A 54241-nucleotide genomic window follows, 5' to 3' on the forward strand; every position below is an offset into this window, starting at 1 on the left:
GATGCTCGCTTTCAGGCCGATCTTGAAGGTGCGGCCGTATTGTTCATGTTGCGCGTTGCGGGACTTGTCGCCCATGTACACGTAGTATTTTTCGTTGTTCAGGTTGCTGGCGTCGAAGGTGAGCTGCCAGCGCTTGTCGAGCTTGTACGACATCGAGAAGTCCAGCTGCTTCTGGGTGTCGACGTAGCGGTCCTGGCTCGCGTCGAGCACGTCCTCGCCCAGTTCGAGCAGGTAGGGCGACTTGTAGTTCATCGCCAGGCGCGCGCTGAATGGGCCGGATTCATAGCCCACCATCAGGTTGCCGATGCGGTTCGACTGGCCCGGCATGCGGATCTCGCGCGTGCCGACGCCGCCGTCGCCATCGGCGCTGTCGATGCCGGCGCGCGAGTGGGTGATGGCGCCGTTGATGCCGATCAAGAGGCCGTTGAACGGCGCCGGCAGCATGCGCAGCGGCTGCTGCCAGGCCAGTTCGATGCCGCGCACCCGTGCTTTTTCGCCGTTGGCGTACGAGATCGCGCTGGAGAAGTCGGCCCATTCTCCGCGGCCGGCCAGGTCGGTGGCATAGGTGAAGTCCTTGATGTCCTTGGTGAAGACATAGGCCGACACCACGCCGTCGCCGCCGATGGTGCGCTCGATGCCGAGGTCCAGGTTGTGCGAGCGCAGCGGATTCAGGTCCGGGTTGCCGATGGTGGCTTCGTCGTCGCCATCCAGGCTGACGCCCGGCGCCAGCTGGGCGAAGTTGGCGCGGACCACCGAGTTGCTCCATGCCGCGCGCAGGCTGGTGTGCTGGTCGAGGTCGTAGCGCAGGTGCATGCCCGGCAGCCAGTTGGTGTAGGAGCGCGCCGCGCCGCGCGGCGTGATCTCTTCTTCGTCCGTCACTTGCGAGCCGTCGGCCTTGAAGCGGGTGCGCTCGGCGCGCACGCCCGCCAGCAGCGACCAGGCGCCGCTGCGCAGGCTGGCCTGCACGTAGGCGGCGTCGATGTCTTCCTGCAGCTTGAAGTCGTCCAGCGCCGAGTCGACGATCGCGCGCGCGCCCTCGCGGTTCAGGCCGGCCAGGCGGGCGCGTACCAGGTTCGGGTCGAGCGTGTAGCCAAGGTTGCCGAACGGGTAGTCGATGCGTGTGCCATTGACGAAGGCGCTCATCGAGGTCGGGCCGTCGCCCCAGTAATCGCCGTCTTCCGGGTCGTCGCTGCCGAATTCCCAGGCGTCGGTGTCGGTGCGCTTGTCGCGGCGGGTGGCCTTGGCGCCGAACTTGAGCGCGCCGCTCCAGTCGCCGGCGTCGAATTCGCGCTGCAGGTCGAGGCGCAGCTGGTGGCTGGTGTCCCTGGCGTAGGCGCGCTCGATCGCGAACGAATCGAGCTCGTAGTTGGCGGCATCAAGCACGCCGGCCGGGGCGATCAGGTGCGGGGCGCGGGTGTTGGTAAAGCCGACACCCTCGAAGCTCTCGACGTTGGTGAAGCGCGCGTCGCTGATCGCGTTCGGCGTCTCGTCGGTGGCGCGGCTGGTGGCGGCTTCGAGGTGCATCTTCCAGGCGTCGCCGAAGCGGCGGTCCATGGAGCCGGTGAGCGAGCGGATCTCTTGCGTGTACTTGCGCTGGCGCAGGCGGCGCTCGACGGTCGCCGGGGCGAGCTCGCCTTCGACCACACTTTCGTCGTCGTTCTCGAAGTCGCCCACGGTCATGCGGTCGCGCGACTCTTCGTCCGAGAAGCGGCTGAGGAAGCCGCGCAGGGCGTAGCTGGTGCTGGCGTCCGGGCGGTAGTCGAGGTTGACGGCGCCGGCGCGGCGCTCGCGCGTGGGCAGGTAGTCGCGCATCTCGAAGCTTTCCAGGCGGTTGCCGTCCCAGGCGCCGCCCGTTTCCACGTTGTCCGAGCCGAACTTGCGCTTCTCGCCCGACAGGCCGGCGGCGATGCCCAGCTTGCCGTCCATGAAGCGCTGGGCCCACAGCAGGTTGGCGCCGGGGCTGTTCTGGTCGGTGTTGGTGTCGTGGCTGGCGGCCACGCCGACGCTGAGCAGCTTGCCCGGCAGGTCGAACGCCGACAGGGTCTTGACCTCGACCGTGCCGCCCAGCGAGTTGGCGTCCTGGTCGGGCGTGGCCGACTTGGTCACTTCGAGCGAGCGCACCAGGCCGGCCGGCAGCACGTCCAGCGCCACCGCGCGGCGCGTCGCTTCCGGCGAGGGCACCAGGGCGCCGTTGATGGTCACGCTGTTGTAGTCGGCGTCCAGGCCGCGCACCACCACGTAGCGGCCTTCGCCCTGGTCGCGCTGGACCGACAGGCCCGGCACGCGCGCCAGCGCCTCGGCGGCGTTCTTGTCCGGCAGGTGGCCGATGTCGTCGCTGCTGACGACGCTGACGATGTTGTCGGCCTGTTCCTGGGCGGCGATGGCGCGCGCCAGGCTGGCGCGCTGGCCGGTGACGACCACGCTGGATTCGACGGCCGGGGCCGGAGCCGGCGCGGCGTGGACGCCGGCGGCGGCCAGCAGGCTGGCGGTGACGGCGGGGAGGGCGAGATGGCGCATGGGGGCAAGAAGATAGTTGGAGTGGGGCGGATTCTGGTGTCTCAATGTGACGATCTGGTGACGCCGGTCCGCAAGAGCGCCTGCGTAGACCGAAGATGAGCTGAATTGACCCGCCACCCATGGCGCACGCCGCAGGGCGGCCGCGGGTGAATGCGATGGGACGCCATGCGACGTGAGCCGTTCGGACCCCGTGCCGGGATGCCACAGCTTTGCCATCCTGTCATCCTGCGGTCATGTGGCTGCGCTATGTTCCGGCGATCCACTTCGAACGCTGACCCCATGTCCAACGTGATCCGCCATGCCCTGCTGATCGGCGCGCTGCTCGGCGCCTTTGCCTTCCTGTTCGTCGGCGCCGGAGTGGTCATCCCGATGGCCGAATGGGATTGGGTCGACATCGCCAGCGAGGGCGGCACCTCGCTGCTGGCGGCGCTGTGGTGCCTGATCGTGCTGTCCAGCCGACCGGACGGGCTGGTCACGCGGCTGCTGTCCAGCGGCCTGGCCTGCATCATGCTCGGCTCCTGGGCCGACTGCCTGGACGAGGTGGTCGACGTCGACAAGGCGGCGCTGTGGGACAACGCGCTGGAGTCGCTGCTGCCGCTCGGGATGCTGGTCCTCACCGTGGGCATGGCTTACTGGAGGCTCGAGCAGGCCACGCTGTCCGACCACATGCGCAAGCGCGAGCGGCTGTTTCGCAACCACCGCCCGTTCGACCGCATCACCCAGCTGGCCGACGCCGCCTACCTGCGCGAGCAGCTGCGCCTGGAGAGTCGGCGCAACGATGGCCAGGGCTGCGCGCTGGTGCTGTTCGACATCGACGAATTCCACCGCATCAACCGCGAACACGGCCAGGCGGAGGGCGACCGCGTGCTGCAGGCGGTGGCGCACATGCTGCTCCTGAACCTGCGCAACGAAGACCTGCTGTGCCGCTATGCGGGCGACCGCTTCGCGGTGCTGATGCCCGGATTGCACGAAGGCGAGGCGAGCGACGCCGCCCAGCACCTGTGCCGCATGGTGTCCTCGATGCGCCACCATGCGCCCAAGGGCCGGGTGCGGATCTCGCTGCGCCACGGTTGCGCGCCCGCCCAGGGGGCGCCGGATGCGCTGCTGTCCGACTTGTGCCGCCAGATGGACGCCGTGTGATCGCCTGGCAGCCGGCCGGAGAACCGTCGATCCCGGCGCGGCAGCAGCCCGCGCTGGCGCTGGAATACGGCCGCTCGCGCGATGCGAGCGACGCCGACCTGCTGCGCGATACGGGTTTGCTGGCAGGCTTGCATCCCGACCGCCTGGTGGCGCCGGCGCAATACCTGCAGCAACTGGCGAACACCCTGCATGCGCTGGACAGCCCCGACACCAGCTTCATGCTGGGCCAGCTGCTGCTGCCCGGTCATGACGGCGCCGCCAGCCACGCGCTGGTGCAGGCGCCGGACCTGCGCACGCTGCTGCAGACCCTGTGCCGTTTCCACGCGCGCCTGACGCCGCTGTTGCGGCCGCGCTTCGTGACCTGGGGCGAGGTCGCGCTGCTGTACTGGGTCGACGCCTATGGCGCGCCCGGCATCCGGCCGGCCCTGGTCGAGATGCACATGACGGCGGTGGTCGCCCTGTGCCGCTGGCTGGGCGGCGAGCGCCTGCCGTGGCGCTTCTGCTTCAACCGCGGCGCCCCGCGCCACGTCGAACAGCACCACGTCCACCTGGGCGCCGAGCTGCGCTTCGGCTGCCAGCTCGACGCCATGCTGCTGCCGGCGGCCTGGCTCGACCGGCCCTGGCCGCGCGCCAGCGAGATGGCGGCGCGCCTGGCGCAGCGGGCCGCCGAGCAGGAAGAGGCGCGCGCACCCGGCATCCTGGCCGCGTTGTACGACTATCTGCTGGCCAACGTGCGCACGGCGCCGACGCTGGAGCGCACCGCCGCCGACTTCGGCGTCAGCCCGGCGACCTTCAAGCGCCAGCTGCTGCGCCACCATACCCATTTCCAGGGTGAGCTCGACCAGGTGCGCACCCATGTGGCGCTGTGGCTGTTCCAGGTCGAGCGGGCCGACAACGAGCAGGTCGCGCGCTACCTGGGCTTTCATGACGCCGCCAATTTCCGGCGCTCGTTCAAGCGCTGGACCGGCCTCACGCCGGGTCCGATCCGGGCCGCGCTGGACGGAGAGCTGGGCTGGTTCATGGGCGCGCTGGAGCCGGGAATGTAGGACGCGAGAGAATCCGCGCATATTCCATTCTCCGAGAAGTGGTATCTTTCACGGTCAAGGCCGTTTTCGAAGAAAAGGAATGAGCGCCAGCCTGGTCCTGCATATCGTCTGTCCAACCCAGAAGCGCGGCTTTGCCGCGTGCATGTCCTTTTGCTTCGTCTGCCTGCTGGTCTATGGCCTGGCCAGCGGCGCGCAGCGCGACCTGTCGCCCGGCGTCGCCATCTTCACCGCCTGCGCGCTGGCCATCGTGAGCGTGGCCGCCTGGGCGCTGTATCGCAACTTCGTGTTCCGGGATGAGCTGTACATCGCCCCTGCGGGCGAGCTGCCGCCGATCGAGCTGGCCTTCCGGCCCGACGAGATCCGCGCGCTGCGGCTGCTGCCGGCGCCGGAGGCCTGGACGCCGGAAGCCAAGTGGGATGCCCTCGGCTTCGGCCATGGCCGGATCGAGATCGAGACCGCTACCCGCCGCTACCATTTCGGGGCGGGGCTGGACCAGCGACAAGCCGAGGCGGCGCTGGAACAGATCCAGGATTTCTGCCTGGCGCAGCGCGGCCTGCCGGTGGCGGCGTGAATGATATTGAATGAGGAATGCTATGTCAGAGCTTGAAAGGAAGTGGTGGTTTTTCCTACCCGTGGTGATCCTCACGGCGATCTCGACGATCGGGTTGCTGCACGCGGCCGGAATCCAGTACCAGCCGGTCCAGTTCAGCGCCGCGCAGTGGGCTGTCTGGTTCCTGTGTTTCGTGGGTTTGCAGCGCTGCTTTTCCTTCCTGGGCTGGCTGACGGTCCTGGCGGTCTCGCCCAGGACGATCACCGCGGAGCGCGCATGAAATCCGCCACCAGCCTCGTTGCCACGCTGTTGCTGTTCCTGGCCGCCGGCATCGCCCCGGCCCAAACGACCGAAGAACACATCAATCTCGACACGCCGACCGGCCGCATCGCCGGCACCCTGCAATTGCCGGCCGCCCTCGAGGGCAAGCCGCGGGTCGCCTTGATCATCGCCGGCTCCGGCCCGACCGACCGCGACGGCAACAACCCCCTGATCCCGGGCCGCAACGACAGCCTCAGGATGCTGGCCGTGGCGCTGGCCGAGGAGGGCATCGCCTCGCTGCGCTACGACAAGCGCGGCGTGGCCGCCAGCCTGGCGGCCGGACCGCCTGAATCCGAGCTGCGCTTCGAGACCGGCGTCGACGATGCCGCGGCCTGGCTCGGCAAGCTGAAGGCCGATGCGCGCTTCGGCCCGGTGGCCGTGATCGGTCACAGCGAGGGATCCCTGATCGGCATGCTGGCGGCGCAGCAGGCCGGCGCCGCGGCCTTCGTCTCGATCGCCGGCGCCGCCGACGGCGCCCCGGCCATCCTGCGCAAGCAGCTTGCCGGCAAGCTGCCGCCCGAGCTCGACAAGGAAAACGAGCGCATCCTGGCGGCGCTCGAGAACGGCGCGACGGTCGACCAGGTGCCGCCCGCGCTGATGGCTGCTTACCGGCCGAGTATCCAGCCCTACGTGATCTCGTGGTTCAAGTACGTGCCGTCGCAGCGCATCGCCGCCCTGACCATGCCGGTGCTGATCGTCCAGGGCAATACCGACATCCAGGTGGAGGTGGCCCAGGCCTACGGGCTGCATCGCGCCAAGCCCGATGCGACCCTGGCCATCATTCCCGGCATGAACCATATCTTCAAGCACGTGCGGGCCGACCCGGCGCTGCAGGCCGCGGCCTACAGCGACCCGTCGCTGCCAGTCTCGCCATTGCTGGTGAAGGCGGTCAGCGACTTCCTGAAAAAGACCAACTGAGGGCTGGCTTCAGGCGGCGCGCAGGGTATGCGCCGCCGCCACCATATTGCGCAGCGCCGGCAGCACTTCTTCCCAGTTGCGGGTCTTGAGGCCGCAGTCCGGATTGATCCACAGGCGGTTGGGGGGGATACGGGTCGCGGCCTTGCGCATCAGGTCCACGATGTGATCCTGGCTCGGGATGTTCGGCGAATGGATGTCGTACACGCCCGGCCCGATCTCGTTCGGATACTGGAAATCGTCGAACGCGTCCAGCAGCTCCATATCCGAGCGCGAGGTCTCGATCGTGATCACGTCGGCATCCATGGCGGCGATCGCGGCGATGATGTCGTTGAACTCCGAATAGCACATATGGGTGTGGATCTGGGTCTCGTCCGCCACGCCGTTGGCCGTGATGCGGAACGACTCGACCGCCCAGTCCAGGTAGTCCTTCCATTCCCCGCGCCGCAGCGGCAAGCCTTCGCGCAGGGCCGCCTCGTCGATCTGGATCACGCGCACGCCGGCGCGCTCCAGGTCCAGCACTTCCTCGCGGATGGCCAGCGCCAGCTGGCGGCAGCTCACGGACCTCGGCTGGTCGTCGCGCACGAACGACCAGTTCAGGATCGTCACCGGGCCGGTCAGCATGCCCTTCATCGGTTTGTCGGTCAGCGACTGTGCGTAAGTCGTCCACTTGACCGTCATCGCCTGTGGGCGGCGCACGTCGCCGAACAGGATCGGCGGCTTCACGCAGCGCGAACCATAGGATTGCACCCAGCCGTTCTGACTGAAGGCATAGCCGTCGAGCTGCTCGCCGAAGTATTCGACCATGTCGTTGCGTTCGGCCTCGCCGTGCACGAACACGTCCAGCCCCAGCGCTTCCTGCTCGCGCACGCAGCGCGCGATCTCGCCGCGCATCGCTTCCTCGTAGGCGGCCGCATCCAGTTCGCCTTTTTTATGGGCATTGCGCGCCTGGCGGATCGCCGCCGTCTGCGGGAAGGAGCCGATGGTGGTGGTCGGATAGCTCGGCAGCTGGAGCAGGGCGGCCTGTTTCCGGCTGCGTTCGGCGTGTCCGCTGGCGCGCTGGCCCAGCTGCGGAGTGATTGCGGCCAGTGCCTGCGCTACTTGAGGATTCGACACGCGCTTCGAGGCGCGGCGGCGGTCGATCGCGGCGGCATTCTCGACCAGTTCGAGCTGCACCTGCGAGCGGCCATGGTCGAGCGCATGGGCCAGGATGCGCAATTCTTCCAGCTTCTGCACGGCGAACGCCAGCCACGAGCGGATTTCGGGATCGAGCGCGGTCTCGTTCTGCAGGTCGACCGGCACGTGCAGCAGCGAGCACGATGGCGCGATCCACAGGCGCTGGCCCAGCCGGCGCTGCACCGGCTCGAGCCATTCCAATGTGGCGTGCAGGTCGGTCTTCCAGATATTGCGGCCGTCGATCACGCCCAGCGACAGCACCTTGTCCTGGCCCAGCGCCGCGATGACCGGCGCGATCTCGGCGCGGGCGTTGATCGCATCCAGGTGCAGGCCGTCCACCGGCAGTGCGCAGGCCAGCGCCAGGTTGTCTTCCAGGCGGCCGAAATAGGTCGCCAGCAGCAGCCTGGCGCCGCTGTGCTGGAGCAGGTCGTAGGCGCTCGCATAGGCGGCCTGCCAGCGCGCATCGAGCTCGGTGACCAGCGCCGGCTCGTCGACCTGCACCCATTCGATGCCTTGCGTGACGAACCAGGCCAGCAGCTCGGCATACACCGGCAGGAGCTTGGGCAGCAGGTCGAGCCGGTCGCTGCCGTCCTTGGCCTTGCCCAGCCACAGATAGGTGAGGGGGCCGATGATCACCGGCTTGGCCTTCACGCCCAGCGTGCGCGCCTGGGCCAGTTGTTCTTCGAGGCGCGCGGTGTCGAGCCTGAAACCGGTGTCGGCGCTGAATTCGGGGACGATGTAGTGGTAGTTGGTGTCGAACCACTTGGTCATTTCGCCGGCATGGACGCCGCCGCAGGCATGGTCGTGATCGCCCTGGCTGCGGCCGCGCGCTACCCGGAAATAAGAATGAATCGACGCGTCGAGCGCATCGCCATGGTGCGCATGCGCGCGCGCCGGCACGTTGCCGAGGGTGAAGCTCATGTCCAGCACCTGGTCGTACAGCGAAAAGTCGCCGACCGGGGCGAAGTCGAGCCTGGCCTGCTGCTGCCAGTGGCGCTGGCGCAGCGCTGCCGCCTGCGCGCCGAGTTCCTGGGCCGAGGCTTCGCCCTTCCAGAACCGTTCGAGGGCGAATTTCAGTTCGCGGCGCGCGCCGATGCGCGGGAAGCCGAGGGTGTGGGTAGTCGTCATGATGAAGTCAGCCTGATAAGAATGGATGAGTTCATGATAGGCCGCTTGATCCATGAATAAAATTGGTATGATTTCATCCATCCATTAATTTTACTCATGTGACATGATCGAACGCATCCACCTGTCCCTGATCCGCGAGGTCGACCGGCGCGGCTCGCTGACCGCTGCCGCCGACGTGCTGTGCCTGACGCAATCGGCCTTGAGCCACACGGTGAAGAAGCTCGAGCAGCAGCTCGGCACGCCGGTCTGGACGCGCGAGGGGCGGGCGCTGCGCCTGACCCAGGCCGGGCGCTATCTGTTGGCGCTGGCCGAACGGGTGCTGCCCCAGCTCGAGCATGCCGAGCGCCTGATGCATGAATACGCGCGCGGCGAACGCGGCACCCTGCGCATCGGGATGGAGTGCCATCCCTGCTACCAGTGGCTGTTGAAAGTGGTGGATCCTTACCTCGCCGCATGGCCCGAGGTCGACGTCGACGTCAAGCAGCGCTTCCAGTTCGGCGGCCTCAAGGCCCTGCACGGCTACGAGATCGACCTGCTGGTCACGCCCGACCCGCTGTTCAAGCCGGGGCTGCGCTTCGTGCCGGTGTTCGACTACGAGCAGGTGCTGGTGGTAGGCAGCGGCCATCCGCTGGCCGGGCGTTCCCACGCCGAGCCGGCCGACCTCTCCGACGACGTGTTGATCACCTATCCGGTCGACGTCGAGCGGCTCGACATCTACAACCAGTTCTTCCTGCCGGCCGGCTGCGCGCCGCGCCAGCGCAAGACCATCGAGACCACCGACATCATGCTGCAGATGGTGGCGAGCGGCCGCGGCGTGGCGGCGCTGCCGCGCTGGCTGGTGGACGAGTATGCGGGAAGGATGGCGGTAGCGCCGGTGCGGCTGGGGCACGAAGGGGTGTTCAAGCAGATCTTCTTGGGCACGCGCGAAGTGGATGCCGGCACCGCCTACCTGGAAGCGTTCGTGGAGATCGCGCGTCAAGCGTGAGTGCCCGCAGGCACGTTTTGCACCGTCATGGGGCAGGCCCGTCGCGGTGATGCCACATTCACCACGGTTTACCGGCCCGCTCGCCCAGGCGAGCTGAGCGGAGTGGCAAATCGGTTGACCCGCCGTCACATTCAGCGTATATTCGCGAGTTCTCGTTTTTATTCTGCACATCGTATACGCATTCGCAGCCGCTCCTTTTGTCGAGTGGCTTTCGTCGCCTCCGCTGTCAGTTCTTACGGGACTAGGTTTTAGTCCCCGGGCCAGCCTGTTTGCCGTCCCGGGTCGTCAACGTAGCAGCAATTTAGTTGGATTAGGAACGATGCCAACCATCAATCAATTGATTCGCAAGCCGCGTGAAGCCGCGGTTGTGAAGAGCAAGTCGCCGGCACTCGAAAACTGCCCGCAAAAACGTGGCGTGTGCACCCGTGTGTACACCACCACCCCGAAGAAGCCAAACTCGGCGCTGCGTAAAGTCGCCAAAGTGCGTCTGACCAACGGTTTCGAAGTCATTTCGTACATCGGCGGTGAAGGCCACAACCTGCAAGAACACAGTGTCGTGCTGCTGCGCGGCGGTCGTGTGAAAGACTTGCCAGGTGTGCGTTACCACATGGTTCGCGGTGCACTGGATACCCAGGGCGTCAAAGACCGTAAGCAAGCGCGCTCGAAGTACGGCGCCAAGCGTGCCAAGGCTGCGAAGAAGTAATCTTCGAGGTGCGTGTCATCGACACGTCACATTAATTAGATAAGTTGAGCCGGCCGCAAGGCCGAGTAAGTGAAGGGTCATGAGGGCCTTTCGCGAGTGTGGAATCCGCACTCAACTGAAGACAGGAAGGAATTGAAATGCCACGTCGTCGTGAAGTACCCAAGCGCGAGATCCTGCCGGATCCAAAATTCGGCAACACCGATGTCGCCAAATTCGTCAACGTTCTGATGCTGTCCGGCAAGAAGTCGGTTGCAGAAAACATCATCTACGGTGCATTCGAACACATTCAATCCAAGTCGGGCAAAGACCCGCTGGAAGTGTTCACGACCGCGATCAACAACGCTAAACCGCTGGTGGAAGTCAAGTCCCGCCGTGTCGGTGGCGCCAACTACCAGGTGCCAGTGGAAGTTCGTCCGGTTCGTCGTATGGCGCTGTCCATGCGTTGGTTGCGCGAAGCCGCAAACAAGCGCAGCGAAAAATCCATGCCGCAACGTCTGGGTGGTGAACTGATGGAAGCGGCTGAAGGCCGCGGCGGCGCAATGAAGCGTCGTGACGAAGTCCACCGCATGGCAGAAGCGAACAAGGCGTTCTCGCACTTCCGCTTCTAAAAAAATGGGCAGACCGCAGGGGGAATTTTCTCCTGAATATGCCCCTGCAGTATCTGTTGTTCAGGCCGGGCTCATTTTGATCATCAAGATGATGCTCGGTTTTGTCCATTCAAAGATTTAGGAAAAATTATGGCACGCAAGACCCCCATCGAGCGCTACCGCAATATCGGTATTTCGGCTCACATCGATGCTGGTAAAACCACCACCACCGAACGCGTCCTGTTCTACACGGGCGTCAACCACAAGATCGGCGAAGTGCACGATGGCGCAGCGACGATGGACTGGATGGAGCAAGAGCAGGAACGCGGCATTACCATTACCTCGGCAGCGACGACCTGCTTCTGGAAAGGTATGGCCGGTAACTTCGAGCCTCACCACATCAACATCATCGACACCCCGGGCCACGTTGACTTCACCATTGAAGTCGAACGCTCGATGCGCGTGCTCGACGGCGCCTGCATGGTTTACTGCGCAGTCGGCGGCGTGCAGCCACAGTCGGAAACCGTGTGGCGTCAGGCTAACAAGTACAAAGTTCCACGTCTGGCCTTCGTCAACAAGATGGACCGTACCGGCGCGAACTTCTTCAAGGTCTACGAGCAGATGCGCGCTCGCCTGAAGGCAAATCCGATCCCTCTGCAGATCCCGATCGGCGCGGAAGAAAACTTCCTGGGCGTGGTCGACCTGGTCAAGATGAAAGCAATCATCTGGGACGACGCTTCGCAAGGCATGAAGTTCGACTACCGCGACATTCCTGCGGAACTGGTCGATCAAGCCAACGAATGGCGCGAGAAGCTGGTCGAGACCGCTGCTGAAGCCAGCGAAGAGCTGATGAACAAGTACCTGGAAGAAGGCGATCTGTCGGAAGCAGAGATCAAGACCGCCCTGCGCCAGCGCACCATCGCGTCGGAAATCGTTCCGATGATGTGCGGTACCGCGTTCAAGAACAAGGGTGTGCAGGCAATGCTGGACGCCGTCATCGAATACCTGCCGTCGCCAGTGGACATTCCACCAGTCGCCGGTACCGATGAAGACGACCAGCCGGTCACCCGTAAAGCTGACGACAACGAGAAATTCTCGGCGCTGGCATTCAAGATCATGACCGACCCGTTCGTCGGCCAGCTGATCTTCTTCCGCGTCTACTCGGGCATGGTCAATTCGGGCGACACCGTCTACAACCCGGTCAAGGGCAAGAAAGAACGCCTGGGTCGTATTCTGCAGATGCACGCCAACCAGCGCGAAGAAATCAAGGAAGTGCGCGCCGGCGACATCGCCGCTGCGGTCGGCCTGAAAGAAGCGACCACGGGCGAAACCCTGTGCGATCCTTCGGCTGTCATCACCCTGGAAAAAATGGTCTTCCCTGAGCCTGTGATTCAACAGGCAGTCGAGCCGAAAACCAAGGCCGACCAGGAAAAAATGGGCCTGGCGCTGAACCGCCTGGCACAGGAAGACCCATCGTTCCGCGTGCGTACCGACGAAGAATCGGGCCAGACCATCATCGGTGGTATGGGCGAGCTGCACCTGGAAATTATCGTTGACCGCATGAAGCGTGAGTTCAACGTGGAAGCGACCGTCGGCAAGCCACAGGTTGCATACCGCGAAACCATCCGCAAGGCAGTCACCGACGTCGAAGGCAAGTTCGTCAAGCAGTCGGGCGGTCGTGGTCAGTACGGTCACGCAGTCCTGTCGATCGAGCCGCAAGAGCCAGGCAAGGGCTTCGAGTTCATCGACGCGATCAAGGGCGGTGTGGTTCCACGCGAATACATCCCTGCAGTCGAAAAAGGTGTGCGCGAAACCCTGACCACCGGCGTGCTGGCTGGTTACCCAGTGGTCGACGTCAAAGTCACCCTGACCTTCGGTTCGTACCACGACGTCGACTCGAACGAAAACGCGTTCCGCATGGCGGGCTCGATGGCGTTCAAGGAAGGCTGCCGTAAAGCGAATCCGGTCATCCTCGAGCCAATGATGGCCGTGGAAGTGGAAACGCCTGAAGACTACGCTGGTTCGGTGATGGGTGACCTGTCGTCGCGTCGCGGTATGGTCCAGGGCATGGACGAAATCCCAGGCGGCGGCGGCAAGATCATCAAGGCCGAAGTCCCGCTGTCGGAAATGTTCGGTTACTCGACCTCGCTGCGTTCGGCGACCCAGGGCCGCGCGACCTACACGATGGAATTCAAGCACTATTCGGAAGCTCCGAAGCACGTGATTGACGCCATCGTCACCGCGAAGTCCAAGTAATAGATAATGGAGGGATGGGACGTCCCATCCCTCCAGTTAAACAAATATATCGTTTCTCTTAAAGGAATTAGGAAATGGCAAAAGGTAAATTCGAACGGACCAAGCCGCACGTCAACGTCGGCACCATCGGTCACGTTGACCACGGCAAAACCACCCTGACGGCTGCAATCGCTACCGTCCTGTCGAAGAAATTCGGCGGCGAAGCCAAGGCCTACGACCAGATCGACGCGGCTCCGGAAGAAAAAGCACGCGGCATCACCATCAACACCGCGCACGTCGAGTACGAAACCGAAAACCGTCACTACGCTCACGTTGACTGCCCAGGCCACGCCGACTACATCAAGAACATGATTACCGGTGCTGCGCAGATGGACGGCGCGATCCTGGTGTGCTCGGCCGCTGACGGCCCAATGCCACAGACCCGCGAGCACATCCTGCTGGCGCGTCAGGTTGGCGTTCCATACATCATCGTGTTCCTGAACAAGTGCGACCTGGTCGACGACGCAGAACTGCTGGAACTGGTCGAAATGGAAGTCCGCGAACTGCTGTCGAAGTACGAGTTCCCAGGCGACGACCTGCCAATCATCAAGGGTTCGGCACGTATGGCGCTGGAAGGCCAGCCAGGCGAAATGGGCGAAGAGTGCATCGCCCGTCTGGCAGAAGCCCTGGACACCTACATCCCAACCCCGGAACGTGCTGTTGACGGCGCCTTCCTGATGCCAGTCGAAGACGTGTTCTCGATCTCGGGCCGCGGCACCGTCGTGACCGGTCGTGTCGAGCGCGGCGTGATCAAAGTCGGCGAAGAAATCGAAATCGTCGGTATCGTTGACACCGTCAAGACCACCTGCACCGGCGTGGAAATGTTCCGCAAGCTGCTGGATCAAGGTCAAGCTGGCGACAACGTCGGTCTGCTGCTGCGCGGCACCAAGCGTGAAGACGTGCAGCGTGGTCAGGTTCTGGCAAAGCCAGGCTCGATCAAGCCACACAGCAACTTCACCGGTGAGATCTACGTCCTGTCGAAAGACGAAGGCGGCCGTCACACCCCGTTCTTCAACAACTATCGTCCTCAGTTCTACTTCCGTACGACTGACGTGACCGGTTCGATCGAACTGCCAGCAGACAAAGAAATGGTCATGCCAGGCGATAACGTCTCGATCACCGTCAAGCTGATCGCTCCGATCGCGATGGAAGAAGGTCTGCGCTTCGCAATCCGCGAAGGCGGCCGTACCGTCGGCGCCGGCGTCGTGGCAAAAATCATCGCCTAATTCATCAGGCCTTGATCGCAGGTAGGCGCTCTCCGGAGCGTCTTGCCAGCACAACGATGGGGACAGACTTTTTGGTCTGTCCCCATCTGTTTGAGCGGGAACGATGATATACTCCCGCCTCTTGAGCAGTACCGAAGTACCTTTACCACATTGCCGGCAGCAAGCCGGAACGTTCTTTTAAAGGAATTAGCATGTCCGCTCCAAACCAGAAAATCCGTATCCGCCTGAAAGCGTTTGACTACAAGCTGATCGACCAGTCCGCACTGGAAATCGTCGACACCGCCAAGCGCACCGGCGCCGTCGTCAAGGGCCCAGTCCCACTGCCGACCCGCATCCAGCGTTTCGACGTGCTGCGTTCCCCACACGTGAACAAGACCTCGCGCGACCAGTTCGAAATCCGTACGCACCAGCGTCTGATGGACATCGTGGACCCGACCGACAAGACCGTTGACGCACTGATGAAGCTGGACCTGCCAGCTGGCGTCGACGTCGAAATCAAGCTGCAGTAATATTTTTTCATCTGGCGGAGTCTTCCGCCGATGGACATGGGGCCGGTATCGCTTAGCGAGCCGGCCTTCTTTTTTTATGCGCAAGAAAGCGTATCGTCAGATGCAATCGTTTTTTACTTGTGGCATAGTTAAAGCATGAAAGCCTTGAAAAGCCAGCTCGCGTCAGAACTCCTTGCTGATCCGCAAGCTCGGGACCAGTTGCGCCAGTTCATGACCAGCAAACGGAGCCTCCCGCAAACGGCACGCCAGGCTGCTGCAGGCGAGTTCAAGATTCGCCGTGACGACGGTCAGTCGGTTCGCGTTACTATCGTACCCAAGGCCGCATAACACCACGTTCTGATGAACGTCGCGTTGCCTGCGCTGATCGTTTTTTTCCTGCTCCTGCCGGGCTTCATCTTCCGCACCAATCTCAAGCGAGCAGAGCGTACATCCCTGGATTTCTCACCTTTCGGGCAAGTCGTTGCCGAAGGGATTCTGTGGGCATCGGTTCAGCACGTTACCCGAACGTCGCCCTCGCCAGTTCGCAGGTCGATCCCTATCCAGCATCGGTAAAGTGAGTTTTTAGGATTTTCCAAGCGAGGAGTAAATGAGCAATAGATGCCCTTTTTCTCTCGTACCCGATAACCCTTTTCGCCGCTCCCACAGACGGGCTCTACGTCCGGCCCGATCTGCTCGAACACCTGTCTCGCCGCTTCGTCCCTGAAAGCGACCGAAAGTGCGCTGTCTGTCTTCGTAGGAAGCTCCGAATAGGCAGTGCCGCCTGAGTGAATCTTGTAGTTGGCATTGAGCGGGTTCCACTGATTCAGCTCGTGGGGCTTTTTGTTGTCTTCGGCAGCGCTGCCTATCTGGCACAGGCCAGCGAGAACTAGCAAGGTCAATTTGCGCATACTCATCCGATCAAGGCTACATGGAAATGGTCGTCATGACGCCTGGCTGTCCTAACGAACGGGATGCTGGTGTCGTTGAACAGAACGAGCCTGACCGGGGCGAAGGTGCGGAACAACTCGATCAGTTTCGCTGTCCCATCTCTGTCGTACAGCTGCGCTTGCCTCCATGTCACCGGTTCTTCGAGCCCATCCTTACGAAGTGGCCGGACATCCACCTGCAGGCCGTCCAGATGGGAGTCGTGATCATCGTCATCGAATGCGTCAGCACGACTGATGTTACCGATGCCGAAGCGGCGCCGATCAATGGCCTGCCACTCCAGGCCCACGCGCAGAATTGCCTGCATCATGATCGGGTGAGGGTACTGGTATCCACCCCTGTCCGGCTTGTTGTCCATGGTGCCGTAGGTGTAGTAGCCGGACTCTGCCGGCGAACGCGGCAGCATGAAGAAGCCGCGCGAGTCCTGGGTGGGCCGGAGCGGGTCGTCTTTTTGATCGGCCATGTCCACCTCCGTTACGCGCACGACTTGTTGCAGCCCAGGTCCCAGCCGCCGGCGGTTTGACCGCCCGTACCGCCGCCGATCTTTTGCTGCGTGTACCTCCATTTGACCTTGCTGAAGTGGAGGGAGATGTGGTCACGCAGGATGCTTCCCTCCGCCACCATCTGTTCCATGTTGCCGATCAGTACGTTCTCTAACTCGACCTCATAATACTTCACCCGATTGCCGTCACCATCGGCCCGCATGAATTCCATCTTCGCCTTCGGGATGGTTTTGCCGTTCGAGCAGTGCTGCATCAGTACAGGCGATGCGAGGTCGGCGAGCTTGGCCAGCGACAGCGTGCGGTATTCGCTGCGCCCCGTGGTGCGGCCACCGGTAGCGGAGCCCGGCGAGCTGACAGGTTGCGCCACACCCCATTGAGCCTGCACGATTTCGATCCAGTCCTTGTGCTTGTCGTCATGGGATTCACCCTTGATACCGTCAATCTGCAGATACACGTCGATTGCCATTTGTAGTCTCCGTGGTTCAGGTTGAAGTGCCTTTGGAAATACTTCGTGATGCGCCTCTTGCGGGCGCTGGCGGTTCTGTTGCGGTTCGGCGTGGCGAGGACTTCCAGCGCAAGGGCTGTCCAGACGTGCATGTGGCGCCCCCTTGAGGAAAGTTGGCGAACTCAAGAGGGCATTGTTGCGCCAAGCCGAACACAAGGACTTGGCACGAGTCAATCCTTGGCCTCCTGAGCATCAAGCGGACAATAAGTCAGGCCCGGTGATGCTTTGCAACGAGCGCAGTTCCACGTCGCAGGGAGCTGGTCTCATTTCAGCCATGCGAGGCGCATGATCTTCTATGTGGCGATCGCCAGCCGTTGTTCATATTCCTTCCGCATGCTGTAATCGAATGGTTCATCCTCCTATCGTCGATCCATGCAGCCGCCCTCACTTGTTTCCTCCTTGCGCACCACATCCTGGCGCGATCTAGCCGGTTGGGGTCTCGCCGCCTTATTCCTGGTCTCCATCGCCAGGACGCTCGCTCCTGATGCCGCCAAGCCCTTCTTGCGCAGTCTCGGCCTGTCCTTGCCCTTGTTGCTGCTGATGGCGAAAGACATCGCCCACGCGCCGGACGCCTGGCAGCGCCTGCGCAGCGCGCATGCGGCCCGGGCCCCATGGCATGCGCGGGTAACGGCGCTGCTGCCGCCCGAACTGGTGGGGATGCTCCGGCTTGACCGCCTGCTGTGGATCGGCTGCTTCAGGCGCCTGCGGCGGCAAACCGCTGCGTGCACGCTGCCGGACGGCGTCGCGCTGACCTACCTGGAACGCGGCGCCTACGGCACCGCCACCGCCGTCGTCTTCGTCAGCCTGTTGCTCGAGCTGCCGGTGCACGTCCTGCTGCTGAACCTGTTCGTCGAGGATGCCGGCAAGCTGGCCCTGCTGCACGTCCTCGGCGCCGTCGCCGTGCTGTACACGCTGGCCTGGGTGCTCGGCGACCGCTGGCATATCGGGGCAGGGCGCCACGTCATGACGGACGATGCGCTGCACCTGAGCGTAGGAGCCCGGGTCGAAGGCCTGCTGCCGTTGGCGGCAATCGCGCGCCTGGAGACGGTCGATGCGCCGCTGCCGATCTGGCGCCGGCGCCATGGGGTGGCGAGCCGGGCCACGCTGCTGGTCACGCCGTTCGACAAGCCGAACTGCGTGCTGGTGCTCGCCGACGACGCGCGCATCGATATCCTGCACTGGCAAGCGAGGAAGCGCCTGCCGCGTTACGTGTTCCTGTATCTCGACCGCCCCGAACTGCTGGCGGCGCGGCTTCGCCGGCGGGACGACGCTTGACGCGGGCCGTCTCCGGCACGCTGGTCGCGCTGGCGCATCTCCTGTTCGTGCTTGCGCTGCTGCGCTTTGCGGAAACGCCCGATGCGCGCTACGCGGATGTACCCGTCGACTACGTTGCGGTTGTCTTCATTCCGGCGCCGCGGCCGCCGGTGCCGGCAGCGGCGCTCGCGCCGCCCGCGGTCACGGCGGCGCCGGTGCGCCGGCCGAATCGGATGAGGGCGCCGGCCGTGGAAATGCCAACGCCACCGGCGCCGCCCGCCGCGGCGCCCGAGACGCCGCCGGCGACGGACAGTCAGCAGACGCTGGCGCCGGCCAGGACCATCGATATGGAATCCTTGCGCGCCGCGGCGCGGCAAGTGGAAAGCGCGCGGGCGCCGACCGCGCTGGAAAGTCTGCGCGAATCCGAACAGATGCGCGCCAGCGACGACAGCGACCTGTCGCGCGCGGTGCGCAGGGCGAAGCGCCCCGATTGCCAGACCAAGTATGCCGAGGGCCGGACGACGGTCAACCTGCTGTTGCTGGTGCCGCTCGCCATCGAGACGATCACCGACAAGGGCTGCAAGTGGTAGCAGCCCTGCCGTAACGGGTTTACTTGCTGCCGGTCTTCCAGCGCATGCCGAAGCCGTAGTGCCGGTCCATCAGCTCGTGCGCGCTGGTCATGCCCTGCTGCTGGAAGTACTCGGCCAGCTTGGTGATCACCAGGTTGCCGCCGCGGTTCTCGATCAGCGCGATCGCGCACATGATCTGGCGGTCGCCGCCGTCGAGTTTCACTTCGACCGGCGCCTGGCCCGGCGCCGTCACCGTCACCACGCCATTGGTCACGCCCCAGTTGGCCGCGCCTTCGTAGATGAAGGAGAAGATCACCGCGCGCTTGATCTTGTCGAAGCGTTCGCCGTTGATGAACAGGTTCTCGCCATTGGCGGCGGCGCCGGTGCGGTCGTCGGCATCGAGCTGGATGAAAGGTTCGCGCTCATAGTCGCCGAAGGTGTTGCCCAGCGCCTGCACCAGGCCGCGGCGGCCGTCGGCCAGCTCGTACATGCAGCCGAGATCGAGGTCGATGCCGCTGCGGCCCTTGCGCGCCGCGCCGGCCTTGTTGGCCATCTCGCCGGCCTTGTTCGCGAGGTCGCCCGCCATGCTGGTGAGGCGGTCGAGGAAGCCGCCGCCGCGCGCGGCCGAAGAGGGAGGCGGCGGCGAGGCCGGCGGCGGCGCGATGGCGGCCTGGTTCCAGTTCAGGTTGACGTGGATGCGGCCGTAGCCGCCGCCGGGTCGCTTGTCGAGCGAAACCTTGTCGCCGCGCTTGTCGAGCGTGACCTTGGACAGCGAGACCGCCGGCTTGGGCGCAGGAGCAGGAGCAGGAGCAGGCGCAGGTGCGGCCGGCGCCGGCGTACCCGCCTCGGCGCCGCCGAAGTGCTTCAGCAGCGCCGACAGGCCGCCATTGAAGCCCTGGCCGACGGCGCCGAAGCGCCACAGGCCGTCACGTCGATAGAGTTCGGCCACGATCAGGGCCTTCTCGTCGCCGAAGTCGGCGCCCGACCATGGGAAGCGCACGGCGCTGCCCAGCGACAGTGAGCTGGCTCCCAGCGTGCGCATGGTGGCTGCGCCGTCGATCGCCGCCACGAACACGAGTTTCGTGATTGAGCTGGGCAACAGGTCGAGGTTCAGCGCAAAGCGCGCGCGAGCGCCGCTCAGGTCCAGGCGCACCGCGCCTTCGGGGCTGGCCAGCTGGTTGTAGAACACCATGTAGCGGTCGTCCGACAGCTTGTCGTTGGCGTCCAGGCCAAAGCAGGATACGTCGACCGAGGCGCCGTTGGCGGCGATCTCGACGTCGACATCGAAGATGTGGCCGGCGCCGAGGTCGGCCAGCTTGCCCTTCTGTCCGCGTCCAAATGTAGTCATGAGGGTTCTCCTTCCAGGAATGGTTTGTGGCCCAGTTCGGCGCGCGAGCCGAACAGGCGCGATTGTTCGAGGGTGCGCTCGGCCCAGGCGCGGTGGGTGGCGACTTCCTGCATCGCGTCGTCCATGCGGAACACCGCCGGGCTCGAGGCGTCGAGGATGGCGCGCGCCACCGCCAGGTCTTGCGGCGTCACCTTGAAGTGCTGCTCGATGGCCGCGATCTGGGTTGGATGGATCGCGGTCTTGCCGACCATGCCGTGGGCCAGGTCTTCGATCACTTCCTGGTCCAGCAGTTCGGGCAGGTCGAGGTATTCGAACACCGGCGCGGTCAGCATGAAGCCGTAGGGCCGGAAAGTCGTCACCAGGCGCGAGATCACGGGCCCGAGCGGCGTGCGGTACAGGGTCATGCCGCGCGGGCGGCGCAGGCCGAGCAGGGCCAGCAGGTCGTTGCCGCCGATGCGCAGCGCCAGGATGCGGTGGCGCACGCCCGGCGCTTCCAGGGCGGCGCGCAGGCCCTGCATCTCGCCGTCGTCGAAGGCCTCGGCCGTCTCCAGGGTCGGCATCAATACATGTCCGGTGTGGCGCACCAGCTTGAAATAGCTGTCGAAGTTGTGGCGCGTGATCTTGGGCAGCACGAAGCCGGTGAGCTTCTCGGCGCCGGGCATGGCCAGCACGCGCGCCAGCACTTCGGGATTGCGCACCCGCACGAAGCGGTCGGCCGCCACGTCCAGGCGCATGTTCGCCAGCACCACCGACAGGTTGAACAGCGACCAGCTGAGCTCCCGGTCGGCGATCGAATCCTCGGTGCAGAAGATCAGCGAGCGCGCGTGCGGCAGGCGCTCGCCATTGGCGATCGCGGTCAGGTTCTTGTGATTGGCCGGCACGTACAGCGACGCGCCCAGTGATTTAGCCATCCGATGCACTCCTGATCAGGGATACTGCGTGATAGGGCAGGTGCGGGTCGATCTCGACCGGCACCCGTTTTTCTTCGGCCAGCACGGCCAGGTGCGCCACTTCGGTGGCGCCAGGGTCGCGCAGCACGACCAGGCGCGGCACGCGGCGCAGCAGCACGCGCGTGGCTTCGCCGATGCCGGGCTTGACCAGGTTGACGTCGGCGACGCCGTAGCGCCGCATCGCCGCGCCGATGTAGTTCTGCGAGCGTTCGCGCGCCGCCGCGGCGTCGATCGGTTCCGCGCGCGGCAGCGTGTCGGATTGCGCCAGCGTCAGCGCCAGCGCCACCAACTCGTCGGCGAACGCCTGCGAGCGGTCCCCCGCCGCGAACTGCTCGTAAAACACGCAGCCGTGGAAGTCGTCGGCGCGCATGTCCTCGCTCATGACGGTGCGGCTCACCAGGCCCGACACCGTGGCGTTCAGGATGCTCGACGGGATCAGGTAGTCGTCGCACGAGGCGGCGCAGGCGGCGGCGCCGGCCAGGTCGGACAGCACGTGCAGGCCGGCCTCGATATGGGTGCCGTGGCGCACGTTGAACACCTCGATCGAGCCGGCCAGCTCGCGCGCGATCACGCCCTTGCCGGTCCAGCCGTCGAGGAAGACGATGGAATCGGGCTGGTGCCCATGCGCCAGGATGTGGCGCAGGGCGGCGGCGTCGATGCCGCGGTCGCGCACGATCGACACCGAGTAATGCACGGCGTCGCGGCCGAACAGCTCGCGCAGCAGGCGGGCGACCACCACCCCGACCGGGGTGCCGGCGCGCGCCAGCGACACCAGCGCCAGCCGGTGCTGCGGGCGCGCGGCGATCAATTGGGCCAGGCGCAGGCAGTCGCGCGCCATGCGCGCATTGTTGGCGCGGCAGGCCTCGTCGAACAGCGCCATGTAGCGCGCCGACGGCGCCGACTCGGGCGACAGCATCTGGCTGTAGTGGCGCCGGCCGCTCTGGATCAGCGCTTCCTTCTCGGCGACGTCGACGAAGCCCTCCTGCGGCAGGCGGCGCAGCAGGAAGCTGACCTCGCCCTTGCGGTAGCTGCCGGAGAAGTCTTCCCAGTCGCTCACAACGCCCCCACGGTGATGCCGGCGAGCTGGGTGCCGCGCGGGATGATGGCGTAGTCGCAGGCGGCCATGAAGCGCGCGTCCGAGCGGCTGTCGCCCATGCCGAAGGTGACGATCTCGCCGAATTCGCGCTTCAGGCGTTGGGTGATGTGGGCCACCGCGTTGGCCTTGTCGAGCGCCTTGGGCAGGACGGCCAGGTTGTTGCCGTTGCGGTGGATGAAGTAATCGCGGTCGCCGTCGGCGATCCAGGGCCGCACCACGTCTTCCTCGAGCGGCGCCAGGCGCTCGGCCTGTTTGTCCGGATCCTTCACCACCAGGAAGAACGGGGTGGCGAAATCCTCGATCATGCGCGCGCGGCCGCCATAGCCGCTGCGCTTCCCATGGTCGTCGATGTGGGCGGCCAGCTCCTGCAAGCCGGGCAGGGCGGCATGCATCGCCGTGCGCATGCCGTCCAGCCAGGGCTGGTCGAGCGCGCCGCCCGGCTCGAGCACCACGCCGCCATAATTGATGACGGCGTAGCTGTTGAACGGCAGCGACACCCGGCGCAGGCCGTCGAGGTCGCGCGCGGTGGTCGGGATCATCGTCATCCCGTCCTGCAGCAGCGCCAGGAACGAGCGCTGCGAAGGCGTCGTATAGGAACAGATGCTGCCGTCCTTGTAATAGGCGGCCGGCTCCAGGGCGCCCGGGGTGTCCCGGTGCGCGCCGCATTTGCCGAAGGTCTGGAACAGCGTGTCGTCCAGGTCAGCGAACAGGAACTTCTTCAACGTGGTCCTCGGACTGGAAGTGGAATAGCCGCGCGTTCAGCTGGCCGGCCAGCTGGAACAGCGCGGGGCCGGGCGCGGTCTCGTGACAGACCAGCACGTGCTCGTACTGGCCGGGCGCGACGTTGTACAGGTAATTCGCGATGCCCTCGCCGTAGTTGTCGGGGAAGGTCAAGGCATGGCTCACCGCGCCCCAGGTGAGGATCGGCGAACGCGTGGTCGACTGCACCACCACGTCGACGCCATGGCGCTGCAGGGCGGCGCCGAACAGGGTCGAGACGTGCATGAATTCGCCGGTGCCCAGCACCAGCACCCGGCTGCCGGGCGCGAACTCGCCGGCCAGGCGCGCCGCCAGTCGCTCCGGCGCCCGCAATGCCCGCGCCGTGCCGAGGCGGCCGAAGGCGGGGCTGGCGCCGCGGTCGGCGTCTTCCGCATAGCGCTGCGCCACGCCGCGGTCGGGCGGCAGCGCTCCCTGCGCGAAGCTGAATTCGCCCTCGACCAGCGCGCCGCTCGTCACCGGCATGCCGAAGCGGGCGTCCAGCGCGTCGGTCGCGGCGCGGCCCATGAAATTGGTGATGGTGGCCAGGTGCACCCGTTCCAGGCCCGGATTCAGGCGGCGACAGGCGGCGGCCAGGTTGACGAAGGTATTGCCGGTGCTGGCTTCGTCGTCGACCAGCACCAGGGTGCGTGCGGCCAGCAGCAGAGCGTGCAGCTCGGGCTCGACCGGCGCGTGCAGGAACTGGCGCGGCGCGTGACTGTGCGCTTCCTCGAATTCGATCAGCGGGCCATCGCCGACCCGGTAGCGGGTGGTGTGCAGGAACAGCGCCTGTTGGCCCGGATGGGCGCGCAGCCAGGCTTCGAACACGCCCTGGCCCAGGCCGATCGCGGTCTCCGCCATGGCGATGAACACCACCGGGCCCTGGACCGCGCCTTTGAGCTGCGGCACGGTCGCGGCCAGGCGCTCGTGCACCGTCAGCATGTCGATCGGTTGTGCCGGCCAGTGCTTGCCCAGCACCTTGCTCAGGAACAGGAAGCCACGCTTGGCGTTGGCGCGCGCGGCAAAGCCGAGCAGGGCGTCGAGTTCGGACGCGCCGCTGTCGATGCGCAGGTCGAGGACACCGGTCGGCAGTTCGATGCGCTGGATGGGGAATGGGTGCGGCGCGTTCATGCCAGCTCCGTCGCGACGCTGACTTCGGCCACGCGCATGCCGTGGCGCGGCGCGGGAATCTCGAGGCCATCGTAGCCTTCGGCAAAGCCGCGCAGCGCGATATAGGGCAGGTTGGGGCCGGCCAGGCAGGCCATGCCGATCCCGCCCGACATGCGCGGATTGATTTCCAGCAGGCGCGGGCGGCCGCCGCCCTCGCGGAACTGGACGTTGAACACGCCATTGAGCTGGTAGTCGGCGCACAGGCGCGCGGTCGCATCCAGGATGTCCTGGCGCATGTCGATCAGCTGGCCGCTGCCGGCTTGCGGCAGCTTGCGGCGCACCACGCTCGTGACCAGGCGTCCATGGTCGCCCACGCAATCGACGCTGTATTCGGGGCCGTCCAGGAATTCCATCAGCAGCATGGTGTTGAAAGTCTCCAGCTCTCCCAGCCCGCGGCGCAGGTCCTGGTAGCCGATGTGGTACTCCACGCCTTTGATCAGCAGCGCGGCGCTGCTGCGCTCTTCGTCGACGATGGCGAAGCCCAGGCCATAGATGCCGTGCGCCGGCTTGACGCACAGCTTCGCATGGTGCGGGCGCAGTTCGGCATAGGCGGCGTCGAACTGCTCCAGGGTCGTGAAGGGGCGGAAGGCCGCCACCGGCGCGTCCGGCAGCACCGTCGCGGCATAGAAATCGGCCTTGTCGTGGATGCGTTTCAGCTGCGCCGGCGGGGCGGCGCTGAGCACGCGGGTCTTGATGTCGGCGAAGCGCGCATGCTCGGCGGCGAGCAGGGTGGCTTCGCGGCCCGGCACGAAGATGTCGATCCTGTGGTCGCGGCAGAAGGCGAGGCACCAGTCGACATAGGCGTCGCCTTTCAGGCCGGTCGGCTCGACGTGGAATTCATGGGCCAGGCGCGCGGCCGGCGCATGGCGGTTGGCGTTGCTGTGGATGATGGTGAAACGGCCTTCGGTATCGGCCTCGCGGATCAGCTTGATCGCCGCATTCACGGACGAAAACGTCCTGTTGTACCAGACGCGCATGTGGACTCTCTTGATGGATGATCGGCCACTGGCGTGGCGTTGCGGGCCCGCGCCAGGCGGCGCGGGCCGTCAGGGAAGCTCCCTGTGAAACTCTCAGACGTTGACGCCGAACGAGCGTGCCAGCGGACCGAGGCCGCCCTTGAAGCCCTGGCCGACGGCGCGGAACTTCCATTCGCTGCCGGCGCGGTACAGTTCGCCGAAGATCATCGCGGTTTCGGTCGAGCTGTCCTCGGACAGGTCGTAGCGTGCGATCTCGGCTTCGCCGGCGGCGTTCAGGCAGCGGATATAGGCCTTGCCCACCTGGCCGAAGTTCTGGCGGCGCGCGTCGGCGTCGTGGATGGTGACGCAGAACGAGACCTTGTCGATGTCGGCCGGCACGCGCGCCAGGTCGACGGTCAGCTTCTCGTCGTCGCCGTCGCCCTGGCCGGTGGTGTTGTCGCCAGTGTGGACCACCGAGCCGTCGCTCGATTTCAGGTTGTTGTAGAAGATGAAGTCGGTGTCGCCGCGTACCTTGGCGTCGGTCTTCAGCAGGAAAGCGCTGCCGTCCAGGTCGAAGGCGGAACCGTCGGTCGAGCGGGGATCCCAGCCCAAGCCGATGATGACCTTGGTCAGGCCCGGTGCTTCCTTGCTCAGGTTGACGTTGCCGCCTTTTTGCAGACTGATTGCCATGCGAACTCCTTTTCCGTTGAGGGATGAAATAGACGACGATGCCGCCGTCGCCATCGGGGATGCATCCGCCAATATAGGCGGTAATTGATCAATTGTACATGGGGCCGGAGCGCGTGAATTTCAACATCTTTCATAGAGGGATGTACGTACTTACGCTCGCCTTGACCCCCGGAATGTCACATTTGCGGATTTGGAGAATCAGGCAAAAAGAGGCCAGCTTCCGGCAACGGGAGAGCATGCCCGAACCCGATACTGGGTGCTCTTCCACCCCACCTGAAGGAGCACACCATGAACAAGATCGCACTCGTCACCGGCGCCAGCCGCGGCCTGGGCCGCAACACCGCGCTGCACATCGCGCAGAAGGGCGGCGACGTCATCATCACTTACCAGAGCCGCGAGCAGGACGCCCAGGCCGTGGTCGACCAGATCCGCGCCATGGGCCGCCAGGCGCTGGCGCTGCGGCTCGACGTCGGCGACGTCGCCGGTTTCCCGCTGTTCGTCGAGCACCTGCGCGCCGCGCTGAAGCAAACCTGGGGCCGCGACAGCTTCGACCACCTGGTCAACAACGCCGGCCATGGCGACGCGGCGCTGATCGAGGACACCACCCAGGCCCAGTTCGACCGCCTGGTGGACGTCCACTTCAAGGGCGTGTTCTTCCTGACCCAGGCGCTGCTGCCGCTGCTGGCCGACGGCGGGCGCATCGTCAACCTGTCGACCGGCCTGACCCGCGTCTCCTACCCGGGCTTCGGCGCCTATGCGGCGGTCAAGGGGGCGGTCGAGATCCTGAGCGTCTACCTGGCGCGCGAACTGGGCAGCCGCGGCATCGCGGTCAACACGGTGGCGCCGGGCGCGATCGAGACCGATTTCCTGGGCGGCGCGGTGCGCGACACGCCGGACATGAACGCCGCCTTCGCCGGCATGATCGCCCTCGGCCGGGTCGGCGTGCCGGACGATATCGGCCCCATGATCGCGAGCCTGCTGGGCGAGGACAACCGCTGGATCACCGGCCAGCGCATCGAGGTGTCGGGGGGCCAGACGATCTGACGCTGGCAATCGTCATGGCGAGCTATCCAATATTGGCAAGATTGCGGATCAGGTAGTCGTTGAACATTGGCACCGTAAAAGCAATGTCACCGTGTGAGGGGCTGTAGATCATGCCTTTGCTGATGATCTGCGCACGGCGTGGCCCCAAACTCTGCGCAGTTTCACCTAGCGCGTCTGCAATGTCGGAAGATCGGTATGGTCCGTTCCCCAACTTTGCCATGGCAATGACATACTCGCGCTCTTTCGGCGTCAGGCGGTCAAAGCGCACTTTAAAAAAGCCTTCGTCCAGGCGTCTCAGCGTAGTCGCTTCTGCCTGCCTTGCATCATGTAGCGTGATAGTGTTGCCCGATGCAAGATTCCATGACTGATGCCCCCACTCTTGCAGAAAATATGGATAGCCTCGGGTCTTAAGAAAAATCTCCGTCAACGCGGCATCATCGATAATGGCACCTTCGTCGTTGACGGGCTGACGGATTGCCGCCTTGGCGTCCACCTCGGGTAGCGCACCTACATCGGGATAATGAAACAGCCTTTCCGCGTAAGACTTGGCCTCTCCTGATAAGGCCGCTACTTGCGGCAGGCCAGCGCCAAAAAACAGGACTGGCAAGTTCGCCTGGTTGATCTTGTGTAGCGCAACGATCAAGGCTGCCAGGTCTTTTTGACTAAGGTACTGGACTTCATCAATCAGGAGGGTCCAGGCCTTGCCGGCGGCCTTTGCAGCTTCTCCGATACGTACAAAAAGCTCTGGAAGATCGTTTTCCAAGTCTCCGCTATCGGCTACGCCCACTTCGGGCTCGACGGCAATGGCGAGATCTCCGTATTCAAATTTGAACACGGAAGCGAATGACCTCAGAGCGCGCAGTGCCTCATGCGCCTTGGCTTTTGCATGGTCTGTCACGGACAGCTTACGCAATACCTGATGAACACGAGGAAGAAGCTGTTCCCCCAGCGACTTGCTTTCAGGTGCTTCGATGATTGACGTGAGATGGCCGCGTTCTCTTGCCATGGTCTCGACCGTATTCAGCAGAACGGTTTTACCCACGCCTCGCAATCCCAGGAACATCTGCGAACGACTGGATTTGCCGAGCAAAGCGCGCTCAATGGCGACCCGGGCATCTTCAATGATGAGTTGCCGGCCCGCGAGTTCGGGCGGCCGACTGCCTGCGCCCGGTGCAAAAGGATTTCGAACAGGGTCCATGAGCTACCTAGATATAGAAATATATAGCAAAGTATATGCCATTAATCTTATACATACTTATACATACTTATACATACTTATACATGCTTATACTTTGTTAGATGAATGTAGAAAAACTTAGCATGGCATCGGGTTGGGTCCGCAGGATGCTTGACATGTTCAGGCTGCGACCGGCATGCGCGTCATCACATCACGCACCGGCGGCAGCCCGAACATGCGCCCATATTCGCGCGTGAACTGCTGCACGCTTTCATAGCCAACCATGTGCGCGGCCTGGCTGGCGCTGGCGCCTTCAGCCAGCATCAGGCGTCGCGCCTCGATCAGGCGCAGCTGCTTCTGGAATTGCAGCGGGGTGAGCGAAGTCACCGCACGGAAGTGGTGATGGAAGGAAGAGGGACTCATGCCGGCCAGCGCCGCCAGTTCCTCGACCGGCAGGCGCCGCGCATAGTCGCTGCGCAGCAGGGCGACCGCGCGCGCGATGCGCCGCACATGGCTGTCGGGCAGGCCCAGGCGCCGGATTGCCGCGCCGTGGCGGCCGGCCAGCAGCCAGTAGTGGAATTCGCGGACCAGGGCATCCCCCAGCACCGGGATCGAGGCCGGCCGATCGAGCAGGCGCACCAGGCGCAGCGCGGTATCGAGCAGGTGCGCATCGGTCGGTTCGCCGCGCACCGGCGCGTTGCCGGCGTCGTCGAGCGAGGCCATCTCGGTCGACAGGCCGGCGATCACGGCCGGGTCCAGGTCCAGCACCAGCGAGCAGTAGGGCGCCGCGCTGCTGGCCCGGGTCACCTGGCTGACGGTCGGCACGTCGGCCATGATCAGGAGCGAGTCGCCGGCCGCGAAGGTGAACGACTGGCTGCCCATGGCGACCTGCTTGCTGCCCTGCAGCACCAGGCAGGCCAGGGGGCGAGCGATCTGGTAGCTCAGGGCCGTCCGCTCGCTCGAACGGATCGCCACCAGGCCCGGGATCGGGATGCGCGCCACGCCGTCCCGGTCCGCCAGGTGGTCCGCATGGCGCAGCACGATGTCGAGAAGTTCGCTCTTCATGTGCGCCAGTGTAGATCACTTGCCGGGAAGGGTGTTATGCGGCCTTGGCGCCGGTATCGGCATCCTGCAGCATGGCTACCTGGCCCGGTTCCGGCTGCGTCTGCGCCGGCTCGCGCGCCAGCCGCACCAGCTGCACCGGCAGCGCCAGCGACACGCCGCGTTCCTCGAGCCCGGCGAGGATGCTCAGGTAGATCTCCTGCTGCACGTTCATGTAGACGGTGTAGTCGGTGTTGTCGACGTAGTACACCACCTCGTAGTTGAACACCGGCGCCGCGATGCCGGCCAGGTGGGCGCGGTCGAAGCGCACCTGCGGCTGGGCCGCGACGATCTGCTGCACCATCTCCGGCAAGCCACGCAGCAGGGTCGCCGGCGTCAGGTGCGACACCCCGAACTGGAACACGACGCGGCGCGACTCCATGCGGCGCAGGTTCTGGATGCGGCTCTTGAGCAGGTCGTTATTGGAAAACACGATCTGCTCGCCGGAGAGGCTGCGCACGCGGGTGGTCTTCAGGCCGATCTTCTCGACCGTGCCCAGCATCTTGTCGACGATGATGAAGTCGCCCACCACGAACGGTTTGTCCAGCACGATGGAGAGCGAGGCGAACAGGTCGCCCAGGATGCTCTGCACCGCCAGCGCGATGGCGATACCGCCGATCCCCAGGCTGGCCACCAGGGTGGTGATGTTCACGCCCAGGTTGTCCAGCACCATCAGGGCCACCACCGCCCACAGCGCCACCCGCACCAGGAAGGCGATGGCGGCCGAGGAGGTGATGCGGTCCGGGTCTTCGTTGCGCTGGGCGCGGGTCGCCACCAGCCAGGTGCGCAGCGCGCGGTCGCCCCAGATCGCGACCTGGATCAGCACCGCGGTGATGGTGACGCGGCCGATGAACAGCTGCGCCTTGTCCGGCAGCGCCAGGACGCTGGCGCCGGCATAGATGCCGACGATGATCAGCACCAGCAGCTTGGTCGAGCGCAGCGCGGCGACCGCGATGTCGTCCCACTTGGCGTCGGTGCGCGCGGCAAGCGCCGCCAGGCGCCGCGCCAGGATCGACTTGACGGCGTCCAGCCCGGCCGCCACGGCCGCGACCACGACCAGCGCGACCAGCCAGTCGGCGACCGGATTCTTGAGGATGACGTATTCCATCACGTTTTCATTTCCCTTTCATTCAATGTTCAAGCTTCAGGCGGCGGAGCGCTCTTCCTGACCGTCGTCGTGCCCGGATGACGGCAGGGCGGCCAATGCGGCCAGGAAGTCGTCGCCCCAGCGCGCCACGTCGCGGTCGCGCACGATCGCGGCCATGCGGCCGGAGCGGTAGGCCACTTCATCGGCGCCCATGGTCAGCGCGTGGTAGAGCGTCGCGCTCATCGCGTTCCTGTCATACGGGTTCACCAGCAGCGCGCCGTGCAGCTCGACGGCGGCGCCGGCGAATTCGGACAGCACCAGCGTGCCGGGACGGCCCGCGGCGTGGCGGGTGGCGACGTATTCCTTGGCCACCAGGTTCAGGCCGTCGCGCAGCGGCGTGATCCAGGCGACGTCGCAGGCGGCGTAATGGGCCACGACTTCCTCGAACGGCAGCGAGCGGTAGAAGTAGCGCACCGGCACCCAGTCCAGGGTCGAGAAGCGGCCGTTGATGCGGCCCACGGTGCGGTCCAGTTCCTCGCGCAGGCTGTCGTAGATCTCCATGCCCGACGCCGCCGGCGTGATGATGTTGATGAGCATGACCTTCCCCAGCAGCTCGGGATGCTGTTCGAGCATGCGCTCGTAGGCCTGCAGCTTCTCCAGCGAGCCCTTGACGTAATCGAGGCGCTCGATCGAGATGATGCCGGTGCGGCCATCCAGGTACTCGTCCCATTCGGCGATCTGGCGCTGAATATCGTCGCTCCTGACCAGGTCGTCGATCAGGCCGGCGTTGGTGCCCACCGGATGGGCGCCCAGCGTGACCCGGCGTCCGCCCACTTCGAGCGCGCTGTGCATGCGGTCCACGCCCAGCGCGCAGCCGAAGGTCAGGTAGCGCGGCGCGCACGGCACCGCATCCAGCACCTCGACCGGCGCGCAGGAGCGCGCGGCGTCGACGAAGTTCTCGACGTAGCGCGGGATGTGGAAGCCGACGTAGTCGCACTGCAGCAGGCTGCCGATGATGTCGTTGCGCCACGGCAGGATGTTGAACACGTCGCTGGAAGGGAAGGCGGTGTGGTGGAAGAAGGCGATCGTCAGGTCCGGGCGCAGCGGGCGCAGGAAGGCCGGCACCATCCACAGGTTGTAGTCGTGGATCCAGGCGGTGGCGCCGGGCGCCGCCTCGCGCGCGGTCTGCTCGGCGAACAGGCGGTTGACTTCCAGGAAGCGCTCCCAGTGGTCCTGGCGGAATTCGGCCTTATCGGGGAAGGAGAAGATGATCGGCCAGAACGCCTCTTTCGAGAACTTCTTGTAGAACTGGTCGATGTCGTCCGCCGTCAGCGGAATCCGGGCCGCCTTGAGTTGCGGGTAGCGCTGGGCGTCGACGGCCACGTGCGGGATGAACCCGCCCGGCGTCCGGCTGGCCTGCTGCGACCAGGCGACCCACGAGCCCTTGCGCCCGCCGGCGAAAAAGCTGAGCAGGGTCGGCATGATGCCGTTCGGGCTTTTCGGGCGGCGCTGGTAGGTGACGCCGCCTTCCACCACTTCGTCATAGGGCAGGCGGTGGTAGACCATCACCAGCTCGGCCTCGCCATAGGAGGTCGCGTCATGCGCCACGGCGTCGCCGTCCAGGCGCAGGCCGTGGCGGCCGAAGGCCTGCAGGATGCCGCCGCAGCCGGCGGCGTCGGCCACCACCACGCGCGGCATCTTGCGCACCGCCTGCACCAGCGCCGGTTCGGCGGCGCCGACCACCACGCCGCGGAAGCCCGCCTCGAACATCGACAGGTCGTTCAGGGTGTCGCCCGCCACCACGATATGGGCCGGATCGAAACCGGCGACTTCGGCCAGGCGGCGCACCGCGACGCCCTTGCCGACGCCGCGCGGCAGCACGTCCAGGTAGCGGCCGGCCGAGAACAGCAGGTCGCAGCCGAGGGCGTCGACGGCATTCCGGAGCTCAGGCGTCAGGGCCTCCTCGGTGGCGTAGAAGGAAACGCGGCGTTCCTGCGGCACCGACTGGCGCACCAGCTCCGGGAAATCGGCCAGCGCTTTCAATACCGCCTGGCTGCCCGGCCAGCGCGCCGCGATCTCGTGCGCCAGCGGTTCGACCGGGCGCAGGTCGGCGTCGACGATGGTGGCGCCGACGTCGGCGATGATGTAATGGGGGCGCGGCACCGTTGGGTCGGACAGCAGGGGAATGACGGTTTCCAGGCCGCGGCCGGTGACGAACACCAGTGTTGCTTCCGGCAGGGCGCCGGAAAACAGTTCGCGGATGCGGCGCCGCGCCTCATGGGTGCCGGCCAGCAGCGTACCGTCGAGGTCGGTAGCCAGCACCAGGCGTGAGGGATCGAGCTGGCGCGGCCAGTGGCGTGTTTCAATGACAGTCATTCTTCATCCTTTGCAGCGATGCGTCCGCCCATGAGCCATGGGTTGGGTGGCGGACCGGGTCTGGGCCCGCGATGCTCGCCGGGGAGGCGCGCGGGCCGGAGAAAGGCGGGATGCGACAAGCTGCGCTCTCTTCTGTAGGAATGCGCGTTCGACACATTGGGAACCGCCAGGCGGAAGAGGGCGGACAGCGCCGGCATGGATGCCGGAAAATCACGTGCGCCAGGTGCGCGCGACGCGGTCGACCCTCGGAAAACATTTGTACAATAGCATTTCGGGGCGGCATCTTCAACCCGCGATTCGCCTCGCCGTCCCGGCGCGGCCGCGGACGAGGCGCACAGAAATTGACGGGCACGCGAAAAAAGCTATTGCAAAACTTTAAGCCCGGCACTTATAATTCGGCTCCCCGGGCGGTTAGTTCAGCTGGTTAGAATACTTGGTCGACATCCAAGGGGTCGCAGGTTCGAATCCTGCACCGCCCACCAGACTTCCAGATCGCAGGCTCCCAGCAATGGTCGTAGCCTGTAGAGAAAAGGCGCAGCGGTGTGCCTTTTCTGTGCCGCTCAGCTAGAGCGGATTCTTCTTTCTCCAGTTACTGCGAAAAGCGCAACAGGCCGGTCTTGACTCCGATTTTTCCTGTTGCGCCGAAGCCTTTTGCGCGCTATACTAGCCGGCTTCGGTATGGGTCTGTCTTTTTTGACCCATATTTTTTAGTAGTTCAACTACCCCCGCCCAATCGTAGGTGGGAATGGAGAAAAAATGAGCCTGGGCCTCCTCGGTCGCAAGGTTGGCATGATGCGTATCTTCACGGATGACGGCGATTCGATCCCTGTCACCGTGCTGGACGTGTCGAACAACCGTGTCGCACAAGTCAAAACCCCTGAAACTGATGGCTACACCGCAGTTCAGGTCGTCTTCGGTCAACGTCGCGCTTCCCGCGTGAACAAGGCCGCCGCCGGTCACTACGCCAAAGCTGGCGTCGAAGCCGGTACGATGCTGAAAGAATTCCGCATCGATTCCACCAAAGCCGCTGAACTCAAAGCCGGCGACACCATCGATGCTTCGATGTTCGAAGTGGGCCAGAAAATCGACGTGCAAGGCACCTCGATCGGTAAGGGCTACGCCGGTACCATCAAGCGTTACAACTTCGCTTCGGGCCGTGCTACCCACGGTAACTCGCGTTCGCACAATGTTCCTGGCTCGATCGGTATGGCCCAGGATCCAGGCCGCGTGTTCCCGGGCAAGCGCATGACCGGTCACCTGGGCGACGTTACCGTCACCACCCAGAACCTGGAAATCGCTCGCATCGACGCCGACCGCCAGCTGCTGCTGGTCAAAGGTGCCGTGCCTGGCGCGAAGAACGGCCAAGTGGTCGTCAAGCCTGCTGTCAAAACCAAAGCCAAGAAAGGAGCGTAAGCATGGAACTGAAGCTCCTGAATGAGCAAGGTCAAGCTGGCGCCAACGTTGCAGCAACCGACGAAGTGTTCGGTCGTGAATACAACGAAGCCCTGATCCACCAGATCGTCGTCGCCTACGCTGCCAACGCACGTAGCGGCAACCGCAAGCAGAAGGACCGTGAAGAAGTCCACCACACGACCAAGAAGCCATGGCGCCAGAAAGGCACCGGACGCGCTCGTGCTGGTATGTCGTCGTCGCCACTGTGGCGCGGCGGTGGTCGCATCTTCCCGAACACCCCGGACGAGAACTTCTCGCACAAAGTTAACAAGAAGATGTTCCGTGCAGGTATCTGCTCGATCTTCTCGCAACTGGCTCGCGAAGGCCGCCTGAACGTGGTCGAGAACCTGTCGATCGAAGCTCCAAAGACCAAGCTGCTGTCGCAAAAACTGCAGACCATGGGTCTGGAATCGGTCCTGGTGATCACCGACACCATCGACGAGAACCTGGAACTGGCATCGCGCAACCTGCCGCACGTGCTGGTCGTCGAGCCGAAGCACGCTGATCCGATGTCGCTGGTGTTCTACAAAAAAGTCCTGGTCACGAAAGCTGCTCTGGCCAAGATCGAGGAGATGTACGCATGAGCGCCGCAATCAAATTCAGCGAAGAGCGCCTGATGAAGGTGCTGCTGGCTCCGATCATTTCCGAGAAGGCTACCTTCGTCGCGGAAAAGAACGAGCAGATCGTGTTCAAGGTCCTGCCTGACGCGACCAAGCCAGAAATCAAGGCTGCCGTCGAACTGCTGTTCAAGGTCGAAGTGGAATCGGTGCAAACCGTGAACCGCGAAGGCAAGCAAAAGCGTTCGGGTCGTTTCACCGGCCGTCGCAACCACACCAAGCGTGCTTTCGTGTGCCTGAAGCCAGGCCAGGAAATCAATTTTGTCGAGGAGGCTAAATAATGGCACTCGTTAAGATGAAGCCAACCTCCCCAGGCCGTCGCGGCATGGTGAAAGTTGTGACCGAAGGCCTGTACAAAGGCCGTCCGCTCGCAGCCCTGGTTGAAAAGAAATCGAAAACCGCCGGCCGTAACAACAACGGTCACATCACCACCCGCCACAAGGGCGGTGGTCACAAGCAGCACTACCGTCTGGTCGACTTCAAGCGCCAGAAGGACGGCATTCCTGCCAAGGTCGAGCGTATCGAATACGACCCGAACCGTACCGCGCACATCGCACTGCTGTGCTACGCGGACGGCGAGCGTCAGTACATCATCGCCACCAAGGGCATGGCTGTCGGCGACAGCGTCATGAACGGCTCGGAAGCGCCGATCAAGGCCGGTAACTGCCTGCCAATCCGCAACATCCCGGTCGGTACCGTGATGAACTGCGTCGAAATGCTGCCAGGTAAGGGTGCCCAGATGGCCCGTACCGCCGGCGCCGGCGTCGTGCTGATGGCCCGTGAAGGCACCTACGCCCAGGTTCGCCTGCGCTCGGGTGAAGTCCGTCGCGTGCACATCGAGTGCCGTGCAACCGTGGGTGAAGTCGGCAACGCCGAGCACAGCCTGCGCAAGATCGGTAAGGCTGGCGCGATGCGCTGGCGCGGTGTTCGTCCTACCGTCCGCGGTGTGGTCATGAACCCGATCGATCACCCGCACGGTGGTGGTGAAGGTCGTACGGCAGCTGGTCGTCATCCAGTGTCGCCATGGGGCCAGCAGACCAAGGGCAAGAAGACGCGTTCGAACAAGCGCACTTCGTCGATGATCGTCTCGCGTCGCGGCAAGAAATAAGGATAAATCATGACTCGTTCATTGAAAAAAGGGCCGTTCATTGACGCCCACCTGGTGAAAAAAGTCGAAGCCGCGCAAGCGACCAAAGACAAGAAGCCAGTCAAAACCTGGTCGCGCCGCTCGACGATCACCCCGGACTTCATCGGTCTGACGATCGCCGTCCACAACGGCAAAGTGCACGTGCCTGTGTACGTGTCGGAGAACATGGTCGGCCACAAGCTCGGCGAATTCGCGCTGACCCGTACGTTCAAGGGCCACGCCGCTGACAAGAAGGCGAAACGATAATGGAAACTAAAGCAATCCTCAAAGGCGTGCGCCTGTCGGAACAAAAAGGCCGTCTGGTCGCCGACCTGATCCGTGGCAAGAAAGTTGACGCTGCACTCAACATTCTGCAATTCAGCCCGAAAAAGGGCGCGACCATCATCAAGAAGGTTCTTGAGTCGGCGATCGCCAACGCGGAACACAACGATGGCGCGGACATCGACGAGCTGAAAGTCACCCAGATCTACGTCGAAAAGGGCCCGATCCTGAAGCGCTTCACCGCACGTGCGAAGGGCCGCGGCGATCGTATTTCGAAACAATCCTGTCACATCTACGTGACTGTCGGTAACTAAGGAGTCACACGATGGGTCAGAAAATCCACCCAACCGGCTTCCGCCTGGCGGTCACCCGTAACTGGGCATCGCGCTGGTACGCTGGCAACGGCAATTTCGCCGACATGCTGAAGGAAGACCTGGAAGCACGCGCTTTCCTGAAGAAGAAGCTGAAGAACGCTTCGGTCGGCCGCATCGTCATCGAGCGTCCTGCCAAGAACGCACGCTTCACCATTTACTCGTCGCGTCCTGGTGTCGTGATCGGTAAAAAAGGCGAAGACATCGAAGTGCTGAAGTCGTCGCTGACGAAGATCATGGGCGTGCCTGTGCACGTCAATATCGAAGAGATCCGCAAGCCGGAAATCGATTCGCAGCTGATCGCCGATTCGATCTCGCAGCAGCTCGAAAAGCGCATCATGTTCCGCCGCGCCATGAAGCGCGCCATGCAGAACGCCATGCGCCTGGGCGCCGTCGGCATCAAGATCATGTCGTCGGGCCGCCTGAACGGCATCGAAATCGCACGTACCGAATGGTACCGCGAAGGCCGTGTGCCTCTGCACACCCTGCGCGCCGATATCGACTACGGCACCAGCGAAGCATCGACCACCTACGGCATCATCGGCGTCAAGGTCTGGGTCTACAAGGGCGACCGCTCCCCAACGGGCGAAGCACCTGTGATCGACACCCCGCCGGACGAGAAGAAGCCACGCGGCCCACGTCGTGACGACGGCAAGCCAGGCAGCCGTCCACGTCCAGGCGCGAAGCCAGGTGCCGCTCCAGCGGGCCGCCGCGCCGCTGCCAAGCCGGCAGCTGAGAAAGCAGGAGAATAAGCATGCTGCAGCCATCGCGCAGGAAATATCGTAAAGAGCAGAAAGGCCGTAACACCGGCATTTCGCACACCCGCGGCACCGCTGTGTCGTTCGGCGAATTCGGCCTGAAGGCAGTTGCCCGCGGCCGTATCACCGCACGCCAGATCGAAGCGGCTCGTCGTGCCATGACCCGTCACATCAAGCGTGGCGGTCGTATCTGGATCCGTATCTTCCCGGACAAGCCGATTTCGAACAAGCCGGCCGAAGTCCGTATGGGTAACGGTAAGGGTAACCCAGAGTACTACGTCGCTGAAATCCAGCCAGGCAAAGTCCTGTACGAGATGGACGGCGTCGCTGAAGAACTGGCGCGCGAAGCGTTCCGCCTGGCCGCTGCCAAACTGCCACTGGCTACCACCTTCGTGGTGCGCCAAGTTGGCCAATAACAGGAGTTGAATATGAAAGCATCGGAACTCCGCGGCAAAGACCAGGAAGCGCTGCAGAAGGAGCTGAACGAGCTGCTGAAGGCCCAGTTCGGTCTGCGCATGCAAGTCGCTACCCAGCAGCTCGGTAACACCGCGCAGCTCAAGAAAGTACGTCGCGATATCGCGCGTGTGAAGACTGTGATGAACCAGAAGGAAGCCAAATGAACGACACCACTAAAACGGCGCTGAAGCGTACGCTGGTCGGCAAAGTCGTGTCCGACAAAATGGACAAGACGGTGACCGTGCTGATCGAACGTCACGTCAAGCACCCGCTGTACGGCAAGATCATCGTGCGCTCGAACAAGTATCACGCGCACGACGAAGCGAACGAAGCGAAAATCGGTGACACCGTCGAGATCGCAGAAGGTCGCCCGATCTCGAAGACGAAAGCGTGGACTGTGACCAAAGTGTTGCAAGTCGCACAGGTACTGTAAGTATCTAGAAAATTTGTCTTGCGTGGCCCGCTGGTATCTGAGATACTAGCGGGCTTCGTTCATGTGTTGCCGCAGTTTGTCCCCTCGGCAAGTGCGGCCTGTAACGAATGCGTTATTGGAAAGTCCAATCACCCAATCGTGGTGCTCCAGCAGGGGCGGCACGGCGGGACCAAGACTGACCGCAGGCCCATGGGTTTCCGTGGGGTTTTCTACGGCTTAAGTTGGGAAAGAAAATACTATGATTCAAACCGAAAGCCGGCTCGAAGTAGCCGACAACACCGGTGCCAAGGAAGTTCTGTGCATCAAGGTGTTGGGCGGCTCGAAGCGCCGTTACGCGAGCATTGGCGACATCATCAAGGTCACCGTGAAAGTCGCTGCCCCACGTGGTCGCGTCAAAAAGGGTGAAATTTACAATGCCGTGGTTGTGCGTACCGCTAAAGGTGTGCGCCGCCAGGATGGTTCCCTGGTCAAGTTCGACGGCAATGCCGCTGTCCTGCTGAACGCCAAGCTGGAGCCGATCGGTACCCGTATCTTCGGACCGGTGACGCGCGAGCTGCGTACCGAGAAGTTCATGAAGATCGTGTCGCTGGCACCTGAAGTTCTGTAAGGATTCGACATGGATAAGATTCGTAAAAACGACGAAGTCATCGTTCTGACCGGTAAGGACAAGGGCAAGCGTGGCGTCGTTCAGAAGCGTGTAGACGCTGAACACGTCATGGTCGAAGGCGTCAACGTCGCTAAGAAAGCGACCAAGCCGAACCCGATGACCGGTGTTACTGGTGGTATCGTCGACAAGACTATGCCGATTCACGTGTCGAACGTCGCGCTGTTCAACGCTGCGACCGGCAAGGCAGATCGCGTTGGCTTCAAAGACCAGGACGGCAAGAAAGTCCGCGTCTTCAAGTCGAACGGCGAAGTAGTGAAAGGGTAATAAGAAATGGCCCGTCTCCAAGCAATTTACAAAGACAAAGTCGTCGCCGAACTGACCGAAAAATTCGGTTACAAGTCGGTGATGGAAGTGCCGCGCCTGACCAAGATCACCCTGAACATGGGTCTGTCGGAAGCAGTCGCCGACAAGAAGATCATCGAGCACGCTACCGGCGACCTGACCAAGATCGCTGGCCAGAAGCCTGTCGTGACCAAGGCTCGCAAGGCAATCGCAGGTTTCAAGATCCGCGAAGGCTACCCGATCGGCACGATGGTGACCCTGCGCGGCGCCCGCATGTACGAATTCCTGGACCGTTTCATCACCGTGGCCCTGCCGCGCGTGCGTGACTTCCGTGGCGTGAGCGGCAAATCGTTCGATGGCCGTGGCAACTACAACATCGGTGTCAAAGAGCAGATCATCTTCCCAGAGATCGACTACGACAAGATCGATGCGCTGCGTGGCATGAACATCTCGATCACCACGACCGCTAAGACCGACGAAGAAGCCAAAGCGCTGCTCGCCGCCTTCAAATTCCCGTTCAGGAACTAAGAGCATGGCAAAACTTGCACTGATTAACCGCGAACAGAAGCGTGCAGACCTGGTGGAGAAATTCGCCGCGAAGCGTGCCGCTCTGAAAGCAATCATCGACGACCAGTCGAAGTCGGAAGAAGAACGTTACGAAGCGCGCCTGAAGCTGCAGGCTCTGCCGCGCAACTCGGCCCCGACCCGCCAGCGTAACCGCTGCGCCATGACCGGCCGTCCACGTGGCACTTTCCGTAAATTCGGTCTGGCCCGTACCAAACTCCGCGAATTCGCCATGAAGGGCGAAATTCCGGGTATGACCAAAGCTAGCTGGTAATAGGAGAATAAGCAATGAGTATGAGCGATCCTATCGCCGATATGCTGACCCGCATTCGCAACGCACAAGTTGTTCAGAAAACCTCGGTCGCAATGCCGTCGTCGAAAGTCAAGGTTGCCATTGCCAACGTCCTGAAGGACGAGGGTTACATTGAAGATTTCGCAGTGTCGTCCGAAGGCGGCAAAGCGGAACTGAAAATCGGTTTGAAGTATTACACCGGCCGTCCGGTCATCGAGCGCCTCGAGCGCGTTTCCCGTCCTGGCCTGCGTATCTACAAGGGCAAAGACGAGATCCCAACCGTCATGAACGGCCTGGGCGTGGCTATCGTCTCGACCCCGCAAGGCGTCATGACTGACCGCAAAGCACGTGCTACCGGCGTCGGTGGCGAAGTGATTTGCTACGTGGCTTAAGGAGTAGACGATGTCTCGAGTAGCTAAGATGCCAATCGCCGTCCCTGCCGGTGCCGAAGTCGCGATCAACGCGTCGTCGATCACCGTCAAGGGCCCGCTGGGCACCCTGACCCAAGCCCTGAACGGCCTGGTCAAAGTGGAAAACAACAATGGCACGCTGACCTTCGACGTGATCGACGAGTCGCGTGAATCGAACGCCATGTCGGGCACCCTGCGCGCCCTGGTCAACAACATGGTCACCGGCGTCACCAAGGGCTTCGAGAAGAAGCTGAACCTGGTCGGCGTGGGCTACAAGGCAGCAGTGCAGGGCAACGCCCTGAACCTGTCGCTGGGCTTCTCGCACCCGGTCCTGCACGCGATGCCCGAAGGCGTCACCGCAGTGACCCCGACCCCGACCGAAATCGTGATCAAGGGTATCGATCGCCAGAAGGTTGGCCAGGTTGCCGCCGAAGTTCGCGCTTACCGCGCTCCTGAGCCTTACAAGGGCAAGGGCGTCCGTTATTCGGACGAAGTGGTCAAGCTTAAAGAAACCAAGAAGAAATAATCGGAGCAGACATGGACAAGAAACAATCCCGTCTGCGTCGTGGCCGTCAGACCCGCATCAAGATCGCCCAGCTGGGCGTGAACCGCCTGTCGGTTCACCGCACCAACCTGCACATCTACGCGAACCTGATCAGCCCGGACGCAAAAGTACTGGTGTCGGCTTCGACCCTGGAAGCGGAAGTGCGCGCCGAACTGGCTGGCAAGACCGGCGCCGGCGGCAACGCTGCTGCAGCCGCTCTGGTTGGCAAGCGCGTCGCAGAAAAAGCACTGAAAGCAGGAATCACCGAAGTTGCGTTCGATCGCTCGGGTTTCCGTTACCACGGCCGTGTGAAGGCGCTGGCGGAAGCCGCGCGCGAAGCCGGTCTGAAGTTCTAAGGAAGAATCGTCATGGCAAAAATGCAAGCGAAAATGGCAAGCGACAAGCCGGATGATGGCATGCGCGAAAAAATGATCGCGATCAACCGCGTGACCAAAGTGGTCAAGGGTGGTCGTATCATGGGTTTTGCAGCGCTGACCGTTGTCGGTGACGGCGATGGCCGCATCGGCATGGGCAAGGGCAAGTCGAAGGAAGTTCCTGTCGGCGTGCAAAAAGCGATGGAAGAAGCCCGCCGCAACCTGATCAAGGTGCCACTCAAGAACGGTACCCTGCACCACACCGTGTCCGGTCGTCACGGCGCCTCGCGCGTCATGATGATGCCAGCCAAGCCTGGTACCGGCGTGATCGCTGGTGGCGCAATGCGCGCTATCTTCGAAGTGATGGGCGTGACCGACGTGGTCGCCAAGTCGACCGGTTCGTCGAATCCTTACAACCTGGTGCGCGCAACCCTCGACGGCCTGTCGAAGATGAGCACCGCGGCTGACATCGCTGCCAAGCGCGGCAAGTCGGTCGAAGACATCGTCGGTTAAGGAGAACTCACATGGCAAACACCGTTAAAGTTCAGCTCGTCAAGGGCCTGATCGGTACCCGTCAAGACCACCGCGCCACCGTGCGTGGCCTGGGCCTGCGTCGCGTCAACTCGGTCTCCGAGCTGCAAGACACCCCAGCCGTGCGTGGCATGATCAACAAAGTCGCGTACCTCGTGAAAGTTGTTTCGTAAGCCCTCGGGTTTGCGAACGGAGAAATCAATGGAACTCAATACCATTCAACCAGCCGAAGGCGCTAAACACGCCAAGCGTCGCGTCGGTCGCGGCATCGGCTCCGGCCTGGGCAAGACCGCCGGCCGTGGTCACAAGGGTCAGAAATCGCGTTCGGGCGGCTTCCACAAAGTCGGCTTCGAAGGCGGTCAGATGCCTCTGCAGCGCCGTCTGCCGAAGCGCGGCTTCAAATCGCTGAACGCGACCTTCAAGGCTGAAGTTCGTCTGTCCGACCTGAACAACCTGGCTGTCGGCGACGTCGACATCCTGGTGCTCAAGCAGGCAGGCATCCTGCCGGTCGTGGCACGCGACGTGCGCGTCATCCTGTCCGGCGAGATCACCAAAGCGGTGAACCTCAAGGGCCTGAAAGCGACCGCTGGCGCGAAAGCAGCGATCGAAGCAGCTGGCGGCTCGGTCGCGTAAAGCGGCCGCTGCCTGATCGGAGCAAAAATTGGCGACTAATTCACAACTTGGTAAAAGCGCCGCTTCCGGATTCCCCTGGGGCCGGCTGTGGTTTTTGCTTGGCGCATTGGTCGTGTACCGCATCGGTGCTCATATCCCGGTTCCCGGGATTGACCCGGTGCAGCTCGCTGCGCTGTTCAAGCAGAACGAGGGCGGCATCCTGGGCATGTTCAACATGTTCTCGGGTGGCGCCTTGTCCCGCTTTACCGTGTTCGCGCTCGGCATCATGCCTTACATTTCGGCTTCGATCATCATGCAGCTTGCATCGATCGTCTCGCCGCAACTCGAGGCGTTGAAGAAAGAGGGCGAGGCCGGCCGCCGCAAGATCACCCAGTACACCCGTTACTTCACGGTGGCACTGGCGTTGTTCCAGGCGTTCGGCATCGCAGTCGCGCTCGAGGCGCAGCCTGGCCTGGTCATCGACCCTGGTCTCGGCTTCCGCTTCGTGACCGTCGTTACCCTCCTGACCGGCACCATGTTCCTCATGTGGCTGGGCGAGCAGATCACCGAGCGTGGTCTTGGCAACGGCATTTCGATCATCATCTTTGCCGGTATCGCAGCAGGTCTGCCTTCGGCCCTGGGCGGCTTGTTCACCCTGGTCTCGAACGGCTCGATCGGCAGCTTCTCGGCCATCCTGATCGTGGTCCTGGTGGCTGCGGTGACGTATGCGGTGGTGTTCGTGGAACGCGGACAGCGCAAGATCCTGGTCAATTACGCCAAGCGTCAAGTCGGCAACAAGATCTACGGTGGCCAAACCAGCCACCTGCCCTTGAAGCTGAACATGGCAGGCGTGATCCCGCCGATCTTCGCTTCGTCGATCATTCTGTTCCCGGCGACGATTGTCGACTGGTTCACGCGCGGCAAGGATTCGTCCGGCCCCGTGATCGGGTTCCTGAAGGATCTGGCGGCGTCGATGGCGCCAGGCGAGCCAATCCACGCGTTGCTGTATGCGGTGGCGATCGTGTTCTTCTGCTTCTTCTACACCGCGCTGGTATTCAACAGCAAGGAAACGGCGGACAACTTGAAGAAGAGCGGCGCGTTTGTTCCGGGCATCCGTCCGGGTGAGCAGACCGCACGCTACATCGACAAGATCCTGATGCGCCTGACCCTGGCCGGTGCAGTCTATATCACCCTGGTGTGCCTGGTGCCGGAGTTCATGACCGCCCAGTGGAAGGTTCCCTTCTACTTCGGTGGCACGTCGCTCCTGATCATCGTGGTGGTGACGATGGACTTCATGGCACAAGTGCAGAACTACGTCATGTCGCAGCAATATGATTCCCTGCTGCGTAAGGCTAACTTCAAGGGTGGAGTTCCTACGCGATAAGCGGGGGAGTGCATAGAGCGAATGGCAAAAGACGACGTCATCCAAATGCAGGGGGAGATTCTGGAGAATCTCCCAAACGCGACGTTCCGCGTGAAGCTGGAAAACGGACATGTGGTCCTGGGGCATATCTCGGGTAAAATGCGGATGAACTATATCCGCATCCTCCCGGGTGACAAGGTGACGGTGGAGTTGACTCCGTATGACCTGTCCCGGGCCCGCATCGTGTTCCGCACCAAGTAAAAACATCATCAAGTAAACGAACCGAAGAGAGTGCAAAATGAAAGTTAACGCTTCAGTCAAGCGGATCTGCCGCAACTGCAAGATCATCAAGCGCAAAGGCGTGGTCCGTGTGATCTGCGTCGAGCCGCGTCACAAGCAGCGTCAAGGTTAATCGAGGAATAACGAATGGCACGTATTGCAGGGGTTAACATCCCAAATCATCAGCACACCGTTATCGGCCTGACGGCTATCTACGGTATTGGCCGTCCGCGTTCGCAGAAGATCTGCGACGCAACCGGTATCGCGACCAACAAGAAGGTCAAGGACCTGGACGATAACGAACTCGAGAAACTGCGCGACGAAGTCGGCAAGTTTGTCGTGGAAGGCGACCTGCGCCGCGAACTGTCCATGAACATCAAGCGTCTGATGGACCTGGGTTGCTACCGCGGCATGCGTCACCGTAAGGGCCTGCCGGTCCGCGGTCAGCGTACCCGCACCAATGCTCGTACCCGTAAAGGTCCGCGCAAGGCAGCTCAATCGCTCAAGAAATAATCTAGGAACCGACCATGGCCAAGCAACAAAGCAGCGCAGCAGCAGCACGCGTGCGCAAGAAAGTGAAGAAGAACGTTGCCGAGGGCATCGCCCACGTGCACGCCTCGTTCAACAACACGATCATCACCATCACCGACCGTCAGGGCAATGCTCTGTCGTGGGCAACCTCCGGCGGCGCCGGCTTCAAGGGTTCGCGCAAATCGACCCCGTTCGCGGCTCAGGTCGCTGCCGAAGCTGCAGGCAAGGTCGCTCAGGAATCGGGCGTGAAAAACCTGGAAGTGCGCATCAAGGGCCCAGGCCCAGGCCGTGAATCGGCTGTGCGCGCTCTGAACAACCTCGGCATCAAGATCACCGAGATCCAGGACGTCACCCCAGTTCCACACAACGGCTGCCGTCCGCCGAAGCGTCGCCGTATCTAAGACCTCGTGCCGGGCGGTCCGCCGCCCGATCCGTGTCTTGAACACGACGCACGGGGCGCACGCCCCGTTGTGTTTAAAAGATCGCCGGTGCAGTTGCCCAGAAATGGGTTATACTGCCCGGCTCTTGTCGCCTGCCATCTCGATGGCGGGCGCTGTTGTAAGCCACGTCCGGCCTGAGTTGCTATCAACTGCAGAGCTGGACTAGCGCCTGGGTGCATGTGCATCTCTGGGGCGTGATCAAATATTAAAGGAAATCTAACGTGGCACGTTATATCGGACCAAAAGCAAAACTGTCGCGCCGTGAAGGCACCGACCTGTTCCTGAAGAGCGCACGTCGCTCGCTCGATTCGAAGTGCAAACTGGACGTCAAGCCAGGCCAGCACGGCGTCAAGTCGGGTGCCCGCACCTCGGACTACGGCAACCAGCTGCGCGAAAAGCAGAAGGTCAAGCGTATCTACGGTGTGCTGGAACGTCAGTTCCGCCGCTACTTCGCTGAAGCGAACCGTCGCAAGGGCAACACCGGCGAAACCCTGCTGAAGCTGCTGGAATCGCGCCTGGACAACGTCGCTTACCGCATGGGCTTCGGCTCGACCCGCGCCGAAGCACGCCAGCTGGTGAGCCACAAGGCCTTCACCGTGAACGGCAACGTCGTGAACATCGCTTCGTACCAGGTCAAGACCGGCGACGTCATCGCTGTTCGTGAAAAAGCCAAGAAGCAAGTGCGTATCGCTGAAGCGCTGTCGCTGGCCGAACAAGTCGGCTTCCCGAGCTGGGTCTCGGTCGATGCGAAGAAGCTGGAAGGCACCTTCCGTTCGTTCCCAGAACGTAACGAAATCGCTGCCGACGTCAACGAAGCGCTGATCGTCGAACTGTACTCGCGTTAACGACTGCGACAGAGACGGCTGCAAGCCGGCTCTTGGGCAGTCGTCCCCGCGCAGGCGGGGATCCCAGTTTTGCATCCGAAGTCGCAGAACTTGGGTTCCCGCCTACGCGGGAACGACGTGGTGGTGGTGCGGGCGCAGCGACCTCGGGTCGGCACCCACAGCGAATCGGGATGCACATCTTTCCAGTTCCTATCATCGCGTCGCACAGAATTGTTTTACCCGCCTGCCTTTGCGCAGGCGTTCTCTTTAAAGCCATCAGCCTTATCGGTGTAACGAGCCGAGGGTATTGAAAAGGACTCATTCATGCAAAATAGTTTGTTGAAGCCACGTATCATCGACGTCGAAGCACTGGGCGCCGGCCACGCGAAAGTCGTGATGGAGCCGTTCGAGCGTGGCTATGGCCACACCCTCGGCAACGCACTGCGTCGCGTCCTGCTGTCGTCGATGGTGGGCTATGCGCCGACCGAAGTGACGATCGCTGGTGTCGTGCATGAATACTCGTCGCTGGATGGCGTGCAGGAAGACGTCGTCGACCTGCTGCTGAACCTGAAGGGCGTGGTCTTCAAGGTCCACAACCGCGATTCCGTCACCCTGACCCTGAAGAAGGAAGGCGAAGGCGCCGTCCTGGCTTCGGACATCGACCTGCCGCACGACGTCGAACTGATCAACCCTGACCATGTCATCGCCCACCTGACCGCAGGCGGCAAGCTGGACATGCAGATCAAGGTCGAGAAGGGCCGCGGCTACGTGCCGGGCAACGTCCGCCGCCTGTCGGAAGACACCAACAAGACCATCGGCCGCATCATCCTGGACGCATCGTTCTCGCCAGTGCGCCGCGTGTCGTACGCCGTGGAATCGGCCCGTGTCGAACAGCGTACCGACCTGGACAAGCTGATCATCAACATCGAGACCAACGGCGTTATCACCCCGGAAGAAGCGATCCGCCAGTCGGCCCGCGTGCTGGTCGACCAGCTGAACGTGTTCGCCGCCCTGGAAGGCACCGAAGCCGCCGCCGAAGCGCCATCGCGCGCGCCGCTGGTCGATCCGATCCTGCTGCGCCCGGTCGACGACCTGGAACTGACCGTCCGTTCGGCCAACTGCCTGAAAGCAGAAAACATCTACTACATCGGCGACCTGATCCAGCGTTCGGAAAACGAACTGCTCAAGACGCCGAACCTGGGCCGCAAGTCGCTCAACGAAATCAAGGAAGTCCTTGCTTCGCGCGGCCTGACCCTGGGCATGAAGCTGGAAAACTGGCCGCCTGCTGGCCTGGAAAAGTAATTTTGCCGTACCCCGCCTGGGCATGATGTCCGGGCGGATTTAACCCTGAACCGGTCCGCGGACGTGCTTGCACGAACGATCGAAGAACTGGATTTGAAAACACCCGAAAGGAAATACCATGCGTCACCGTCACGGCCTTCGTAAACTGAACCGTACCTCGTCCCACCGTCTGGCAATGCTGCGCAACATGACTGTTTCGCTGCTGCGTCACGAAGCCATCAAGACCACCGTCCCGAAAGCCAAGGAACTGCGTCGCGTCATCGAACCGATCCTGACCCTGGGCAAGACCGACACCCTGGCAAACAAGCGCCTGGCCTTCGCTCGCCTGCGCGACCGCGAAATGGTCCAGAAGCTGTTCGCTGAACTGGGTCCTCGCTACGCAAACCGCAACGGCGGCTACCTGCGTATCCTGAAGATGGGCTTCCGCGTTGGCGACAATGCACCAATGGCTTACGTCGAACTGCTGGACCGTCCAGAAGTCACTTCGGCTGAAGAAGCACCGACCGCCGAGTAATCGACTGTCGACTTGAAAAGACCAGGCCTCGCGCCTGGTTTTTTTTCGCCCGTGCCAAGGATGAGTTCCGGCGCGAAGCGGGCAAGCGGTGTACCATGCCCGGTGCAGTAACTTTCCACGAGATACCATGGTTCGATTTTCCGCCCGCCGCCTGCTGCAGGCCTGCCTGACGCTGTTCGCCGTCCTTTCCCTGTTCACCGCGCTGCCCGCCCGCGCCGGGCAGGACTTCCTCGATCCGGCCGTCGCCTTCCGTTTTGAAGCGCGCATGGCCGACCCGCAGACCGCCGAGATCACCTACGTCATCGCGCCCGCCTACTACATGTACCGCGAGCGATTCGCCTTCAAGGCCAGCGGCGCCGGCGTCACGCTGGGCGAGCCGCAGGTCCCGCAGGGCAAGGTGAAGTACGACCCGACCTTCGAGAAGGATCTCGAGACCCATACCGGCACCCTGACGATCCGCATCCCGGTCGAGGGCGCCGGCCCGTTCACCCTGACGGCCACCAGCCAGGGCTGCGCCGACGCCGGCCTGTGCTATCCGCCGCAGGAGCACAGCGTGAATCTCGGCGCCGGCGGCGCGCAGCCCGCGTCCGGCCTGCCGATCGGCGGTGGCGCGGCCCAGGGCGGCATGTCGACGCCGGCGTCCGCGCCGCTCGCCGCTACGCCGGCAGCGGCGCCCGCCGCGCCGCAATCGGACCTGTCGACCATCGCCGGCATCCTCGGCGGCGGCAGCCTGCTGGCCATCGTGCCGGCCTTCATCCTGCTCGGCCTGGGCCTGGCGTTCACCCCGTGCGTGCTGCCGATGGTGCCGATCCTGTCCTCGATCATCGTGGGCGAGGGCAGGCACGTGAGCCGTTCGCGCGGCTTCGTGCTGTCGCTGGCGTATGCGCTGGGCATGGCGATCGTCTACACCCTGCTCGGCATCGCCGCCGGCCTGGCCGGCGAAGGCCTGGCCGCCGCGCTGCAGAATCCCTGGGTGCTGGGCGCCTTCGCGCTGCTGATCGTGGCCATGTCGCTGTCGATGTTCGGTTTCTATCAGTTACAACTGCCTAACACCTTGCAGACCCGTTTGACGCAGGCATCCAACAGCCAGCAGGGCGGCAAGCTGCTCGGGGTGTTCGTCATGGGCGCCATCTCCGCCCTGATCGTGGGCCCCTGCGTGGCGGCGCCGCTGGCCGGCGCCCTGGTCTACATCAGCCAGACGCGCGACGTCTTCATCGGCGGCGCGGCGCTGTTCTCGATGGCGGTGGGGATGAGCATCCCGCTGCTGCTGGTGGGCCTGTCGGCCGGCTCGCTGCTGCCGCGCGTGGGACCGTGGATGGAATCGGTGAAGCGCCTGTTCGGCGTGCTGATGCTGGCGATGGCGATCTGGCTGGTGTCGCCGGTGCTCCCCGGCTTGGCCCAGATGCTGCTGTGGGCGGCGCTGCTGCTGGGGTATGGCTTCTATCTGTTGCGCCATACCCGTCACTGGGCGGCGATGGCCTTCGGCGCGGCGTTCGCGGTGCTGGGGGCGACCCAGCTGGTCGGCCTCGCCAGCGGCGGGCGCGACGCCTGGGCGCCGCTGGCGCACCTCGGCGGCGCGCCGCAGAACCACGGGCTGGCGTTCAGCCGCATCAAGACCGTGGACCAGCTCGACGCTGCGCTGGCCGCCAACGCCGGCAAGACCGTGATGCTCGATTTTTATGCCGACTGGTGCGTGTCGTGCAAGGAGATGGAGAAGTTCACCTTCGTCGACCCGGCCGTGCAGCAAAAGCTCGCCGATACCGTGCTGCTGCAGGTGGACGTGACGGCCAACGATGCCGACGACAAGGCCATGCTCAAGCGCTTCGGCCTGTTCGGGCCGCCGGGCATCATCCTGTTCGATGGCGAAGGGAAGGAAATCGCGGACAGCCGGGTGATCGGCTTCCAGAATGCGGAGAAGTTCCTGGTCTCGCTGCAGCGGCTGCAGCGGTAAGGTTGGCGGCGTCGCCGCCAACCTTGGGAGCCGTCACGCTTACGCGTTCGCGCGGTGGCCGTGGTGACCATGATGGCGCGGGCCCTTGCGGTGCTTGGCCTGCTCATCGAAGGTCTTGCGCTGTTCCGGCGTCAGCTGGGCATAGAAGCTGTTCAGGGCGCCAAGACGCGCTTCCATGCGCGCGGTGCGTTCCTTCTGCATCGCGATCTGCTTTTCCATGCGTTGCGGGGCGCTCAGGCTGGCCCAGGCGGCGCGGTCGCCACGTCCGGCGCGTTCACCCTTCTTCTGCGGCGCCTGGCTGGCGACGAAGGCATCCCAGGCCGGCTGCTGCTGCGCATTCAGCTTGAGCGCATCGCGCAGCTTGGCCTGGCGTTCGGCGCGCTTCTGTTCCATCTTCGCGCGGCGCTCGCCGGCCTTGGCCTGCCACTCGGCCTTCTTGGCCAGGCGTTGCTCGGCCGTCAAGGCCGGACGGCCTTCGGCAGGGGCGGCGGTCTGGGCCTGGGCGCCGATCGTGGCGCCGAACAGGCCGGCAGCGGTGAGAGCGATCACGAGGTTCTTGCGGAGGGTATTCATGGTTCTTCCTTTTGTGAGTGTCTGGTTGACGTGCATCCGAAACGCTCGCTGCACGGTTCCCATCTTGCGCACAAACTGTAACCGTGGGGTTTCCCCTGTCTCGTACATTGTATCAATATGTTTCGGGCCTATTCGCTTATACACAGCGATACAAAATGCTCCTCCGGGCTTGTCATAAACTCGGATAATTGAGGTTATGGATACTCCCTCTACGATTCTGATCGTCGACGATGACCGCGACATCCGGACCCTGCTGGCCGACTACCTCGAGTCGAACGGCTACCGGACGCTGGCCGCCGCCGACGGCAACGCGATGTGGAAGGCGCTCGAAGAAACCCGCCCCGACCTCATCGTGCTCGACCTGAACATGCCCGGCGACGACGGCCTGACGCTGTGCCGCAAGCTGCGCGCCACCTCGACCCTGCCGGTCATCATGCTGACCGCCCGCAACGAGCCGCTGGACCGCATCCTCGGCCTCGAGATGGGCGCCGACGACTACCTGCCCAAGCCCTTCGAGCCGCGCGAACTGCTGGCGCGCATCCGCAGCGTGCTGCGCCGCTCGCACGCCATGCCGTCCAACACGCCGTCCGAGAACGTGCAGCAGATGCGCTTCTCGGGCTGGACGCTCGACCTCACCGCGCGTCACCTGCTCAACCCGGACGGCATCGTGATCATGCTGTCGGGCGCCGAGTTCCGCCTGCTGCGCGTGTTCCTCGAGCATCCCAACCGCGTGCTCAACCGCGACCAACTGCTCAACCTCACGCAGGGCCGCGACGCCGACCCGTTCGACCGCTCGATCGACATCCAGATCAGCCGCCTGCGCCAGAAGCTGGGCGAGGATGCGCGCATGCCCCAGATCATCAAGACGGTCCGCAACGGCGGCTACGTGCTGGCCGGCCAGGTGACGGTGGAGCCGGCGGCGTGAAGGATTTCTTCGGGTCGATGACGGGCCGGGTGTTCCTCACGCTGCTGCTGGGCGTGTGGATCTCGGCCGCGCTGACCCAGCTGGCGGCCGACTACCAGCGCCTGCGCGACTGGGAACGCCAGCGCGAGCAGCACCTGCTGGAACGCGCCGAGCAGCTCGTCATGGCCACCGAGATCGTGCCGGCCGAGGCGCGCTCGATCTATCTCGACGTGGCCAACCGCCCCGGACTCGAGCTCCAGGTCAGCGATACGATTCCGGCGGCAGCGCCGGCCACCCCGTTCGCGAAGTCGCTGGCCGCGCGCCTGGGCAAGGGCTACCGGGTCGAATCGGTCTCCGCGCGTCCGGCCGCCTGCGAAGGTGCGCCGCCCCTGCCCATGATGTACGGGCTGCTCAGCATGCGCTACAGCGGCGCCTGCGAATCGCTCAACGTGCACCTGCGCGACGGCGCCGAGCTGCACCTGTCGGTGCTGCCGCCACGCCCGTCCACGCCAAGCGACCTCGACCTGCGCGCGCTGGTCGCCCTGTTCATGGTCAGCATCGCCGTGCTGGCCTACCTGGTGGCGCGCATGACCACCCGGCCGTTCAAGCAGCTGGCCCAGGCCGCGCAAGACCTGGGGCAGGACATCAACCGTCCGCCGCTCGACCTCACCGGCGCCAGCGAGATCCGCCAGGCCAGCGCCGCCTTCAACGCGATGCAGGCGCGCATCCGCCAGTACATCTTCCAGCGCACGCAGATGCTGGCCGCGATCACCCACGACCTGCAGACGCCGCTCACGCGCATGCGCCTGCGGCTCGAAAAGGTGGCGGACGGCGAGCTGCAGGAACGCCTGATCGGCGACCTGTCGGCCATGCAGGAAATGGTGCGCGAAGGCCTGGTGCTGGCGCGCAGCATGGACACCACCGAGGCGATGCAGATGCTGGACCTCGATTCGCTGCTGGAGGCGGTGTGCGCCGACGCCAGCGACGCCGGCCAGGATGTCACGCTGGAGGGCAAGGCCACGATGGCGGTGCTGGGCCGGCCGCTCGACCTGCGCCGTTGCCTGGGCAACCTGATCGACAACGCGGTCAAGTACGGCCGCGATGCGCGCGTCTGCGTCGACCGCATCAACGGCACGGCGCGGGTGCGCATCCGCGACAGCGGCCCCGGCATCCCGAGGAGCGAACTGGGACGGGTGTTCGACCCGTTCTACCGGGTCGAGACCTCGCGTTCGCGCGAATCGGGCGGCACCGGCCTGGGATTGACGATCGCGCGCAACATCACCGAGCAGCACGGCGGCAGCATCACCCTGACCAACCACCCGGAAGGCGGGCTGGAAGTGACCTTGATGCTGCCGGCCTACTACCCGAACAAATTGGTGAATAAATAAGGCAGTACACGAAGTCGTAACAACACTGTGGGACAATGCGGCGCCCTCATCCAGGGCGAGCCGCAGGGCCACCACGATCAATGATGGAGCCGCCGACAACGGGCGGCAAGGGACGAGAATGAAAAAGAAGAATGTCGGCGTCATCGCCGGAATTGCGGCGCTGGTCGTGGCTGGCGGCTGGTATCTGAACCAGGGCAACGATGCCAAGGCCGAGGCGGGAGCGGGCCAGGGGCCGGGCGGCCAGCCGCCGGTGACCGTCAACGTGGTCGCGCCCGAGCGGCGCGACGTCGGCGTCGAACTGTTCGCCAACGGCACCGTGACCCCAATGAAAACGGTCAACCTGCATCCGCAGACCGTCACCACGATCCGCGAAGTACATATCCGCGAAGGCCAGTTCGTCAAGGAAGGCCAGCTGATGTTCTCGCTCGATGACCGCGCCGACATGGCCAACGTCGCCCGCGCCGAAGCGCAGGTGGCGCGCGACTCGGCCACCCTGGCCGACCTCGAGCGCCAGTACAAGCGCAGCCAGGAACTGGTGGCGCAGAACTTCCTGGCCCAGAGCGCCCTCGACTCCCTGCTCAGCCAGGTCGAAGCCCAGCGCGCGCTGGTGCAGTCGAACCAGGCGGCGGCCCGCGCCACGCGCGTGAGCGCCAGCTACACCACGATCCGGGCGCCGATGACGGGCCGGGTCGGCGCCATCGACGTCCACCCGGGCACCCTGGTGCAGATGAGCACCTCGCTCACCACCATCACCCAGCTCGACCCGATCAACGTGTCGTTCACCCTGCCGGAATCGACCCTGGGCGCGCTGCTGGCGGCCCAGAAGCGGGGTAACGTCGAGGTACGGGTCAACCCGGGCAGCGGCAAGGAAGAAGACGCGCCGGTGGTCGGCCGCCTGAGCTTCATCGACAACGCGGTCGATCCGCAGGCCGGCACCATCCGCGTCAAGGGCGAGTTCGCCAACCGCGACACCGCCCTGTGGCCGGGCCAGTACGTGACCGCCAACGTGGTGGTGCAAACGCTGAAGAATGCGGTGGTGATCCCGCAGACCGCCATCATCACGGCGACCAACGGCACCTTCGTCTATGTGCTGGGCGAGGGCAACTCGGCGCGCCAGGTGCCGGTGCAGCGCGTGTACGCCTTCGGCGACCGCGCAGCCGTCACCGGCCTCGAGGGCACCGAGCAGGTCATCACCGAAGGCAAGCAGAACCTGCGTCCGGGCGGCAAGGTGCGCCTGGCCGGGCAGGGCGCCAAGCCGGCCGCGCCGGCGCCGGCCAAACAGGGCGAGCAGGCATGAATCTGTCCGAACTGTGTATCCGCCGTCCGGTGATGGTGGTGCTGCTGTCGCTCAGCCTGGTGCTGGTCGGCATCCTGTCGTACATGCAGATCCCGGTCGCCGCGCTGCCCAGCTATAACACGCCGGTCATCAACGTCTACGCCAACCTGGCCGGGGCCAGCCCCGAGACGATGGCGTCGTCGGTGGCGCTGCCGCTCGAGAAGCAGTTCTCGACCATCGCCGGCATCAAGCTGATCACCTCGACCAGCACCCAGGGCGACACCAATATCGTGCTGGAGTTCGACAACGAGATCGACGTCGACAAGGCGGCGGTGGACGTCCAGGCGGCCCTGCTGGTGGCCCAGCGCCGCCTGCCGCTCGAGATGACCGAGATGCCGTCCTACCGCAAGGTCAACCCGGCCGACGCCCCGATCCTGTTCATGCACCTGACCTCGCCGTCGATGGACTTGTCGGAGCTGAACGACTACGCCGAAAACCTGATCTCGCCGGCGATCTCGACC

64 protein-coding genes and 1 tRNA gene (2 of these 65 running past the window's edge) are annotated in these 54241 nt (G+C 63.8%); 48 read left to right on the plus strand and 17 right to left on the minus strand.

Features of this window, described 5'->3' with window-relative positions:
- Nucleotides 1-2517: the 5' portion of a TonB-dependent receptor gene (locus KY496_RS20280; RefSeq protein WP_219862160.1), read on the minus strand. The gene continues 9 nt to the left of window position 1, outside the view; only the first 2517 of its 2526 coding nucleotides appear in the window; its start codon is at nucleotides 2515-2517; its stop codon lies beyond the left edge, outside the window.
- Between the two features lie 279 nt (nucleotides 2518-2796).
- Here KY496_RS20280 and KY496_RS20285 point away from each other — a divergent pair, with 279 nt between their 5' ends.
- From KY496_RS20285 to KY496_RS20305, 5 genes are all read left to right on the plus strand, one after another.
- Nucleotides 2797-3657, plus strand: coding sequence for a GGDEF domain-containing protein (locus KY496_RS20285; RefSeq protein WP_219862162.1), 861 nt, complete (start codon nucleotides 2797-2799; stop codon nucleotides 3655-3657).
- On the plus strand, nucleotides 3654-4703 hold the full coding sequence (locus KY496_RS20290; RefSeq protein ID WP_219862164.1) for an AraC family transcriptional regulator: 1050 nt from the start codon (nucleotides 3654-3656) through the stop codon (nucleotides 4701-4703). Before KY496_RS20285 ends, KY496_RS20290 begins: the two co-directional genes overlap by 4 nt.
- 79 nt (nucleotides 4704-4782) lie before the next feature.
- Complete coding sequence (locus KY496_RS20295) at nucleotides 4783-5274, plus strand: hypothetical protein (protein WP_219862166.1); 492 nt, start codon at nucleotides 4783-4785, stop codon at nucleotides 5272-5274.
- A 22-nt stretch (nucleotides 5275-5296) separates the two neighbouring features.
- Nucleotides 5297-5533, plus strand: coding sequence for a hypothetical protein (locus tag KY496_RS20300; RefSeq protein ID WP_219862167.1), 237 nt, complete (start codon nucleotides 5297-5299; stop codon nucleotides 5531-5533).
- Nucleotides 5530-6492 carry an alpha/beta hydrolase gene (locus KY496_RS20305; protein ID WP_219862169.1) on the plus strand — a complete coding sequence of 321 codons (963 nt, stop codon included), beginning with the start codon at nucleotides 5530-5532 and terminating at the stop codon, nucleotides 6490-6492. Before KY496_RS20300 ends, KY496_RS20305 begins: the two co-directional genes overlap by 4 nt.
- A 9-nt stretch (nucleotides 6493-6501) precedes the next feature.
- Here KY496_RS20305 and metE read toward each other — a convergent pair whose 3' ends face one another.
- Nucleotides 6502-8793 carry a 5-methyltetrahydropteroyltriglutamate--homocysteine S-methyltransferase gene (gene metE / locus KY496_RS20310; RefSeq protein ID WP_219862171.1) on the minus strand — a complete coding sequence of 764 codons (2292 nt, stop codon included), beginning with the start codon at nucleotides 8791-8793 and terminating at the stop codon, nucleotides 6502-6504.
- Between the two features lie 103 nt (nucleotides 8794-8896).
- Between metE and KY496_RS20315 the strand changes: the two genes are divergently transcribed.
- The 6 genes from KY496_RS20315 (at nucleotide 8897) to rpsJ (ending at nucleotide 15098) form a co-directional block, all read left to right on the plus strand.
- A complete protein-coding gene (locus tag KY496_RS20315) occupies nucleotides 8897-9778 on the plus strand; it encodes a LysR family transcriptional regulator (protein WP_219862172.1) in 882 nt (293 codons plus the stop codon).
- Between the two features lie 319 nt (nucleotides 9779-10097).
- On the plus strand, nucleotides 10098-10481 hold the full coding sequence (gene rpsL / locus KY496_RS20320; protein WP_005663517.1) for a 30S ribosomal protein S12: 384 nt from the start codon (nucleotides 10098-10100) through the stop codon (nucleotides 10479-10481).
- A gap of 137 nt (nucleotides 10482-10618) precedes the next feature.
- Nucleotides 10619-11089 (plus strand): 30S ribosomal protein S7, encoded by a 471-nt coding sequence (rpsG, locus tag KY496_RS20325; RefSeq protein WP_005663516.1) that lies wholly within the window; start codon nucleotides 10619-10621, stop codon nucleotides 11087-11089.
- A 129-nt stretch (nucleotides 11090-11218) separates the two neighbouring features.
- A complete protein-coding gene (gene fusA / locus KY496_RS20330) occupies nucleotides 11219-13324 on the plus strand; it encodes an elongation factor G (protein WP_005663513.1) in 2106 nt (701 codons plus the stop codon).
- A gap of 74 nt (nucleotides 13325-13398) precedes the next feature.
- The gene (tuf, locus tag KY496_RS20335; RefSeq protein WP_005663511.1) at nucleotides 13399-14589 is read left to right on the plus strand and encodes an elongation factor Tu; all 1191 of its coding nucleotides are present in this window, start codon (nucleotides 13399-13401) and stop codon (nucleotides 14587-14589) included.
- 191 nt (nucleotides 14590-14780) lie between these two features.
- Nucleotides 14781-15098: a 30S ribosomal protein S10 gene (gene rpsJ, locus KY496_RS20340; protein WP_005663509.1), complete on the plus strand. Its 318-nt coding sequence runs from the start codon at nucleotides 14781-14783 to the stop codon at nucleotides 15096-15098.
- Nucleotides 15099-15586: 488 nt separating this feature from the next.
- Here the strand turns inward: rpsJ and KY496_RS20345 are convergent, their stop codons facing one another.
- Genes KY496_RS20345 through KY496_RS20355 form a run of 3 tightly spaced genes read right to left on the minus strand, consistent with a single transcriptional unit; the run spans nucleotide 15587 to nucleotide 16991 of the window.
- Entirely contained in the window at nucleotides 15587-15985 is a 399-nt protein-coding gene (locus KY496_RS20345; RefSeq protein ID WP_051205005.1) for a hypothetical protein, read from the minus strand.
- A gap of 2 nt (nucleotides 15986-15987) precedes the next feature.
- Nucleotides 15988-16485 (minus strand): hypothetical protein, encoded by a 498-nt coding sequence (locus tag KY496_RS20350; protein ID WP_005663502.1) that lies wholly within the window; start codon nucleotides 16483-16485, stop codon nucleotides 15988-15990.
- Nucleotides 16486-16496: 11 nt separating this feature from the next.
- The gene (locus KY496_RS20355; RefSeq protein WP_184237928.1) at nucleotides 16497-16991 is read right to left on the minus strand and encodes a type VI secretion system tube protein Hcp; all 495 of its coding nucleotides are present in this window, start codon (nucleotides 16989-16991) and stop codon (nucleotides 16497-16499) included.
- A gap of 438 nt (nucleotides 16992-17429) precedes the next feature.
- On the opposite strand from KY496_RS20355, the gene KY496_RS20360 reads away from it, so the two are divergent.
- Complete coding sequence (locus KY496_RS20360; RefSeq protein WP_229520321.1) at nucleotides 17430-18305, plus strand: hypothetical protein; 876 nt, start codon at nucleotides 17430-17432, stop codon at nucleotides 18303-18305.
- Complete coding sequence (locus KY496_RS27310) at nucleotides 18302-18874, plus strand: hypothetical protein (protein WP_219862176.1); 573 nt, start codon at nucleotides 18302-18304, stop codon at nucleotides 18872-18874. Before KY496_RS20360 ends, KY496_RS27310 begins: the two co-directional genes overlap by 4 nt.
- Nucleotides 18875-18893: 19 nt before the next feature.
- Here KY496_RS27310 and KY496_RS20370 read toward each other — a convergent pair whose 3' ends face one another.
- The 7 genes from KY496_RS20370 to KY496_RS20400 all read right to left on the minus strand — a co-directional run bounded on the left by KY496_RS20370 (nucleotide 18894) and on the right by KY496_RS20400 (nucleotide 25819).
- A complete protein-coding gene (locus KY496_RS20370; protein WP_219862178.1) occupies nucleotides 18894-20201 on the minus strand; it encodes a TerD family protein in 1308 nt (435 codons plus the stop codon).
- Entirely contained in the window at nucleotides 20198-21112 is a 915-nt protein-coding gene (locus tag KY496_RS20375) for an HpcH/HpaI aldolase/citrate lyase family protein (RefSeq protein ID WP_005663488.1), read from the minus strand. The genes KY496_RS20370 and KY496_RS20375 overlap by 4 nt, the downstream gene beginning before the upstream one ends.
- Nucleotides 21105-22208: a cysteine protease StiP family protein gene (locus tag KY496_RS20380; RefSeq protein WP_219862180.1), complete on the minus strand. Its 1104-nt coding sequence runs from the start codon at nucleotides 22206-22208 to the stop codon at nucleotides 21105-21107. Before KY496_RS20380 ends, KY496_RS20375 begins: the two co-directional genes overlap by 8 nt.
- Complete coding sequence (locus KY496_RS20385) at nucleotides 22205-22969, minus strand: hypothetical protein (protein ID WP_219862181.1); 765 nt, start codon at nucleotides 22967-22969, stop codon at nucleotides 22205-22207. Before KY496_RS20385 ends, KY496_RS20380 begins: the two co-directional genes overlap by 4 nt.
- On the minus strand, nucleotides 22947-24134 hold the full coding sequence (locus tag KY496_RS20390; RefSeq protein ID WP_005663482.1) for a phosphoribosyltransferase domain-containing protein: 1188 nt from the start codon (nucleotides 24132-24134) through the stop codon (nucleotides 22947-22949). The genes KY496_RS20385 and KY496_RS20390 overlap by 23 nt, the downstream gene beginning before the upstream one ends.
- Entirely contained in the window at nucleotides 24131-25150 is a 1020-nt protein-coding gene (locus KY496_RS20395) for an ATP-grasp domain-containing protein (protein ID WP_219862183.1), read from the minus strand. Before KY496_RS20395 ends, KY496_RS20390 begins: the two co-directional genes overlap by 4 nt.
- Nucleotides 25151-25243: 93 nt before the next feature.
- Nucleotides 25244-25819: a TerD family protein gene (locus KY496_RS20400; RefSeq protein ID WP_219862185.1), complete on the minus strand. Its 576-nt coding sequence runs from the start codon at nucleotides 25817-25819 to the stop codon at nucleotides 25244-25246.
- A 288-nt stretch (nucleotides 25820-26107) separates the two neighbouring features.
- On the opposite strand from KY496_RS20400, the gene KY496_RS20405 reads away from it, so the two are divergent.
- On the plus strand, nucleotides 26108-26863 hold the full coding sequence (locus KY496_RS20405; RefSeq protein WP_219862187.1) for an SDR family NAD(P)-dependent oxidoreductase: 756 nt from the start codon (nucleotides 26108-26110) through the stop codon (nucleotides 26861-26863).
- 22 nt (nucleotides 26864-26885) lie between these two features.
- Here the strand turns inward: KY496_RS20405 and KY496_RS20410 are convergent, their stop codons facing one another.
- The 4 genes from KY496_RS20410 to ggpS form a co-directional block, all read right to left on the minus strand.
- Nucleotides 26886-28061, minus strand: coding sequence for an ATP-binding protein (locus tag KY496_RS20410; RefSeq protein WP_219862189.1), 1176 nt, complete (start codon nucleotides 28059-28061; stop codon nucleotides 26886-26888).
- A gap of 159 nt (nucleotides 28062-28220) precedes the next feature.
- Nucleotides 28221-29105, minus strand: coding sequence for an AraC family transcriptional regulator (locus KY496_RS20415; protein ID WP_219862191.1), 885 nt, complete (start codon nucleotides 29103-29105; stop codon nucleotides 28221-28223).
- Between the two features lie 34 nt (nucleotides 29106-29139).
- Nucleotides 29140-30249, minus strand: coding sequence for a mechanosensitive ion channel family protein (locus KY496_RS20420; RefSeq protein ID WP_219862192.1), 1110 nt, complete (start codon nucleotides 30247-30249; stop codon nucleotides 29140-29142).
- A 36-nt stretch (nucleotides 30250-30285) separates the two neighbouring features.
- The gene (gene ggpS, locus KY496_RS20425) at nucleotides 30286-32604 is read right to left on the minus strand and encodes a glucosylglycerol-phosphate synthase (RefSeq protein ID WP_184237938.1); all 2319 of its coding nucleotides are present in this window, start codon (nucleotides 32602-32604) and stop codon (nucleotides 30286-30288) included.
- Between the two features lie 405 nt (nucleotides 32605-33009).
- Here ggpS and KY496_RS20430 point away from each other — a divergent pair.
- The 30 genes from KY496_RS20430 (at nucleotide 33010) to dsbD (ending at nucleotide 49579) form a co-directional block, all read left to right on the plus strand.
- A tRNA-Val gene (locus KY496_RS20430) sits at nucleotides 33010-33086 on the plus strand.
- Nucleotides 33087-33360: 274 nt separating this feature from the next.
- Nucleotides 33361-34017, plus strand: a complete 657-nt coding sequence (gene rplC / locus KY496_RS20435) for a 50S ribosomal protein L3 (protein WP_005663469.1) — start codon at nucleotides 33361-33363, stop codon at nucleotides 34015-34017.
- A 2-nt stretch (nucleotides 34018-34019) separates the two neighbouring features.
- On the plus strand, nucleotides 34020-34640 hold the full coding sequence (gene rplD / locus KY496_RS20440; protein ID WP_005663467.1) for a 50S ribosomal protein L4: 621 nt from the start codon (nucleotides 34020-34022) through the stop codon (nucleotides 34638-34640).
- Nucleotides 34637-34954, plus strand: a complete 318-nt coding sequence (gene rplW, locus KY496_RS20445) for a 50S ribosomal protein L23 (protein ID WP_005663466.1) — start codon at nucleotides 34637-34639, stop codon at nucleotides 34952-34954. Before rplD ends, rplW begins: the two co-directional genes overlap by 4 nt.
- Nucleotides 34954-35781, plus strand: coding sequence for a 50S ribosomal protein L2 (gene rplB, locus KY496_RS20450; protein ID WP_005663464.1), 828 nt, complete (start codon nucleotides 34954-34956; stop codon nucleotides 35779-35781). The genes rplW and rplB overlap by 1 nt, the downstream gene beginning before the upstream one ends.
- A 9-nt stretch (nucleotides 35782-35790) precedes the next feature.
- The gene (rpsS, locus tag KY496_RS20455; RefSeq protein ID WP_005663463.1) at nucleotides 35791-36066 is read left to right on the plus strand and encodes a 30S ribosomal protein S19; all 276 of its coding nucleotides are present in this window, start codon (nucleotides 35791-35793) and stop codon (nucleotides 36064-36066) included.
- Nucleotides 36063-36395, plus strand: coding sequence for a 50S ribosomal protein L22 (rplV, locus tag KY496_RS20460; RefSeq protein WP_174348348.1), 333 nt, complete (start codon nucleotides 36063-36065; stop codon nucleotides 36393-36395). The genes rpsS and rplV overlap by 4 nt, the downstream gene beginning before the upstream one ends.
- 11 nt (nucleotides 36396-36406) lie before the next feature.
- Nucleotides 36407-37204, plus strand: a complete 798-nt coding sequence (gene rpsC / locus KY496_RS20465) for a 30S ribosomal protein S3 (RefSeq protein ID WP_005663458.1) — start codon at nucleotides 36407-36409, stop codon at nucleotides 37202-37204.
- 2 nt (nucleotides 37205-37206) lie between these two features.
- Nucleotides 37207-37626 carry a 50S ribosomal protein L16 gene (rplP, locus tag KY496_RS20470; protein ID WP_005663456.1) on the plus strand — a complete coding sequence of 140 codons (420 nt, stop codon included), beginning with the start codon at nucleotides 37207-37209 and terminating at the stop codon, nucleotides 37624-37626.
- A 12-nt stretch (nucleotides 37627-37638) separates the two neighbouring features.
- Nucleotides 37639-37830 (plus strand): 50S ribosomal protein L29, encoded by a 192-nt coding sequence (gene rpmC, locus KY496_RS20475; RefSeq protein ID WP_005663455.1) that lies wholly within the window; start codon nucleotides 37639-37641, stop codon nucleotides 37828-37830.
- Complete coding sequence (gene rpsQ / locus KY496_RS20480) at nucleotides 37827-38099, plus strand: 30S ribosomal protein S17 (RefSeq protein ID WP_005663453.1); 273 nt, start codon at nucleotides 37827-37829, stop codon at nucleotides 38097-38099. The genes rpmC and rpsQ overlap by 4 nt, the downstream gene beginning before the upstream one ends.
- 238 nt (nucleotides 38100-38337) lie before the next feature.
- Entirely contained in the window at nucleotides 38338-38706 is a 369-nt protein-coding gene (gene rplN, locus KY496_RS20485; protein WP_005663451.1) for a 50S ribosomal protein L14, read from the plus strand.
- A gap of 9 nt (nucleotides 38707-38715) precedes the next feature.
- Nucleotides 38716-39030 carry a 50S ribosomal protein L24 gene (rplX, locus tag KY496_RS20490; RefSeq protein ID WP_219862194.1) on the plus strand — a complete coding sequence of 105 codons (315 nt, stop codon included), beginning with the start codon at nucleotides 38716-38718 and terminating at the stop codon, nucleotides 39028-39030.
- 6 nt (nucleotides 39031-39036) lie between these two features.
- A complete protein-coding gene (gene rplE, locus KY496_RS20495; RefSeq protein WP_005663447.1) occupies nucleotides 39037-39576 on the plus strand; it encodes a 50S ribosomal protein L5 in 540 nt (179 codons plus the stop codon).
- Nucleotides 39577-39580: 4 nt separating this feature from the next.
- Nucleotides 39581-39886 carry a 30S ribosomal protein S14 gene (gene rpsN / locus KY496_RS20500; protein ID WP_005663444.1) on the plus strand — a complete coding sequence of 102 codons (306 nt, stop codon included), beginning with the start codon at nucleotides 39581-39583 and terminating at the stop codon, nucleotides 39884-39886.
- Between the two features lie 14 nt (nucleotides 39887-39900).
- On the plus strand, nucleotides 39901-40296 hold the full coding sequence (rpsH, locus tag KY496_RS20505; protein WP_005663442.1) for a 30S ribosomal protein S8: 396 nt from the start codon (nucleotides 39901-39903) through the stop codon (nucleotides 40294-40296).
- A gap of 10 nt (nucleotides 40297-40306) precedes the next feature.
- Nucleotides 40307-40840, plus strand: coding sequence for a 50S ribosomal protein L6 (gene rplF / locus KY496_RS20510; protein WP_005663440.1), 534 nt, complete (start codon nucleotides 40307-40309; stop codon nucleotides 40838-40840).
- 11 nt (nucleotides 40841-40851) lie between these two features.
- The gene (rplR, locus tag KY496_RS20515) at nucleotides 40852-41214 is read left to right on the plus strand and encodes a 50S ribosomal protein L18 (protein WP_005663438.1); all 363 of its coding nucleotides are present in this window, start codon (nucleotides 40852-40854) and stop codon (nucleotides 41212-41214) included.
- 12 nt (nucleotides 41215-41226) lie between these two features.
- On the plus strand, nucleotides 41227-41745 hold the full coding sequence (gene rpsE, locus KY496_RS20520) for a 30S ribosomal protein S5 (protein ID WP_005663437.1): 519 nt from the start codon (nucleotides 41227-41229) through the stop codon (nucleotides 41743-41745).
- A gap of 11 nt (nucleotides 41746-41756) precedes the next feature.
- Nucleotides 41757-41936, plus strand: coding sequence for a 50S ribosomal protein L30 (rpmD, locus tag KY496_RS20525; RefSeq protein WP_005663436.1), 180 nt, complete (start codon nucleotides 41757-41759; stop codon nucleotides 41934-41936).
- A 28-nt stretch (nucleotides 41937-41964) separates the two neighbouring features.
- Nucleotides 41965-42396, plus strand: coding sequence for a 50S ribosomal protein L15 (gene rplO / locus KY496_RS20530; protein WP_005663434.1), 432 nt, complete (start codon nucleotides 41965-41967; stop codon nucleotides 42394-42396).
- 28 nt (nucleotides 42397-42424) lie between these two features.
- The gene (gene secY, locus KY496_RS20535; RefSeq protein ID WP_005663430.1) at nucleotides 42425-43759 is read left to right on the plus strand and encodes a preprotein translocase subunit SecY; all 1335 of its coding nucleotides are present in this window, start codon (nucleotides 42425-42427) and stop codon (nucleotides 43757-43759) included.
- Nucleotides 43760-43780: 21 nt separating this feature from the next.
- Nucleotides 43781-43999, plus strand: a complete 219-nt coding sequence (infA, locus tag KY496_RS20540; protein ID WP_005663428.1) for a translation initiation factor IF-1 — start codon at nucleotides 43781-43783, stop codon at nucleotides 43997-43999.
- Between the two features lie 37 nt (nucleotides 44000-44036).
- A complete protein-coding gene (gene rpmJ, locus KY496_RS20545) occupies nucleotides 44037-44150 on the plus strand; it encodes a 50S ribosomal protein L36 (protein WP_005663407.1) in 114 nt (37 codons plus the stop codon).
- Nucleotides 44151-44164: 14 nt separating this feature from the next.
- Nucleotides 44165-44530: a 30S ribosomal protein S13 gene (gene rpsM, locus KY496_RS20550; protein WP_005663405.1), complete on the plus strand. Its 366-nt coding sequence runs from the start codon at nucleotides 44165-44167 to the stop codon at nucleotides 44528-44530.
- Nucleotides 44531-44544: 14 nt separating this feature from the next.
- Nucleotides 44545-44949, plus strand: coding sequence for a 30S ribosomal protein S11 (rpsK, locus tag KY496_RS20555; RefSeq protein ID WP_005663404.1), 405 nt, complete (start codon nucleotides 44545-44547; stop codon nucleotides 44947-44949).
- A 260-nt stretch (nucleotides 44950-45209) separates the two neighbouring features.
- Entirely contained in the window at nucleotides 45210-45833 is a 624-nt protein-coding gene (gene rpsD, locus KY496_RS20560; protein WP_005663403.1) for a 30S ribosomal protein S4, read from the plus strand.
- A gap of 303 nt (nucleotides 45834-46136) precedes the next feature.
- Nucleotides 46137-47114, plus strand: a complete 978-nt coding sequence (locus KY496_RS20565; protein WP_005663401.1) for a DNA-directed RNA polymerase subunit alpha — start codon at nucleotides 46137-46139, stop codon at nucleotides 47112-47114.
- A gap of 118 nt (nucleotides 47115-47232) precedes the next feature.
- Nucleotides 47233-47628 carry a 50S ribosomal protein L17 gene (gene rplQ, locus KY496_RS20570; protein WP_005663400.1) on the plus strand — a complete coding sequence of 132 codons (396 nt, stop codon included), beginning with the start codon at nucleotides 47233-47235 and terminating at the stop codon, nucleotides 47626-47628.
- A gap of 127 nt (nucleotides 47629-47755) precedes the next feature.
- Entirely contained in the window at nucleotides 47756-49579 is a 1824-nt protein-coding gene (gene dsbD / locus KY496_RS20575; RefSeq protein WP_219862196.1) for a protein-disulfide reductase DsbD, read from the plus strand.
- Between the two features lie 39 nt (nucleotides 49580-49618).
- Here dsbD and KY496_RS20580 read toward each other — a convergent pair whose 3' ends face one another.
- Nucleotides 49619-50152 (minus strand): Spy/CpxP family protein refolding chaperone, encoded by a 534-nt coding sequence (locus KY496_RS20580; protein ID WP_005663397.1) that lies wholly within the window; start codon nucleotides 50150-50152, stop codon nucleotides 49619-49621.
- Nucleotides 50153-50348: 196 nt separating this feature from the next.
- Here KY496_RS20580 and KY496_RS20585 point away from each other — a divergent pair, with 196 nt between their 5' ends.
- The 4 genes from KY496_RS20585 to KY496_RS20600 form a co-directional block, all read left to right on the plus strand.
- The gene (locus KY496_RS20585; protein ID WP_005663395.1) at nucleotides 50349-51077 is read left to right on the plus strand and encodes a response regulator; all 729 of its coding nucleotides are present in this window, start codon (nucleotides 50349-50351) and stop codon (nucleotides 51075-51077) included.
- Entirely contained in the window at nucleotides 51074-52444 is a 1371-nt protein-coding gene (locus KY496_RS20590; protein ID WP_219862198.1) for an ATP-binding protein, read from the plus strand. The genes KY496_RS20585 and KY496_RS20590 overlap by 4 nt, the downstream gene beginning before the upstream one ends.
- A 118-nt stretch (nucleotides 52445-52562) precedes the next feature.
- Nucleotides 52563-53741 (plus strand): efflux RND transporter periplasmic adaptor subunit, encoded by a 1179-nt coding sequence (locus KY496_RS20595; RefSeq protein WP_219862200.1) that lies wholly within the window; start codon nucleotides 52563-52565, stop codon nucleotides 53739-53741.
- Nucleotides 53738-54241, plus strand: partial view of an efflux RND transporter permease subunit gene (locus KY496_RS20600; RefSeq protein WP_184237944.1) — the beginning only. Its footprint extends 2631 nt past the window's final position; 504 of the gene's 3135 nt are visible here — the first part of the coding sequence; it begins with the start codon at nucleotides 53738-53740; its stop codon lies beyond the right edge, outside the window. The genes KY496_RS20595 and KY496_RS20600 overlap by 4 nt, the downstream gene beginning before the upstream one ends.

Origin of the sequence: Massilia sp. NP310, from assembly GCF_019443485.1 — a bacterium.
In the GTDB taxonomy this organism is placed as follows: Bacteria; Pseudomonadota; Gammaproteobacteria; order Burkholderiales; family Burkholderiaceae_D; genus Telluria; species Telluria timonae.

Excerpts from the sequence above, each read along its gene's own strand:
- rpsS (WP_005663463.1), top strand. The coding sequence starts at position 35,791 with ATGACTCGTTCATTGAAAAAAGGGCCGTTCATTGACGCCCACCTGGTG.
- rplF (WP_005663440.1), top strand. The coding sequence starts at position 40,307 with ATGTCTCGAGTAGCTAAGATGCCAATCGCCGTCCCTGCCGGTGCCGAA.
- rplN (WP_005663451.1), top strand. The coding sequence starts at position 38,338 with ATGATTCAAACCGAAAGCCGGCTCGAAGTAGCCGACAACACCGGTGCC.
- rplB (WP_005663464.1), top strand. The coding sequence starts at position 34,954 with ATGGCACTCGTTAAGATGAAGCCAACCTCCCCAGGCCGTCGCGGCATG.
- rpsE (WP_005663437.1), top strand. The coding sequence starts at position 41,227 with ATGGCAAAAATGCAAGCGAAAATGGCAAGCGACAAGCCGGATGATGGC.
- KY496_RS20400 (WP_219862185.1), bottom strand. The coding sequence starts at position 25,819 with ATGGCAATCAGTCTGCAAAAAGGCGGCAACGTCAACCTGAGCAAGGAA.
- KY496_RS20410 (WP_219862189.1), bottom strand. The coding sequence starts at position 28,061 with ATGGACCCTGTTCGAAATCCTTTTGCACCGGGCGCAGGCAGTCGGCCG.
- rpmD (WP_005663436.1), top strand. The coding sequence starts at position 41,757 with ATGGCAAACACCGTTAAAGTTCAGCTCGTCAAGGGCCTGATCGGTACC.
- rpsM (WP_005663405.1), top strand. The coding sequence starts at position 44,165 with ATGGCACGTATTGCAGGGGTTAACATCCCAAATCATCAGCACACCGTT.
- ggpS (WP_184237938.1), bottom strand. The coding sequence starts at position 32,604 with ATGACTGTCATTGAAACACGCCACTGGCCGCGCCAGCTCGATCCCTCA.
- KY496_RS20285 (WP_219862162.1), top strand. The coding sequence starts at position 2,797 with ATGTCCAACGTGATCCGCCATGCCCTGCTGATCGGCGCGCTGCTCGGC.
- KY496_RS20300 (WP_219862167.1), top strand. The coding sequence starts at position 5,297 with ATGTCAGAGCTTGAAAGGAAGTGGTGGTTTTTCCTACCCGTGGTGATC.
- rpsN (WP_005663444.1), top strand. The coding sequence starts at position 39,581 with ATGGCAAAACTTGCACTGATTAACCGCGAACAGAAGCGTGCAGACCTG.
- rplP (WP_005663456.1), top strand. The coding sequence starts at position 37,207 with ATGCTGCAGCCATCGCGCAGGAAATATCGTAAAGAGCAGAAAGGCCGT.
- rpsC (WP_005663458.1), top strand. The coding sequence starts at position 36,407 with ATGGGTCAGAAAATCCACCCAACCGGCTTCCGCCTGGCGGTCACCCGT.
- KY496_RS20565 (WP_005663401.1), top strand. The coding sequence starts at position 46,137 with ATGCAAAATAGTTTGTTGAAGCCACGTATCATCGACGTCGAAGCACTG.
- KY496_RS20355 (WP_184237928.1), bottom strand. The coding sequence starts at position 16,991 with ATGGCAATCGACGTGTATCTGCAGATTGACGGTATCAAGGGTGAATCC.
- rplR (WP_005663438.1), top strand. The coding sequence starts at position 40,852 with ATGGACAAGAAACAATCCCGTCTGCGTCGTGGCCGTCAGACCCGCATC.
- dsbD (WP_219862196.1), top strand. The coding sequence starts at position 47,756 with ATGGTTCGATTTTCCGCCCGCCGCCTGCTGCAGGCCTGCCTGACGCTG.
- KY496_RS20595 (WP_219862200.1), top strand. The coding sequence starts at position 52,563 with ATGAAAAAGAAGAATGTCGGCGTCATCGCCGGAATTGCGGCGCTGGTC.
- rplQ (WP_005663400.1), top strand. The coding sequence starts at position 47,233 with ATGCGTCACCGTCACGGCCTTCGTAAACTGAACCGTACCTCGTCCCAC.
- rplD (WP_005663467.1), top strand. The coding sequence starts at position 34,020 with ATGGAACTGAAGCTCCTGAATGAGCAAGGTCAAGCTGGCGCCAACGTT.
- rpsQ (WP_005663453.1), top strand. The coding sequence starts at position 37,827 with ATGAACGACACCACTAAAACGGCGCTGAAGCGTACGCTGGTCGGCAAA.
- rpsH (WP_005663442.1), top strand. The coding sequence starts at position 39,901 with ATGAGTATGAGCGATCCTATCGCCGATATGCTGACCCGCATTCGCAAC.
- rplE (WP_005663447.1), top strand. The coding sequence starts at position 39,037 with ATGGCCCGTCTCCAAGCAATTTACAAAGACAAAGTCGTCGCCGAACTG.
- rpmC (WP_005663455.1), top strand. The coding sequence starts at position 37,639 with ATGAAAGCATCGGAACTCCGCGGCAAAGACCAGGAAGCGCTGCAGAAG.
- rpmJ (WP_005663407.1), top strand. The coding sequence starts at position 44,037 with ATGAAAGTTAACGCTTCAGTCAAGCGGATCTGCCGCAACTGCAAGATC.
- KY496_RS20395 (WP_219862183.1), bottom strand. The coding sequence starts at position 25,150 with ATGCGCGTCTGGTACAACAGGACGTTTTCGTCCGTGAATGCGGCGATC.
- KY496_RS20585 (WP_005663395.1), top strand. The coding sequence starts at position 50,349 with ATGGATACTCCCTCTACGATTCTGATCGTCGACGATGACCGCGACATC.
- rplO (WP_005663434.1), top strand. The coding sequence starts at position 41,965 with ATGGAACTCAATACCATTCAACCAGCCGAAGGCGCTAAACACGCCAAG.
- infA (WP_005663428.1), top strand. The coding sequence starts at position 43,781 with ATGGCAAAAGACGACGTCATCCAAATGCAGGGGGAGATTCTGGAGAAT.
- rpsJ (WP_005663509.1), top strand. The coding sequence starts at position 14,781 with ATGTCCGCTCCAAACCAGAAAATCCGTATCCGCCTGAAAGCGTTTGAC.
- KY496_RS20295 (WP_219862166.1), top strand. The coding sequence starts at position 4,783 with ATGAGCGCCAGCCTGGTCCTGCATATCGTCTGTCCAACCCAGAAGCGC.
- fusA (WP_005663513.1), top strand. The coding sequence starts at position 11,219 with ATGGCACGCAAGACCCCCATCGAGCGCTACCGCAATATCGGTATTTCG.
- KY496_RS20390 (WP_005663482.1), bottom strand. The coding sequence starts at position 24,134 with ATGAACGCGCCGCACCCATTCCCCATCCAGCGCATCGAACTGCCGACC.
- tuf (WP_005663511.1), top strand. The coding sequence starts at position 13,399 with ATGGCAAAAGGTAAATTCGAACGGACCAAGCCGCACGTCAACGTCGGC.
- KY496_RS20370 (WP_219862178.1), bottom strand. The coding sequence starts at position 20,201 with ATGACTACATTTGGACGCGGACAGAAGGGCAAGCTGGCCGACCTCGGC.
- KY496_RS20315 (WP_219862172.1), top strand. The coding sequence starts at position 8,897 with ATGATCGAACGCATCCACCTGTCCCTGATCCGCGAGGTCGACCGGCGC.
- KY496_RS20580 (WP_005663397.1), bottom strand. The coding sequence starts at position 50,152 with ATGAATACCCTCCGCAAGAACCTCGTGATCGCTCTCACCGCTGCCGGC.
- KY496_RS20350 (WP_005663502.1), bottom strand. The coding sequence starts at position 16,485 with ATGGCCGATCAAAAAGACGACCCGCTCCGGCCCACCCAGGACTCGCGC.
- rpsK (WP_005663404.1), top strand. The coding sequence starts at position 44,545 with ATGGCCAAGCAACAAAGCAGCGCAGCAGCAGCACGCGTGCGCAAGAAA.
- KY496_RS20420 (WP_219862192.1), bottom strand. The coding sequence starts at position 30,249 with ATGGAATACGTCATCCTCAAGAATCCGGTCGCCGACTGGCTGGTCGCG.
- rplW (WP_005663466.1), top strand. The coding sequence starts at position 34,637 with ATGAGCGCCGCAATCAAATTCAGCGAAGAGCGCCTGATGAAGGTGCTG.
- metE (WP_219862171.1), bottom strand. The coding sequence starts at position 8,793 with ATGACGACTACCCACACCCTCGGCTTCCCGCGCATCGGCGCGCGCCGC.
- rplC (WP_005663469.1), top strand. The coding sequence starts at position 33,361 with ATGAGCCTGGGCCTCCTCGGTCGCAAGGTTGGCATGATGCGTATCTTC.
- rplX (WP_219862194.1), top strand. The coding sequence starts at position 38,716 with ATGGATAAGATTCGTAAAAACGACGAAGTCATCGTTCTGACCGGTAAG.
- KY496_RS20305 (WP_219862169.1), top strand. The coding sequence starts at position 5,530 with ATGAAATCCGCCACCAGCCTCGTTGCCACGCTGTTGCTGTTCCTGGCC.
- rpsL (WP_005663517.1), top strand. The coding sequence starts at position 10,098 with ATGCCAACCATCAATCAATTGATTCGCAAGCCGCGTGAAGCCGCGGTT.
- rpsG (WP_005663516.1), top strand. The coding sequence starts at position 10,619 with ATGCCACGTCGTCGTGAAGTACCCAAGCGCGAGATCCTGCCGGATCCA.
- KY496_RS20345 (WP_051205005.1), bottom strand. The coding sequence starts at position 15,985 with ATGCGCAAATTGACCTTGCTAGTTCTCGCTGGCCTGTGCCAGATAGGC.
- KY496_RS20405 (WP_219862187.1), top strand. The coding sequence starts at position 26,108 with ATGAACAAGATCGCACTCGTCACCGGCGCCAGCCGCGGCCTGGGCCGC.
- KY496_RS20375 (WP_005663488.1), bottom strand. The coding sequence starts at position 21,112 with ATGGCTAAATCACTGGGCGCGTCGCTGTACGTGCCGGCCAATCACAAG.
- KY496_RS20415 (WP_219862191.1), bottom strand. The coding sequence starts at position 29,105 with ATGAAGAGCGAACTTCTCGACATCGTGCTGCGCCATGCGGACCACCTG.